Source organism: Leucobacter sp. PH1c (genome assembly GCF_000633415.1).
In the GTDB taxonomy this organism is placed as follows: Bacteria; Actinomycetota; Actinomycetes; order Actinomycetales; family Microbacteriaceae; genus Leucobacter.
This window is the reverse complement of the sequence record NZ_AYMV01000009.1, coordinates 1-57,671: the sequence shown is the minus strand read 5'-3', so window position 1 is coordinate 57,671 and position 57,671 is coordinate 1. Positions and strand designations below refer to the sequence as shown.

Annotated in this window: 47 protein-coding genes and 1 tRNA gene (1 of these 48 running past the window's edge); 30 read left to right on the top strand and 18 right to left on the bottom strand. The window is 71.6% G+C overall.

Annotated features, from left to right (window positions below; genetic code table 11):
• From U874_RS0103165 to U874_RS0103145, 5 genes are all read left to right on the top strand, one after another.
• Positions 1-1,475, top strand: the 3' portion of a protein-coding gene (locus tag U874_RS0103165; protein WP_025133100.1) for an ABC transporter ATP-binding protein. It extends 268 nt beyond the left edge of the window; only the last 1,475 of its 1,743 coding nucleotides appear in the window; its start codon lies beyond the left edge, outside the window; the stop codon is at positions 1,473-1,475.
• Positions 1,476-1,704: 229 nt separating this feature from the next.
• Complete coding sequence (locus tag U874_RS0103160) at positions 1,705-3,315, top strand: ABC transporter substrate-binding protein (RefSeq protein WP_051582778.1); 1,611 nt, start codon at positions 1,705-1,707, stop codon at positions 3,313-3,315.
• A gap of 57 nt (positions 3,316-3,372) precedes the next feature.
• Positions 3,373-4,449 (top strand): ABC transporter permease, encoded by a 1,077-nt coding sequence (locus U874_RS0103155; protein WP_025133098.1) that lies wholly within the window; start codon positions 3,373-3,375, stop codon positions 4,447-4,449.
• A 1-nt stretch (position 4,450) separates the two neighbouring features.
• Positions 4,451-5,506 (top strand): ABC transporter permease, encoded by a 1,056-nt coding sequence (locus U874_RS0103150; RefSeq protein ID WP_025133097.1) that lies wholly within the window; start codon positions 4,451-4,453, stop codon positions 5,504-5,506.
• On the top strand, positions 5,503-7,263 hold the full coding sequence (locus U874_RS0103145; protein WP_025133096.1) for an ABC transporter ATP-binding protein: 1,761 nt from the start codon (positions 5,503-5,505) through the stop codon (positions 7,261-7,263). The genes U874_RS0103150 and U874_RS0103145 overlap by 4 nt, the downstream gene beginning before the upstream one ends.
• 93 nt (positions 7,264-7,356) lie before the next feature.
• Here U874_RS0103145 and U874_RS0103140 read toward each other — a convergent pair whose 3' ends face one another.
• Positions 7,357-8,544: a multidrug effflux MFS transporter gene (locus tag U874_RS0103140; RefSeq protein ID WP_051582777.1), complete on the bottom strand. Its 1,188-nt coding sequence runs from the start codon at positions 8,542-8,544 to the stop codon at positions 7,357-7,359.
• 152 nt (positions 8,545-8,696) lie between these two features.
• On the opposite strand from U874_RS0103140, the gene typA reads away from it, so the two are divergent.
• From typA to U874_RS14970, 6 genes are all read left to right on the top strand, one after another.
• Positions 8,697-10,604 carry a translational GTPase TypA gene (typA, locus tag U874_RS0103135; RefSeq protein ID WP_025133094.1) on the top strand — a complete coding sequence of 636 codons (1,908 nt, stop codon included), beginning with the start codon at positions 8,697-8,699 and terminating at the stop codon, positions 10,602-10,604.
• 262 nt (positions 10,605-10,866) lie between these two features.
• Positions 10,867-11,532 (top strand): hypothetical protein, encoded by a 666-nt coding sequence (locus U874_RS15630; protein ID WP_025133093.1) that lies wholly within the window; start codon positions 10,867-10,869, stop codon positions 11,530-11,532.
• Positions 11,533-11,650: 118 nt separating this feature from the next.
• Positions 11,651-11,724, top strand: a tRNA-Pro gene (locus U874_RS0103125).
• A 505-nt stretch (positions 11,725-12,229) separates the two neighbouring features.
• A complete protein-coding gene (locus U874_RS15900; RefSeq protein ID WP_369802344.1) occupies positions 12,230-13,231 on the top strand; it encodes a matrixin family metalloprotease in 1,002 nt (333 codons plus the stop codon).
• A 744-nt stretch (positions 13,232-13,975) separates the two neighbouring features.
• Entirely contained in the window at positions 13,976-15,130 is a 1,155-nt protein-coding gene (locus U874_RS0103120; RefSeq protein ID WP_025133092.1) for a GTP-binding protein, read from the top strand.
• 102 nt (positions 15,131-15,232) lie between these two features.
• Entirely contained in the window at positions 15,233-15,439 is a 207-nt protein-coding gene (locus U874_RS14970; protein WP_081809869.1) for a hypothetical protein, read from the top strand.
• On the opposite strand, the gene U874_RS0103110 is transcribed toward U874_RS14970, so the two are convergent.
• Positions 15,436-15,852, bottom strand: coding sequence for an ester cyclase (locus U874_RS0103110; protein WP_025133091.1), 417 nt, complete (start codon positions 15,850-15,852; stop codon positions 15,436-15,438). The two genes, U874_RS14970 and U874_RS0103110, sit on opposite strands and share 4 nt — an antisense overlap.
• 343 nt (positions 15,853-16,195) lie before the next feature.
• Here U874_RS0103110 and U874_RS0103105 point away from each other — a divergent pair, with 343 nt between their 5' ends.
• The gene (locus U874_RS0103105) at positions 16,196-17,911 is read left to right on the top strand and encodes a sodium:proline symporter (RefSeq protein ID WP_025133090.1); all 1,716 of its coding nucleotides are present in this window, start codon (positions 16,196-16,198) and stop codon (positions 17,909-17,911) included.
• Complete coding sequence (locus U874_RS15625; protein ID WP_025133089.1) at positions 17,908-18,045, top strand: putative transporter small subunit; 138 nt, start codon at positions 17,908-17,910, stop codon at positions 18,043-18,045. The genes U874_RS0103105 and U874_RS15625 overlap by 4 nt, the downstream gene beginning before the upstream one ends.
• Before the next feature lie 38 nt (positions 18,046-18,083).
• Here U874_RS15625 and U874_RS0103095 read toward each other — a convergent pair whose 3' ends face one another.
• Entirely contained in the window at positions 18,084-18,626 is a 543-nt protein-coding gene (locus U874_RS0103095) for a YaeQ family protein (protein ID WP_025133088.1), read from the bottom strand.
• Between the two features lie 28 nt (positions 18,627-18,654).
• Positions 18,655-19,224 carry a MarR family winged helix-turn-helix transcriptional regulator gene (locus tag U874_RS0103090; protein ID WP_025133087.1) on the bottom strand — a complete coding sequence of 190 codons (570 nt, stop codon included), beginning with the start codon at positions 19,222-19,224 and terminating at the stop codon, positions 18,655-18,657.
• 74 nt (positions 19,225-19,298) lie between these two features.
• Here U874_RS0103090 and U874_RS0103085 point away from each other — a divergent pair, with 74 nt between their 5' ends.
• Positions 19,299-21,473: an MMPL family transporter gene (locus U874_RS0103085; protein ID WP_025133086.1), complete on the top strand. Its 2,175-nt coding sequence runs from the start codon at positions 19,299-19,301 to the stop codon at positions 21,471-21,473.
• 15 nt (positions 21,474-21,488) lie between these two features.
• Here U874_RS0103085 and U874_RS0103080 read toward each other — a convergent pair whose 3' ends face one another.
• The 4 genes from U874_RS0103080 to U874_RS0103065 are packed head-to-tail and all read right to left on the bottom strand — an operon-like array spanning position 21,489 to position 26,531.
• Complete coding sequence (locus U874_RS0103080; RefSeq protein WP_025133085.1) at positions 21,489-23,057, bottom strand: ABC transporter ATP-binding protein; 1,569 nt, start codon at positions 23,055-23,057, stop codon at positions 21,489-21,491.
• The gene (locus U874_RS0103075) at positions 23,054-23,863 is read right to left on the bottom strand and encodes an ABC transporter permease (protein ID WP_025133084.1); all 810 of its coding nucleotides are present in this window, start codon (positions 23,861-23,863) and stop codon (positions 23,054-23,056) included. Before U874_RS0103075 ends, U874_RS0103080 begins: the two co-directional genes overlap by 4 nt.
• A complete protein-coding gene (locus tag U874_RS0103070) occupies positions 23,860-24,861 on the bottom strand; it encodes an ABC transporter permease (RefSeq protein ID WP_025133083.1) in 1,002 nt (333 codons plus the stop codon). Before U874_RS0103070 ends, U874_RS0103075 begins: the two co-directional genes overlap by 4 nt.
• Before the next feature lie 2 nt (positions 24,862-24,863).
• Positions 24,864-26,531 (bottom strand): ABC transporter substrate-binding protein, encoded by a 1,668-nt coding sequence (locus tag U874_RS0103065; protein WP_025133082.1) that lies wholly within the window; start codon positions 26,529-26,531, stop codon positions 24,864-24,866.
• 147 nt (positions 26,532-26,678) lie between these two features.
• Between U874_RS0103065 and U874_RS0103060 the strand changes: the two genes are divergently transcribed.
• A complete protein-coding gene (locus tag U874_RS0103060) occupies positions 26,679-27,242 on the top strand; it encodes a TetR/AcrR family transcriptional regulator (protein ID WP_025133081.1) in 564 nt (187 codons plus the stop codon).
• Between the two features lie 4 nt (positions 27,243-27,246).
• On the opposite strand, the gene U874_RS0103055 is transcribed toward U874_RS0103060, so the two are convergent.
• Positions 27,247-29,292, bottom strand: coding sequence for an NADPH-dependent 2,4-dienoyl-CoA reductase (locus tag U874_RS0103055; protein WP_025133080.1), 2,046 nt, complete (start codon positions 29,290-29,292; stop codon positions 27,247-27,249).
• A gap of 209 nt (positions 29,293-29,501) precedes the next feature.
• Positions 29,502-29,705: a cold-shock protein gene (locus U874_RS0103050; protein WP_025133079.1), complete on the bottom strand. Its 204-nt coding sequence runs from the start codon at positions 29,703-29,705 to the stop codon at positions 29,502-29,504.
• 414 nt (positions 29,706-30,119) lie between these two features.
• Here U874_RS0103050 and U874_RS14075 point away from each other — a divergent pair, with 414 nt between their 5' ends.
• The 5 genes from U874_RS14075 (at position 30,120) to U874_RS0103025 (ending at position 36,280) form a co-directional block, all read left to right on the top strand.
• The gene (locus U874_RS14075) at positions 30,120-31,082 is read left to right on the top strand and encodes an NUDIX domain-containing protein (protein ID WP_025133078.1); all 963 of its coding nucleotides are present in this window, start codon (positions 30,120-30,122) and stop codon (positions 31,080-31,082) included.
• Positions 31,079-32,377, top strand: coding sequence for a quinolinate synthase NadA (gene nadA / locus U874_RS0103040; RefSeq protein ID WP_025133077.1), 1,299 nt, complete (start codon positions 31,079-31,081; stop codon positions 32,375-32,377). The genes U874_RS14075 and nadA overlap by 4 nt, the downstream gene beginning before the upstream one ends.
• Entirely contained in the window at positions 32,374-34,128 is a 1,755-nt protein-coding gene (locus U874_RS0103035; protein WP_025133076.1) for an L-aspartate oxidase, read from the top strand. Before nadA ends, U874_RS0103035 begins: the two co-directional genes overlap by 4 nt.
• Entirely contained in the window at positions 34,122-34,970 is an 849-nt protein-coding gene (nadC, locus tag U874_RS0103030; protein ID WP_025133075.1) for a carboxylating nicotinate-nucleotide diphosphorylase, read from the top strand. The genes U874_RS0103035 and nadC overlap by 7 nt, the downstream gene beginning before the upstream one ends.
• Before the next feature lie 80 nt (positions 34,971-35,050).
• Positions 35,051-36,280, top strand: coding sequence for a cysteine desulfurase family protein (locus U874_RS0103025; RefSeq protein ID WP_081809871.1), 1,230 nt, complete (start codon positions 35,051-35,053; stop codon positions 36,278-36,280).
• A 128-nt stretch (positions 36,281-36,408) separates the two neighbouring features.
• On the opposite strand, the gene U874_RS0103020 is transcribed toward U874_RS0103025, so the two are convergent.
• Together U874_RS0103020 and U874_RS0103015 are read right to left on the bottom strand one after the other, a co-directional pair.
• On the bottom strand, positions 36,409-37,686 hold the full coding sequence (locus U874_RS0103020) for a DUF4192 family protein (RefSeq protein ID WP_025133073.1): 1,278 nt from the start codon (positions 37,684-37,686) through the stop codon (positions 36,409-36,411).
• A 111-nt stretch (positions 37,687-37,797) separates the two neighbouring features.
• Positions 37,798-39,555, bottom strand: coding sequence for an FAD-binding protein (locus U874_RS0103015; RefSeq protein ID WP_025133072.1), 1,758 nt, complete (start codon positions 39,553-39,555; stop codon positions 37,798-37,800).
• 77 nt (positions 39,556-39,632) lie between these two features.
• Here U874_RS0103015 and U874_RS0103010 point away from each other — a divergent pair, with 77 nt between their 5' ends.
• On the top strand, positions 39,633-40,604 hold the full coding sequence (locus U874_RS0103010; RefSeq protein ID WP_025133071.1) for a LysR family transcriptional regulator: 972 nt from the start codon (positions 39,633-39,635) through the stop codon (positions 40,602-40,604).
• 9 nt (positions 40,605-40,613) lie between these two features.
• Here the strand turns inward: U874_RS0103010 and U874_RS0103005 are convergent, their stop codons facing one another.
• The 5 genes from U874_RS0103005 to U874_RS14635 are packed head-to-tail and all read right to left on the bottom strand — an operon-like array spanning position 40,614 to position 45,592.
• Positions 40,614-41,297, bottom strand: coding sequence for a DNA alkylation repair protein (locus U874_RS0103005; RefSeq protein ID WP_025133070.1), 684 nt, complete (start codon positions 41,295-41,297; stop codon positions 40,614-40,616).
• A gap of 31 nt (positions 41,298-41,328) precedes the next feature.
• Positions 41,329-41,802: a Fe-S cluster assembly sulfur transfer protein SufU gene (gene sufU / locus U874_RS0103000; protein ID WP_025133069.1), complete on the bottom strand. Its 474-nt coding sequence runs from the start codon at positions 41,800-41,802 to the stop codon at positions 41,329-41,331.
• Positions 41,799-43,106, bottom strand: coding sequence for an aminotransferase class V-fold PLP-dependent enzyme (locus tag U874_RS0102995; protein WP_025133068.1), 1,308 nt, complete (start codon positions 43,104-43,106; stop codon positions 41,799-41,801). The genes sufU and U874_RS0102995 overlap by 4 nt, the downstream gene beginning before the upstream one ends.
• 59 nt (positions 43,107-43,165) lie before the next feature.
• The gene (locus U874_RS0102990; protein ID WP_025133067.1) at positions 43,166-44,440 is read right to left on the bottom strand and encodes an MFS transporter; all 1,275 of its coding nucleotides are present in this window, start codon (positions 44,438-44,440) and stop codon (positions 43,166-43,168) included.
• Positions 44,441-44,479: 39 nt separating this feature from the next.
• Positions 44,480-45,592: a thioredoxin domain-containing protein gene (locus U874_RS14635; protein WP_025133066.1), complete on the bottom strand. Its 1,113-nt coding sequence runs from the start codon at positions 45,590-45,592 to the stop codon at positions 44,480-44,482.
• Between the two features lie 42 nt (positions 45,593-45,634).
• Here U874_RS14635 and rsmI point away from each other — a divergent pair, with 42 nt between their 5' ends.
• The 8 genes from rsmI (at position 45,635) to U874_RS0102945 (ending at position 54,051) form a co-directional block, all read left to right on the top strand.
• Complete coding sequence (gene rsmI, locus U874_RS0102980) at positions 45,635-46,471, top strand: 16S rRNA (cytidine(1402)-2'-O)-methyltransferase (RefSeq protein ID WP_025133065.1); 837 nt, start codon at positions 45,635-45,637, stop codon at positions 46,469-46,471.
• Positions 46,468-47,019, top strand: coding sequence for a hypothetical protein (locus U874_RS0102975; RefSeq protein ID WP_025133064.1), 552 nt, complete (start codon positions 46,468-46,470; stop codon positions 47,017-47,019). The genes rsmI and U874_RS0102975 overlap by 4 nt, the downstream gene beginning before the upstream one ends.
• Before the next feature lie 90 nt (positions 47,020-47,109).
• On the top strand, positions 47,110-48,132 hold the full coding sequence (locus U874_RS0102970; RefSeq protein ID WP_025133063.1) for an FKBP-type peptidyl-prolyl cis-trans isomerase: 1,023 nt from the start codon (positions 47,110-47,112) through the stop codon (positions 48,130-48,132).
• Between the two features lie 102 nt (positions 48,133-48,234).
• Entirely contained in the window at positions 48,235-49,323 is a 1,089-nt protein-coding gene (locus tag U874_RS0102965; RefSeq protein ID WP_025133062.1) for a 1-deoxy-D-xylulose-5-phosphate reductoisomerase, read from the top strand.
• A gap of 117 nt (positions 49,324-49,440) precedes the next feature.
• On the top strand, positions 49,441-50,895 hold the full coding sequence (locus U874_RS0102960; RefSeq protein ID WP_025133061.1) for an RIP metalloprotease: 1,455 nt from the start codon (positions 49,441-49,443) through the stop codon (positions 50,893-50,895).
• A gap of 93 nt (positions 50,896-50,988) precedes the next feature.
• Complete coding sequence (gene ispG / locus U874_RS0102955) at positions 50,989-52,137, top strand: flavodoxin-dependent (E)-4-hydroxy-3-methylbut-2-enyl-diphosphate synthase (protein WP_198525805.1); 1,149 nt, start codon at positions 50,989-50,991, stop codon at positions 52,135-52,137.
• A 97-nt stretch (positions 52,138-52,234) separates the two neighbouring features.
• Entirely contained in the window at positions 52,235-53,269 is a 1,035-nt protein-coding gene (locus tag U874_RS0102950; protein ID WP_025133059.1) for a TIGR00730 family Rossman fold protein, read from the top strand.
• Positions 53,266-54,051: a hypothetical protein gene (locus U874_RS0102945; protein WP_025133058.1), complete on the top strand. Its 786-nt coding sequence runs from the start codon at positions 53,266-53,268 to the stop codon at positions 54,049-54,051. Before U874_RS0102950 ends, U874_RS0102945 begins: the two co-directional genes overlap by 4 nt.
• Positions 54,052-54,088: 37 nt before the next feature.
• Here U874_RS0102945 and U874_RS0102940 read toward each other — a convergent pair whose 3' ends face one another.
• The gene (locus U874_RS0102940) at positions 54,089-56,452 is read right to left on the bottom strand and encodes an excinuclease ABC subunit UvrA (protein ID WP_025133057.1); all 2,364 of its coding nucleotides are present in this window, start codon (positions 56,450-56,452) and stop codon (positions 54,089-54,091) included.
• Positions 56,453-56,544: 92 nt separating this feature from the next.
• On the opposite strand from U874_RS0102940, the gene U874_RS0102935 reads away from it, so the two are divergent.
• Positions 56,545-57,477 carry a CPBP family intramembrane glutamic endopeptidase gene (locus U874_RS0102935; protein WP_369802343.1) on the top strand — a complete coding sequence of 311 codons (933 nt, stop codon included), beginning with the start codon at positions 56,545-56,547 and terminating at the stop codon, positions 57,475-57,477.
• The last annotated feature ends 194 nt before the right edge of the window (positions 57,478-57,671 follow it).

Sequence of the window (57,671 nt, the reverse complement as noted above, 5' to 3'; positions counted from 1 at the left end):
GCATCGGCCGGCGCGACATGGAGTCGATCCGCGGACGCGAGATCGGCCTCGTTCCGCAGGACCCGATGTCGAACCTGAACCCGGTCTGGTCGATCGGTTTCCAGGTCGAGGAAGCGATCCGTGCGAACGGCCTCGCCAAGGGGCGCAAGGAGGTGCGCGCACGCGCCGTCCAGGTGCTCGAGCAGGCCGGCCTGCAGAACGCCGAGCAGCGCATGAAGCAGTACCCGCACCAGTTCTCGGGCGGCATGAAGCAGCGCGCGCTCATCGGCATCGGTCTCTCGGCGGAGCCGGCGCTCCTGATCGCGGATGAGCCCACCTCGGCGCTCGACGTGACGGTGCAGCGCGTGGTGCTCGACCACCTGGAGCAGCTCACCTCGCAGCTCGGCACGGCGGTCGTCTTCATCACCCACGACCTCGGCCTCGCGGCCGAGCGCGCGGAGAAGCTCATCGTCATGTACCAGGGCAACATCGTGGAGTCGGGGCCGAGCAAGGAGATCCTCCAGCGCCCGCAGCACCCCTACACGAAGCGCCTCGTGTCGGCGGCGCCGAGCCTCGCCTCGCGCCGCATCGGCGGCGACGCCGCGGTCCCCGCAGCGCCCACCGAGTCGTTCGACCTCGCCGCTCTCGCGGAGGGCGCCGAGCGCGTCGTGAAGCACGGCGAGCCGATGATTGAGGTCTCGGATCTCGGGAAGATCTACAAGATCCGCAAGGGCAACTTCGGATCCGAGGACTTCCATGCGGTCTCGGGAGCCACCTTCACGGTGAAGCGCGGCGAGACGATGGCGCTCGTCGGCGAGTCGGGATCCGGCAAGTCGACGATCGCCAAGATGGTGCTGCAGCTCGAGGAACCGAGCTCCGGCTCGATCCGGGTCGGCGGCAAGGAGACGAAGGGCATGAGCCGCGCGGAGCTGTTCAAGCTCCGCTCGACGCTCCAGCCCGTGTTCCAGGACCCCTACGGCTCCCTGGACCCGCTCCACAACATCGGCAACACCATCATGGAGCCGCTGAAGATCCACGGCGTGGGCGACGCGGCGAGCCGCAAGGCCCGCATGCTCGAACTGCTCGACCAGGTGGCCCTGCCCCGCGAGCTCGCGACCCGCTACCCGAACGAGCTCTCGGGCGGTCAGCGGCAGCGCGTCGCGGTGGCCCGCGGCCTGGCGCTCAAGCCGGACATTCTCGTGCTCGACGAGGCGGTCTCCGCGCTCGACGTGCTCGTGCAGGCGCAGATCCTGGACCTCCTCGCGGAGCTCCAGCGAGAGCTGGGCCTCACGTACCTGTTCATCACGCACGACCTCGCGGTCGTCCGCCTGATCGCGGATCGCGTGTGCGTGATGCAGCAGGGCCGGATCGTGGAGCAGGCGACCACGAGCGAGGTCTTCGAGAACCCGCAGCAGGAGTACACGAAGAACCTCCTCGCGGCGATTCCCGGGGCGAACATCGAGCTGGGGCTCGAGGACGCAGGCACCGCCGGATAGTCACTTCGAGACGCCCTTCGGCGTCCTCAGGTGTGGACGAACACCCCCTCAGACGCTGAGGGGGTGTTCGTCTTTGTTCGGGGTGGTCACAAAATGGTCGCGACGGTCGGGCTTCCGCCGAACGTTCGGTAGGCTCAAGTTCGTTGAACGACACGCGCAGCGAAGCGCACTGCTTCCGCCGCGCGCGTCACCCCTTGGGTACCTGGAGGAACTCTTGAAGAAGACAATGATGTCTGCGGCAGCGCTGATCGGCAGCGCCGTGCTGCTCACGGCCTGCGCGAGCAACGGAGCCGGCGGCGGGAACACCGGCGGCGGAGACAGCGGCTCCGGCGGAGCGATCACGGTGGGCACGACCGACGTCGTGACCTCGCTCGATCCCGCCGGTTCGTATGACAACGGCTCGTTCGCCGTCATGACGAACGTCTATCCGTTCCTGCTCAACCACGAGATCGGGTCGAGCGACGTCGCGCCCGACATCGCCGAGTCGGCCGAGTTCACCTCGCCCACCGTGTACACGGTGAAGCTCAAGGACGGGCTCAAATTCGCGAACGGCAACGACCTCACCAGCTCGGACGTGAAGTTCACGTTCGATCGCCAGGTGAAGATCGCCGATCCGAGCGGCCCGTCGAGCCTCCTCGGCAACCTCGAGAAGGTCGAGACCCCCGACGACACGACGGTCGAGTTCCACCTCAAGGAGGGCAACGACCAGACCTTCCCGCAGGTGCTCTCCACCCCCGTCGCTCCGATCGTCGACGAGGACGTGTTCCCCGCCGACGCCGTGCTGAGCGATGAGGAGATCGTGAAGGGCCAGCCCTTCGCCGGCCAGTACACGCTGAAGAGCTTCAAGAAGAACGACCTCGCGTCGTACACGGCGAACGCCGACTACGCGGGCATGTGGGGCGCGCCCAAGACGAGCGACGTCAACGTGAAGTACTTCGCGAACGAGACGAACCTCAGCCAGGCGATGGAGACGAAGGCCGTGGACGTGGCCTTCCGCAGCCTCTCCGCGACCGACACCGAGAAGCTCGGCAAGACCGACGGCCTGCAGCTCGTCGACGGCCCCGGCGGCGCGATCCGCTACATCGTCTTCAACTTCGACACGCAGCCCTTCGGCGCGAAGACGCCGGAGGCTGACGAGGCGAAGGCGCTCGCCGTGCGCCAGGCGGCGGCCGACATGATCGACCGCGAGAAGATCGCGACGCAGGTGTACAAGGACACCTTCACGCCGCTCTACAGCCCGGTTGCGCAGGGCTTCACGGGCGCCACCGACGCGTTCAAGGAGCTCTACGGCGACAAGCAGGGCGGGGCCGACGCGGCCGCGGCCAAGGCCCGCCTCGAGGGCGCAGGCATCACGCTCCCCGTCAAGCTGCAGCTGCAGTACAACCCCGACCACTACGGCGACGCGTCCTCCGAGGAGTACGCCCTCATCAAGCAGCAGCTCGAGACGGACGGCGTCTTCTCGGTCGACCTGCAGTCGACTGAGTGGGGCCAGTACTCGAAGGACTTCCCGGCCGACGCGTACCCGATGTACCAGCTCGGCTGGTTCCCCGACTTCTCGGACGCGGACAACTTCCTGAGCCCGTTCTTCGTCGATGGCGGCTTCTTCAACAACCACTACAGCTCGCCGAAGACCAACGAGCTCATCGCCGGTGAGCGCGTTGAAACCGACCCCGCGAAGCGCACCGCCCTCATCGAGGAGGCGCAGGCCCAGGTCGCACAGGACGTCCCGATGATCCCGCTGCTCCAGGGCACGCAGGTCGCGGTCACGACCGACGCGATCGACGGCGTCGTGCTCGACGGTTCGTTCAAGTTCCGACTCGGCACGATCACGAAGAACTAGACCTCGAACCGACGGCGTGCGGGGGAGTCCCCCCGCACGCCGTCGGCGAGTCTCACGATGGCTACACTCGCATCCCCGACGGCGCCGGCACCCACGCGCGCCGCTCGCTCGGGAGGGGGCCTGCTCCGCTACATCCTGTGGCGCGCGCTCCTCATCCTCCCCACCGTCTTCATCCTCGTCACCATGGTGTTCCTGCTGATGCGCAGCATCGGCGATCCGATCACCGCTGCGGTGGGCGGCAAGCTGCCGCCCGACGAGCTCGCCAAGCGCATCCACGATGCCGGCTACGATCGCCCGATCCTCACCCAGTACTTCGAATACCTGGGCCAGGTCTTCACGGGCAACTTCGGCACGACCATCAGCGACAATCGCGCCGTGACCGAGGTGCTCGCCACCTTCGGCGCCGCCACGCTCGAACTGGCCGTCTTCACTCTCATCGTCGCGTTCGTCGTGGGCATCCCGCTCGGCATGCTCGCCGCCTACTACCGCGACCGCGGACCCGACGCGGTGCTCCGCGTCTTCGCGATCTTCACCTACGCGACCCCCGTGTTCTTCTCGGGCCTACTCATGAAGCTCATCTTCGGCGTGTGGCTCGGCTGGCTGCCCGTCTCGGGGCGTGCATCGATCGGCACGGAGCTGCAGATCGAGATGCTCGACGCGCCCTCCGGCTTCTACTTAATCGACGCGTTCCGCACCGGGAATCTCGCGAACGTCGGCGACGTGCTCATCCACGCGATCCTGCCGGCCCTCACGCTCGGCATGATGACGGCGGGGATCTTCCTCCGCCTCGTGCGCACGAACATGATCGGCACGATCGGGCGCGAGTACGTCGACTCGGCGCGCTCCCGCGGCGTCGGGGAGTTCCGGCTCGTCACGAAGCACGCCTACCGGCCGGCGCTGATCCCGATCATCACGGTCATCGGCCTGCAGATCGCGATGCTGCTCGGCGGCGCGGTGCTGACCGAGACCACCTTCGAGTGGAAGGGCCTCGGCTTCCAGCTCGCCCACTACCTGAGCGCCCGCGACTTCGTCGCAGTGCAGGGCATCGTCGCGCTGCTCGCCGTGATCGTCGCTCTCAGCAACTTCGTCGTCGACGTCGTCGCAGCGCTCATCGACCCGCGAGTGAGGTACTGAGATGACCACCGAAGCCATCCTGACCACCCCCACCGCCGAGCGGGGCTGGCACTCCTGGCCGCTCATCAAGCAGCTGCGCCAGAGCGTCGGCCTGCAGCGCGGCATGCTCATCGCCGGCCTCGCGCTCGTCGCGTTCTTCCTCGTGCTCGCCGTGTTCGCACCGCTCATCGCGCCGTACGACTTCAACGCGCTCGCGGGCCCCGACGGCGACTTCGGATCGCGCACAGCGCCCTCCGCGGCCCACCCGTTCGGCACCACGATCGCGGGCTACGACGTGCTCTCGCGCGTGATCTGGGGATCCCGCACCGCGCTCCTCGTGATCGTCATCGCCGTGGTGAGCTCGATCTTCGCGGGCACGCTGCTCGGCCTCGTCTCCGGCTACATCGGCGGCGCGCTCGACCGCGTGCTCGTGATGATCACCGACGCGATCTACGCGTTCCCCTCGCTGCTCCTCGCGATCGTCATGTCGATCGTGATCTCGGGCGGGCAGTCGAGCCTGTGGGGCGGCATCTGGTCGGCCGCCCTGTCGATCACGGTCGTGTTCATCCCGCAGTACTTCCGCGTGGTGCGCTCCGAGGTGGTGCGCGTGAAGGCCGAGGCCTTCGTCGAATCGGCGCGCGTCGTCGGCGCGAGCCGCGGCCGGATCATGTTCCGCCACGTGCTGCGCAACTCCACGCGCTCGCTGCCGCTCGTGTTCACGCTCAACGCCTCCGAGGCGATCCTCACCCTCGCGGGGCTCGGCTTCCTCGGCTTCGGCATCGAGCCGAACTCGGCGGCGGAGTGGGGCTACGACCTGAACAAGGCGATCGCGGACGTGACGAACGGCGTGTGGTGGACGAGCCTCTGGCCGGGCCTCGCGATCGTGCTCATCGTCACGGGCCTCACCCTCACGGGCGAGAGCCTCAACGACCTTGCCGACCCGCGGCTGCGCAGCCGCCGCCGCGCGAAGGCCGGAGCCGGAACGGTCGCGGCGACCTCGCTGCCCGGGCTCGAAACCGCGTCGCACCCCGTGGTCGACGCGGCGGACGGCACCCCACAGGAAGGAACGACGCGATGAGCCGCACCGCATCCCGCACCGGGGCCGCAGCGCCCCGCACGGGCTCCGTGCTCGAGATCCGCGATCTCGAGGTGACCTTCGCTACCGACCACGGACCGGTGCGCGCCGTCGACGGCGTCTCCCTGACGGTCGAGCCCGGCCGCGTGCTCGCGGTCGTGGGGGAGTCCGGATCCGGCAAGACCGTGTCCGCGCGCACCGTGCTCGGCCTCCTCCCGGAGACCGCGACCGCCGAGGGCTCGGTGATCCTCACCTCCCGTGACGGCGGCGAGACGAACGATGTGCTGAGCCTCTCCCGCGATCAGCTGCGCAGCGTGCGCGGCCGCGACGTCGCGATGGTCTTCCAGGAGCCGTCGACCGCGCTCAACCCGGTCTACACGATCGGCTGGCAGATCGCGGAGGGACTGCGCGCGCACGAGAAGCTCTCGAAGCGCGTCGCGCGCGAGCGGGCCATCGAGATGCTCGAGCGCGTGGGGATCCCGGATCCCGCCGAGCGCGTCGACTCGTACCCGCACCAGCTGTCAGGCGGGCAGAAACAGCGCGTTATGATCGCCATGGCGCTCGCGCTGCGGCCCGGTCTGATCGTCGCCGACGAGCCGACCACCGCGCTCGACGTGACCGTGCAGGCAGAGATCCTCGACCTCCTCCGGCAGCTGCGCGACGAGTTCGGCACCGCGATCCTGCTCATCACGCACAACATGGGCGTGGTCGCCGACCTCGCCGACGACGTGGCCGTGATGTACCAGGGCGAAGTCGTGGAGCGCGCGCCCGTCGCGGAGCTCTTCGCGCACCCCCGCGAGGCCTACACGAAGCAGCTGCTCGGCGCCGTGCTGAAGCTCGGGGAGGGGCCGATCCGGAGCTCCGTCGCGGAGCGCGCGCGGGATCCGCGGGAGGGGTCCGCCGCGTCGGGAGCCGCGCAGCCGCTCGTGTCCGCGCGCGGGCTCGAGATCCGCTACCCGGGCCGGCTCGGGAAGCCGGGCTTCCTCGCGGTTCGCGGCGTCGACTTCGAGATCGCCGCGGGCGAGGTCTACGGCCTCGTCGGCGAATCGGGTTCGGGCAAGTCGACGATCGGCCGCGCGATTGCGGGGCTCACCCCCGCGACGGGCGGATCGCTCACCGTGCTCGGCCACGAGATGGTCGGCTTCAAGGAACGGCGCTTCCGGGCCGCGCGGCGCGACATCGGATTCGTGTTCCAGGATCCCGCGTCGAGCTTCAACCCGCTGCTCACGATCGCGGAGAACGTCGCGGAGCCGCTCGTGGTGCAGAAGATCGCCGCGACCCCGGCCGCGGCGCGGCCCCGCGTCGACGAGCTGCTCGAAGCCGTCCAGCTGCCGCGCTCCTACGGCGACCGCTTCCCGCACGAGCTCTCGGGCGGTCAGCGGCAGCGCGCCTCGCTCGCGCGCGGGCTCGCGCTCGATCCCAAGCTGCTCATCGCTGACGAGCCGACCTCCGCGCTCGACGTCTCAGTGCAGGCGCGCGTGCTCGAGCTCTTCACCGAGCTGCAGGCCGAGCTCGGCTTCGCGGCCCTGTTCATCACGCACGACCTCGCCGTGGTCGACGCGCTCGCCGACCGTGTGGGCGTGCTGTACCACGGCGAGCTCGTCGAGAGCGGGCCCGCGTCGGAGGTGCTGCGCGCCCCGCGGGAGCGCTACACGCAGCGCCTGCTGGCGTCGCTTCCGGTGCCGGATCCGGCCGAGCAGGCCATCCGCCGCGAGGCCGCCCGCGCCCTCCGTGAGCCCGCGGGGGAGAAGCTGGGCTGAGCTGGCTGGGGGCTGGCAGGCCCGACGGAACTGCACCGTACTCGAATGAAGTTCGAGTACGGTGCAGTTCGGCCCCGGGATACCGGAGCAGAGTCACTCGGAAGTTCGGGCGAGGAGCGCGCCGCACACCGCGAGCACGGCGACCGCGAGCACGAAGAGCGCCATCGGCAGCGCCGTGTGCTCGCCCCACGCGCCCACGAGCGGTGAGGCGAGGCCGCCCACCGCGAACTGCGCCGCACCGAGCAGGGCCGATCCGGCGCCCCGTGCCTCCCGGGCCCGAGCGAGCGCCAGCGCGCTCGCGTTCGACATGATGAACCCCGTGCCGCCCGTCAGCGCGAACGCGCACGCGATGAACGCGGCGGGGGAGAGCGCATCGCTCAGCGTGAGCGCGGTGAGCGTCGCTCCCGATGCGAGGGCCAGCAGCGTGCCGAGCAGGAGCATCCGGGTCGGGGGCACGCGCCCCGCGAGCCGGGCGTTGATCGTGTTCGCGGTGATCATCGCGAGCGCGCCGAGCGCGAAGGCGAGCGAGTACACGAACGGGGGCATGCCGAGCACCACCTGCCCCACGAACGGGGACGCCGAGATGTACGCCATCATGCCGCCGAAACCGAGGCCGAAGACGCACATGAGGAGCACGAAGCGGCGATCCCGCAGCAGCATGGCGAAGCCGCGGGCGGCGGCCCGCAGCCCGGAGGCGTGGCGCTGGGCCTGCGGCAGTGACTCGGGCACGAACAGACTCGCGAGCACGAGCATCGCGACCGCGAGCACGGCCAGGGCGGCGAACACCATGCGCCAGTCGCTGAGCGCGGCGATCGCCCCGCCGACGGGCGGCGCGAGCAGCGGGCCGAGGCCCACGAACAGCGCGATGAGGCTGATCGCACGGATCGAGTCGGCCCCCTCCGTGAGGTCGACCGCGATCGCGCGCGAGATCACCACGCCGGCCGCGCCCGCGAAACCCTGCACGAAGCGCAACGCGATGAGCACCTCGATCGTGGGGGAGAAGACCATCGCGATGCTCGCCGCGGCAAAGACCACGAGCGCGCCGAGCAGGATCCGGCGCCGCCCCCACTGGTCGGAGAGCGGGCCGAGCACGAGCTGCCCCGACCCCATGCCGAGGAGGAACGCCGTGAGCGTGAGCTGCACGGACGAGGCCGGGGCGCCGAGATCGTCGGCGATCCGCGTGAACGACGAGAGATACATGTCGGTCGCGAAGGGGCCCGTTGCCGCGAGGAAGGAGAGGACGGCGAGCAGGCCGCGCGTGAACTTCGGCCCGGCAGTCATGGCTGAATCATATATGATCCCCTGTGTGCGGACACGGCCGTGATCCGCTAAAATAGTGCGTCGGCTTCTTCGGCGCCGTGAGGGGAACGTCCCGCGGTGCCCGGCACCCCGCCGTGTCGACGACCCGTTCGTCACGTTAGGACACCACCTCTATGGCTCTCGCCACTCGCGAAGACCTCCGCAATGTCGCCATCGTCGCCCACGTCGACCACGGCAAGACCACGCTCGTCGACGCCATGCTGCGCCAGACGAACTCCTTCGATGCGCACGCCGAGGTCGACGACCGGGTCATGGACTCGAATGATCTCGAGCGCGAGAAGGGGATCACGATCCTCGCGAAGAACACCGCGATCACCTACGAAGGCGAGCACGCGAAGAACGGCCCGATCGTCATCAACGTGGTCGACACCCCCGGCCACGCCGACTTCGGCGGCGAGGTCGAGCGCGCCCTCTCCATGGTCGACGGCGTCGTGCTGCTCGTCGACTCCTCCGAGGGCCCGCTGCCCCAGACCCGCTTCGTGCTGCGCAAGGCGCTCGAGGCGAAGCTCCCCGTGATCCTCGCGGTCAACAAGACCGACCGCCCCGACGCGCGCATCGAGGAGGTCGAGGGTGAGGCCCAGGACCTGCTGCTCGGCCTCGCATCGGACCTCTCCGAGGACAACCCCGAGATCGACGTCGACGCCGTGCTCGACGTGCCCACCGTCTACCTCTCGGGCCGCGCCGGCGCCGCGAGCCACACCCGCCCCGCGGACGGCGAGCTGCCCGACAACGAGACCCTCGAGCCGCTCTTCGAGACCATCCTCGAGCGCGTGCCCGCCCCCACCTACGACGACACGCACCCGCTGCAGGCGCACGTCACGAACCTCGACTCCTCGCCGTTCCTCGGCCGCATCGCGCTGCTTCGCGTGCACAACGGCTGGATCAAGAAGGGCCAGAACGTGGCCTGGGTGAAGCACGACGGCACGGTCGCGAACGTGCGCATCACCGAGCTCATGCTCACGAAGGCGCTCACCCGCTACCCGGCCGAGCAGGCGGGCCCCGGCGACATCGTCGCGATCGCGGGCATCGAGGACATCACCATCGGCGAGACGATCGCCGACGCCGAGGACGTGCGCCCGCTGCCGACCATCACGGTCGACGAGCCCGCGATCTCGATGACGATCGGTGCGAACACCTCGCCCCTCGTCGGCAAGGTGAAGGGCCACAAGCTCACCGCCCGCATGATCAAGGACCGTCTCGACCGCGAGCTCATCGGCAACGTCTCGCTCAAGGTCGTCGACACCGAGCGTCCCGACGCCTGGGAGGTGCAGGGCCGCGGCGAGCTCGCGCTCGCGATCCTCGTCGAGAACATGCGCCGCGAGGGCTTCGAGCTCACCGTGGGCAAGCCCCAGGTGGTCACCAAGCAGGTCGACGGCAAGACGCACGAGCCCTACGAGCACCTCACGATCGACACCCCCGAGGAGCACCTCGGCGCGATCACGCAGCTCCTGGCTGCCCGCAAGGGACGCATGGAGAACATGGTGAACAACGGCACCGGCTGGGTGCGCATGGAGTTCATCGTCCCGTCGCGCGGCCTCATCGGCTTCCGCTCGGAGTTCATGACCCTCACCCGCGGCACCGGCATCGCGAACGCGATCGCCCACGGCTACGGCGAGTGGGCTGGCGTCATCACGACCCGCAACAACGGCTCGATCGTCGCGGACCGCTCCGGCGTGGTCACCCCGTTCGCGATCATCAACCTGCAGGAGCGCATGTCGTTCTTCGTGCAGCCGCAGGCCGAGGTCTACGAGGGCATGGTCATCGGTGAGAACTCGCGCTCCGAGGACATGGACGTGAACATCACCAAGGAGAAGAAGCTCACGAACATGCGTTCGGCGAACGCGGACACCTTCGAGTCGATGACGCCCCCGCGCCAGCTGACGCTCGAGGAGTGCCTCGAGTTCGCGCGCGAGGACGAGTGTGTCGAGGTGACCCCCGAGGACGTGCGCATCCGCAAGGTCGTGCTCGACGCCAACGCGCGTGCGCGCTCCGCGTCGCGCCAGAAGAACTCGGGCAAGTAAGCCGGATCTTCCCAGCCGGACCTCCTGCGGCCGGAACTCCTGCGGCCGGATCTTCCGCCGCGCAGCGCCCCGTCCGCCTCACGGCGGGTGGGGCGCTGCGCTGTTCCCGGAGCACTCGTGCTGTCGCCCGGAGCACTCGTGCTGTCTCCCGGAGCACTCGTGCTGTCTCCCGGAGCACTCGTGCTGTCTCCCGGGGAACTTCGGCGAGATCCCTCGGCGAGATCCCTCGGCGCGTCCCCGGAGAACGGCGTAGGATCGGCCCATGGCACTCATTTACGACACGACGATGTCTCCGTCCAAGATGGAGCTGCTCGCGGCCTGGCTCCCCACGCGCCCCTGGTTCACGGGCGACGTGACCGCGCTCGAGAAGATCGGCGCCTACCGGTACGACGACCCCGAGGGCGAGGTGGGGATCGAGGGTCACCTCGTCACCGCGGGCGATCGCACGGTCTACCACGTACCCCTCACGTACCGCGGGGCACCGCTCGAGGGCGGCGAGGAGTTCCTCCTCGACACCTCCGCGCACGGCGTGCTCGGCACGCGCTGGATCACGGACGGGGTGGGGGATCCTGTCTGCCGCACCGTCTTCGCCGAAGCCATGGCCCATGGTCGCGCAGGCGCCGAGCAGGTGGGCGTCTCCGCGTCGGGGGAAGAGGCGCCGCTCCCGCAGACCGCGCAGGCGCAGGGAACGGGCTCGCCCGAGCGGGCCGTGCCGGAGCTGTGGGCGGCATCGGTCTCCACGCTCGGCGGCGCGAGCATCGCCGAGACCGGCTTCGCGACGCTCCGCGTGCAGCACGTGCTCGACGCCGACGCGCTCGCGGGCGGCGGACTCACCGCGGGAGACGGCGACGCCGCGCTCCAGGTGACCTGGGCGGGTCAGGAAACCCCGGTCACGCTGGCGACGCTGAGCGTGGTCGCCCCCGAGTAAGGAGCAGGCGCCCCGAGCGGTTTCCTCGCCCCGGCGAACGGAGCCGCGCCCGGGCCGCCCACGATTTCCCAGTTTGGCCGCGGACCCGATAGAGTAGTCCCTGCGTGAAAGCGCAAATCGGGATGTGGCGCAGCTTGGTAGCGCACGTCGTTCGGGACGACGGGGTCGCAGGTTCAAATCCTGTCATCCCGACAAAATGGCCCGGAACTCCGTTGAGAAATCAACAGAGTTCCGGGCCTTTCTTGCTTTCGGGAGCCCCTTGGGCCAACCGATTCACCAGCGGGGTTCTGATGCCAAGGCGGCTCTGCCTTGGCATGAGTGCTCCGCGTGTGAGTGTGTGCAGGGAGGTCCATGGCCACTGGACGGAAAACCCGCCTGGAGCTACCATGACTTCATCTGACGATTCATGCTGGTCGTTGTGACCCGTCCGGAATGACAGGAGCGGAGCGTGGAGAGTGCGGTTGGCCTCCGTTCGGCACAACGTCGGAAGATTGTGTGGATCTCAGTTGTCGCTGGGTTCCTCATTGTCGCAACTCCGTTTCTTCCGATTCCACTGACGGTGAGTTCCTCCGCGGCGTGCGCGCAAGGAGGCGACAGTACTTGCGATTCGTCACAGGGGCTCCAGTGGATTCCGCTCTACGAATTTGTGTTCGGTAGGCCGTAGTCAACGCCCGAGAAGGAAGGCTGATCTGTGAGGATGAGGTTCTTGAGCGTCGCTAGTGTCGTGCTCGTGGGAGTATTTGCCTCTGTAGTGTCTCCTGCTATCGCCACAGGAGGAGAGACCTACAGTCTGGATGATCTGCCGGCAGTCGAGTCAACACCAGGTGTAGAGCAAGTTCTGATCCTCCCCGAAGGGCAGGATTTTGTTATACCTGAGCCAGGGATGGAAGTGCGGTATGAGGCAATTGCCGCGGAAGGGGCACCTGAAGTCCTCGAGGTTCTTCTTGTCGCTGATGAAGACGGAGACGTAGCCGCACGGGTGGGCGACGAACTATTCGGTAGTGCCGAGGGAGTGGAGTACCTTCAACGGATCGAAGACGTTCTGGATGGTGCTGAACTCTTTGCCTCACTGAGCGAGCAAACAAGTCCGCCGAGCATCCAGGCTGCGGCGTCTCCGGTCAAGTGCACCAGTGCCGACTCGGCGATGCTGGGGCATAACTGGGCAAAGCGTCTCGTTGAATGGCAGTACAACCCGACCGGGCAGAAAGGCTCGGACTCGGCAGCGACCCTGCAGCGCGCAGCGAACCGTTGGAAAGGAAATCTCACTGGTTCGTGCGGAAACACGGGGTACTCCTCGCTGCGCACGAGTTATGCGGGAACAACCACACGCACCCCACTGCCTACAAGTGGGGGAGGCTGTGGGGCATACGCGGTTGCGCTCAACACGAAGGGGTGGGGTCCTCTTCCCTCAGGCACTCTGGCCGCGACATGTACTTACTCGATCGGGGCCTACCCATACCGTTCGGATCAGAAGTACAACACGAGCTATGCCTGGAACACCGGGAGCAGTACTGCATGCTCCGGAACTCGGTACGACCTGCAGGGCGTCGCGACGCATGAGTTTGGCCACACGTTCGGACTCGGGCACTCTCAGCAGGCGAACAACCAGGTCATGAAGCCGATGGCAAACACCTGCGAGTCAGCGATGCGTACCCTCGGGCGAGGGGACATTCGAGGGATCAGCTATTTGTATGGATGATCGGCGACGAAAAGCCTGCCTCAGCACACTCAGGTGAGTGCTGAGGACACCCTGGCCGATGTGCGGGGGCAGTGAGGTGTATTCAGTGTGCTGCCCAAACTCTCGCTCGCGGTGTACAACGACCTAGGCGCCTGAGGAATGCTCCTCTGCGGCTGTCTTCCGGCGTTCTTCTGCCAGGATGATTCGATGCACCTGCATTCGTGATAGCCGGACCGCCGCCGCGATAGCGGTGCCGCCCATGCCCGCGGCGTGAGCTTCAAGTACTGCTCGATCTCGCTGCGCGTGCGCGGTCTCTAATGCCGTCGCTGCGCGCTCCAAGGCGGCGTGCATATCGCTCATCGGGCGCTCAGCCAAGCGGAGATGAGCGTCGAGGCTGACGCGCCAGCTGCAATCGGAGAAGTGATCAGCGTTGACACTGCCAAGAATGCTCCTTCACGGTCATGGACAAGAAGCTCCGTGTTGGGTCGGAGCGAACAAGGGCTCGGTGCGGTCTCAGAGGCTGAGAACATCCAGCATGTCAGAGTCTGCCCTCGGCGGGTATCTCGTGCCAGATGGCTGATGGACTCGGAGCCGCGCCGGGCGTTCGTCTCGAGCAAGAAACGCGACCGCTGACCGGTCGGCCATCTCCGAGCCCCTCTCGCTCCCCAGAGCCCCGCCACCGGTCAAGCCGCGAGGAAAACGGAGGGGAAGGGCTGAGTGCCCTCGAGCGTGCTCTAGGCTGGCGGGCACGAGAGGAGCCATTCCATGCCGCGATCGCCGCGTTCCGCGCGCACGCACGCACCCCTCCCCGTGATCGGGATCACGGGCTACCTCGGTGCGGGCAAGACCACCCTGTTGAACCACCTGCTCCGCGTGCCGGGCGCGCGGGTCGGCGTCATCATCAACGACTTCGGTGCCATCAACGTCGATGCCGCGCTGGTGGCCGGGCAGATCGACGAGGCGGTCGCGATCACGGGCGGCTGCGTGTGCTGCTTGCCTGATGCTGGCGGGATCGAACCCGCGATCGCGAAGCTGGCAGACCCGGCGCTGCGGCTGGACGCGATCCTCGTCGAGGCGAGCGGCGTCGCCGAGCCCCTCGCGTTCGCCCGCATGCTCCGGGCGGCCACCGGTCGCGGGACACGGTACGGCGGTATGATCGAGGTGCTCGACGCCGTCGCGCATGATCAGGCGCCCGCGAGCGACGTGCGGCACGTGGCGACGACTCTCGCCGTGCTCAGCAAGACCGACCTCCTGCCCCCAGGGGACCGCGAGGCCGTGATCGTGCAGCTCACCGGGTCGGTGCGGGCGGCGAACCCGGCAGCGGCCGTCGTGCCCACGAGGAACGGCGCGATCGACCCCGCGCTCGTCTTCGACGCGGCGTCGGTGGAGGATCCCGCCGACGAGCTCCCGATCGCCGCACTCTTCCGTGCCGCAGCGGAGGAGGCCGCCCAGGCGGCTGCGCGGGAGGAAGCTGCGCGGGAGGCGGCTGCGCAGGAGGAAGCTGACCTGCACGGCAGCAGCCACGGCCACCGCCACGCGCACGCGGGATCCGCCGCGATCGAGTTGCCCACGCCCGTCACCGCGAGCGCCCTGCGCACCCTGCTCGTCGAGCCGCCCCCGGGGGCGTTCCGGATCAAGGGGCGGGTCAGCGTCCGGGGCCCGCGCAGCGTGCGCCGCCTGCACGTGAACGTCGTTGCGGGGCTCGTGCACCTAGCCGCGGCGCCGGGAATTGATCCCGCACTCCCGCCCGAGACGAATCCGCTCCCCGGCGAGCTCGTGCTGATCGGCCCCGAGCTCGACGTCGCGGAGGCGCAGCGGCGCCTCGCCGAGCTCGCGGAGCGTCCGCCCGCCGAGGCGGCCGAGGAAGCGTCGGCGTGGGCCGCGCTGCAGCGCCTGCAACGGCTTTCGAGCCCCGACTGAGCCGCCGCGGAGCGGCTCCGGGGCGCCCGCGCGACACGCCCGGATTGGAAACGCCCGCCTGGGAACTCCCGGTGAGGCCCGGGAAGCGAGTATCGTCGTCGTATGACTTCCCAGAGCTTCCTGCGTCTTCCCGAGTCGGTTCAAGTCCTCGTGACCGAGGGACTCGACGCCGAGGTGCAGAACGCGTTCGCGCGCATCGAGGAGGCGCAGGCCGCAGGGGATGAGACCCTCGTCCGCTTCCTGGAGGGCGACATCATGCGCGCTTCCGCGCTGCGCACCAAGATCACGGGCGAGGACCCGAAGCTCTAAGCTCCCAGCTGCGCGGCGAGCCCCGCCGCATCCTGCTGGATCCAGTACTCCACGATCAGGCCGTCGGCAACGCGATACACCGCGCTGCCGACGGTCTCGATCTGTTTGCCCGTCGGTGCGTGGCCGTCGATGTCCCCGACGTGCGCGCCCCGCTGGATCCACCGCGCGTAGGCGCGGTCGCCGTCGACGAGCAGCTCGTCCACCGAGAACTCGAAAGCGCCGAACATGTCGACCATCTCGGCCACGTGCTCCGTGTAGTTCGCGGGGGAGCGGTCGATCGTCTCGCGCGCCGCGGCGCGTACCTGGTGGGCGCGCACGCTGGGCGCCAGGAACTCGCCCGCCCGCTCGGGCTCGCGACCGCTGCGCACGGTCTCGAGGAATGCGGTGACGGTGTCCCGGGTGCTTCGGCTCATGTACCGATTCTGGCACGCTCACGGCGCCACACATGCACGCGTGCCTTGCGCCCGAGCCTCACCCGATTGGCTCTTCTCCCCGGAAACCGATAGGCATGGTGTGGGCCGTTTCGCCCAGAACTCCGTCGAAAGGGGAGCCCGATCCATCCGCCTGTACACGTCCATGCGCACGCCCACGCGCACTTCACACCCGCTGCCAGCCCCGCGCCGCTCCGCGAGCGCCTAATCGACGTCACCCGGCGATTCACGCCATCTGACCTCATCCCCACTTAGCGTTCCTTCTTTTCACCATTCGGTTCACCGGCATCGACGCCGACCATCCGTATCTTGAAAGGAACACGCCATGACGGAGCTCCAGCAGCTCTCGGGCCCGGTGGTACTCGGGCTCTTCATTCTCTTCTTCGGGGCGAGCCTCATCATCTCGCTCCGCATCAGCCGCAAGCGCGAGAACGCCGACGGCTACATGACCGGCGGAGGCCGCATCGGCTTCGGCATCTCCGCCGCCTCGATGACCGCGACCTGGATCTGGGCCGCATCGATGTACGCCTCCGCCACCTCGGGGTTCCAGTACGGGCTCTCGGGGCCCATCCACTACGGGCTCTGGGGTGCGCTCATGATCCTCCTGATCTACCCCTTCGGGCGCCGGATCCGGCAGGTGGCTCCCCGGGCCCACACGATCGCTGAGGTGATGTTCGCCCGCCACGGCAGGTCGAGCCAGCTCATGCTCGCGGGCTCGAACGTGCTCGGGAGCATCATCAGCCTCACCTCGAACCTCATCGCGGGTGGGGCGCTCATCGACATGCTCTCGCCGTTTACCTTCACGCAGGGCATCGTCGCGATCGGCGCCGGGGTGCTGCTCTACACGCTGTGGGCGGGCTTCCGCGCCTCCGTGCTCACCGACTTCATGCAGGTGCTCTTCATGCTCGGCGCTGTGGTGATCATCATCCCCGTCGTGTTCTTCGCCGCGGGCGGCCCGGCGCTGTTCGAGACGGGCGCCCACCGGCTCACCCCGCAGCAGGGCGATTTCTTCTCCTCCGACGCGTTCTTCAATCAGGGCGCCCCCTACATCGCCGCGGTGCTCGCGTACGCGATCGGCAATCAGACGATCGCGCAGCGCCTGTTCGCGGTACGCGAGGACCTCATCAAGAAGACGTTCGTTACCGCGACCGTCGGCTACGGGGCCACGATCATCGGCATCGGGATGCTCGGAGTGATTGCGCTCTACGCGGGGATCGAGCCCGCGGGCGGCGACGTGAATAACCTGATCCCGCAGCTCGCGGCGACGTACCTGCCGCCGGCGCTCCTCGCGCTGTTCTTCATCATGATCATCGGCTCGCTCTCGTCCACCGCGGACGCCGACCTCACGGCGCTCGCGTCGATCGTGATGGCCGACATCTACGGGCAGAACGTCGCGGGGAAGGGGCGCGCGAACCCGCGCACGATGGTGCTCATCGGCCGGATCACAATGGTCGTCGCGGTGACCGCGGGGATCTTCTTCGCCGGCTCGCAGCTCAACATCCTCGACCTACTCGTGTTCGTCGGCGCGCTGTGGGGCGCGCTCGTGTTCCCGGTGATCGCGAGCTTCTACTGGGACCGCGTCACCAACGCGGCGTTCAGCGTGGCCGTCGTCGCGGCGCTCGCCGCGTTCCTCCCGGTGCGTTTCGCATGGGTTCCGCTGAGCGGCGGCATCGGGCTCATCAGCGACGTGCTCGCGACCATCGGGATCGGCGTGGTGCTCGGCCTCATGGCGTTCGGCTTCTTCGGCCGCCGCGCGGCGCTCGGGGTCGGCCTCTGCGCGACGCTCGCGGCCGCACCGTTCACGATCGGGTTCCTGCACCAGTACCCGGTGCTCTCGGGCTCGCTCGTGGCGTACGCCGTGAGCACGATCGTGTGCGTCGGGCTGACACTCGCCTCCCGGCGTGCGCCGTTCGATTTCGCGCTGATCCGCGAGCGCACGGGGGACTTCGACCCCGTCACCGAAGCACCGGCGGGCGAGGTCCGCGCGGTCACATCATCCGCGGGCGATGCCCGCGCGGTCACGGAGAGGACGCACGCATGAACTGGAACACCGCACTACTCACCCTGTACGTGCTCATCTGGCCGGTGCTCGTCGCCGGCACCCTGACGGTCATCGTGCGCGCCTTTGTGCGGGAGTGGCGCGAGGCAAAGCGGGAGGGGCGCTCCATCATCTAGGCGCACCGGGATCCGGCGGCCGCGGGTGCCGGATCGCGCTACGCGATCCGGTGCTCGTGGATCTCCGAGCTGAGCGCCGTGCCGTTGACCTCGAGGTAGAGCTGCCCCTCGGTCACCGACACCGTCATCGTGGTGCGGCGCTCGATGAGCGGCACGAGGGAATCGATGAACCCGGGATCGAACGAGCGGATCGGGATCTCCGCTGCCGCGTGAATGGTCTTGCCCTGCCAGTTCGGCATGAGCCGCGCGGGATCGCGGTGGGTGTAGACGGCGGCTCGGTCCGCGAGCTTGCTCCCGTGGTGCAGCCGCTGCGCGTCGGGCGCCCCGATCTCGATCCACGCGGTGATCCTGCCGGTGAGGTCGCGCACGAGCACCGCGGGCTCGTCGGTGTCGGAAACGCCGCCGGCGGCGAAGGTGATGCCCTCCTCGTACTCGAGGCAGTACGCGAGCACGCGGGTGGCGAGGTAGGCGGCGGTCTCCGAGGGGTGGCGCGCGGCACGCAGTTGGAGGTCCTCGTAGACGCCGCGGTCGACGTCCGCGAGCTGGATGTCGAAGTTGTGGATCGTCGCGCCAATAGCCATAGTCATCGAGCCTAGCGCGCGCCGCGGGCTACTCGGGGTCGCGGGCCCAGTCGAGGTCGGCGACGTCGATCTCGCGCGTCATGTCGGTGAGGAAGCGCGTCACGGCGGCCCGCTCCGCGCTCGTGAGGCGGGCGGCCGCGTGGAAGCGCTTCGCGTGCTGCGCGCCGACGGTGCGGATGGCTGCCTCGCGCGTCTCGGGGGTGATCCCGATCGCGAAGGCGCGCCGGTCGCTCGGGTGGATCGTGCGCGTGATGTGCCCGCCGCGTTCGAGGCGGTCGAGCAGCTTCGTGGTGGACGGCGTGGTGATGCCGAGGTGGGCGGCGATCGATCCCGGCGTGGCGATCCCGCCCTGGTTCTCCGTGACGATGAGGAAATGGAGCGCGCGCATGTCGGTGCGGCCGAGGCGCATGTACTTGAGCGACGCCTCGGAGAGCCGGTCCTCGGCCTCGCGGAGCGCGCCGAGCGCGGCCATGAGCGCGCCGATCTCGGCGAGGTCGGCGCTCGGGATCCCCGCGCGGTCGACGAGCCGGCTCTCCGGGTCGTTGCCCGCGACGTCGTAGAGCCCGGGGTGGCTGGGCGCTGGATCGCTGGGGGACATGGTGCTATGTTAGCCCCACCGAAGAATTGCGCCGAGGGATATTATTAACCCAGGCTAGATAGATGGGATGAGTGATGACGGAGCAGCGCGCACGAACCGAGACCCGGCGGTGGCCCACCTGGCTCCGCGTGCTGCTGCCCGCGGCACTCATCCTCGTGTGGGTCGCCGCCGCGGGCGTGGGCGGCCCTTACTTCGGCAAGGTCAGTGAGGTCTCCTCGAACGATCAGACCACCTACCTCCCCACCTCGGCCGAGGCCACGCAGGTGCAGGAGCGCCTGGGCGACTTCCGTGAGGGCGACGAGATCCCCGCCGTCGTGGTGCTCACCCAGCAGGAGCCCTTCTCCGAGCAGGAGCTCGCCGAGCTGGGGGCGCTCGTCGCGGAGCTGCCCGACCGGGTGCCCGGCGTGGGATCCGGAATTTCGCCGCTCCTGCCCTCCGAGGACGGCCGAGCGGCGCAGCTCTTCGCCCCGCTCGACAGCGGGGAAGGGCTGCGCGACACGGTGAACGCGCTCGGGGATGAGCTGCGCGCCGAGGCGCCCGAGGGTGTCGAGGTGTTTGTCACCGGGCCCGCGGGCTTCACCGCCGACCTCGTGAACGGCTTCTCCGGGATCGACGGGATCCTGCTCGGCGTCGCCCTCGCCGCGGTCTTCCTCATCCTCATCATCGTGTACCGCTCGCTGCTGCTTCCGGTCGCCGTGCTCGGCACGAGCGTCATCGCGCTCACCGCGGCCCTGCTGCTCAACTGGTGGCTCGCAAAGTGGGGGCTGCTGATGCTCTCCGGGCAGACCCAGGGCATCCTCTTCATCCTCGTGATCGGTGCGGCGACCGACTACTCGCTGCTCTACGTCTCCCGCTACCGGGAGGAGCTGCGCCTCGTCGAGGACCGCGGCGCCGCGACGCTCCGCGCGCTCAAGGGCTCGCTCGAGCCGATCCTCGCCTCGGGCGGCACCGTCATCGCTGGCCTGCTCTGCCTGCTACTCTCCGATCTCAAGTCGAACAGCTCGCTCGGCCCGATCGCGGCGATCGGGATCGTGTTCGCCATGCTCGCCGCGCTCACGCTCCTCCCGGCGATCCTCTTCGCCTTCGGCCGCGCGGCGTTCTGGCCGCGGCGGCCGAAGTACGAGCCCGAGGTGGTCGCGGCGGAGCACGGCGTCCACGGCGGGGTGTGGGCGAAGCTCGCTGGCTGGATCAAGCGCCGACACCGGCCGATCTGGATCGTCACCGCGCTCGCGCTCGCCGTCGGCGTGGCCGGCGCCACCCAGCTCGACGCGAGCGGCGTGCCGCAGTCGGACCTCGTGCTCGGCGCCTCCGAGGCGCGTGACGGTCAGCAGGCGCTCGGCGAGCATTTCCCGGGCGGCTCGGGCAGCCCGGTGCTCGTGATCACGCCGGAGGCGCAGCTGCAGCGCACGGCAGACACGCTGCTCGCGCAGTCCGGGATCGACAGCGTGACGGTCGTCGCGACGGATGCCGTGAGCGGCGCGCTGCCGGTCACGGCCGACGGAATCACGGCGTTCGGCCCGCCCGGCGCCGCGCAGGCCGAGCCGACGGTCGCCGGAGGCGACGTGCTGCTGCAGGGCACGCTCACGGCGGCGGCCGACTCGGATGCAGCGGGGGAGACGGTCCGCGAGCTGCGCACGGCCCTCGCGGACGCCGTGCCCGATGCGCTCGTCGGCGGCGTCACCGCGACGGCCATCGACACGAACGACGCGTCGATCCACGACCGCACGCTCATCATCCCGATCGTGCTCCTCGTGATCACGCTGATCCTCATGTTGCTGCTGCGCTCGCTCGTCGCGCCGCTCCTGCTGGTCGCGACGACGGTGCTCTCCTTCGGCACGGCGCTCGGCGTCGCGGGGCTCCTGTTCACGCACGTGTTCCACTTCCCGGGCGCGGATCCGGCCGTTCCGCTCTACAGCTTCGTGTTCCTCGTGGCGCTCGGCATCGACTACAACATCTTCTTGATGACGCGGGTGCGCGAGGAGTCGCTCGCGCACGGCACCCGGCAGGGCGTGCTGCGCGGGCTCTCGATCACGGGCGGGGTGATCACCTCGGCGGGGCTCGTGCTGGCAGCGACTTTCGCGGCGCTGTCGGTGATCCCGATCCTGTTCCTCGTGCAGATCGCGTTCATCGTCGCCTTCGGCGTGCTGCTCGACACGTTCATCGTGCGCTCGCTCCTCGTTCCCGCGCTGAGCTACGACGTGGGGCGCGCGATCTGGTGGCCGTCGAAGCTCGCCCGCGGGGAGCGCTAGGCGCGGCGCGGGGCGCTACGCGGGGTCGCTCGCGCCGGGCGCCCCGCTCGCGCCGGGCGCCCCGCTTGCGCCGGGCGCCCCGCTTGCGCCGGGCGCGGCGAGCAGCTCGCGGGTGAACGCGTGCTGCGGTGAACGGAAGACCTGCTCGGTCGGGCCCTCCTCGACGATGCTGCCGTCGCGCATGATGAGGGTGCGATCGGCGATCGAGCGCACCGCAGCGAGATCGTGGGAGACGAAGACGAGGGCGACGCCCGAGTCCTCCTGCAGCCCGCGCAGGAGCGACAGGATGCCCGCCTGGGTCACCGTGTCGAGGGCCGAGACGGGCTCGTCGCAGACGAGCACGTCGGGGGCCGCCGCGAGTGCGCGGGCGATGGCCACGCGCTGACGCTGCCCTCCCGAGAGCGAGACGGGGCGCCGGTCGAGGAGCGCGGGATCGAGGCCCACCGCCGCGAGCAACTCCTCCGGACCGCGCCCGCCCGGCCGCACCGATGCCGCGAGGATGCGAGCGACGCGCCAGCGCGGGTCGAAGGTGGCGAGCGGATCCTGTGGGATGAGGCGCACGCGCGGCGCCGGACTCGCGGATGTGAGGCTGCCGGAGTCGAGGCGCTCCGCCCCCGCGAGGACCCGCGCGAGGGTGGTCTTCCCGGCGCCGGACTCGCCGATCACGCCGATCGCCTCGCCCGCGCGCACGCGGAGCGACGCCTCCCGGAGACCCGTCGTGCCGCCGCCCGGGGCCGGGAAGAGGCGGCTCGCGGCGTCGAGCGCGAGCAGTTCCCGGCCCGGCCGCGGAGCGGGGCCGGGCTTCGCTCCGCGGGGGATCGACGCGACGAGCGCGCGGGCGGCCGCGGTGCGGGGGGCTGAAAGCAGCTCGTCGCTCGCCCCCTCCTCGACGATCCGGCCGCCGTCGAGCACTGCGATGCGGTCGGCCACCGCGGCGACGGCGCCGAGGTCGTGGCTGATCAGGATGAGGCCCGTGCCCCGGTCACGGATCTCACGGAGGCTCGCGAGCACGTGTGCCGCGGTCGCCGAGTCGAGTGCGGTCGTCGGTTCATCGGCGATGAGGAGCGGCGGCTGCGCGGCGAGCGCGGAAGCGATCAGCACCCGCTGGCGCATGCCTCCGGAGAGCGCGCCGGGGCGCTGGCCGAGCCGCGCCTCCGCCTCGGGGAGCCCGGCGGCCTCCAGCGCGGCGAGCACTGCGGTTCGGCGGGGCGCCCCGCGCACGCCGCGGATGGCGAGCGCCTCACCCACTTCCGCCTCGACGGTGCGGAGCGGGTCGAGCGACTGCAACGCATCCTGGAGCACGAGGCCGACGGTGCCGCCGCGCACGCCGCGCCACTGGCGCCGGGACGCCCGGCGCAGCTCGCGCCCGTCGATCGCGAGGCCGCCGGCCTCGACGCGCCAGCCGCGGCTCTCCTGCGTCAGCCCGAGGAGCGTGCGGGCGAGCACGGACTTCCCCGCCCCGGACGCGCCGACGACCGCGAGGCACTCGCCCGCCCCGACCGACAGGGCGAGGTCGCTGAGCACGGTCGCGCCGCCGGGGGCGATGACGCTCAAGCCGGCGACCTCGATGATCGGCGCGGTCATGCGAGCTCCGTTCCGCGGGCGAGGCGTCGCCCGATCACGGTGAGCGCCGCGGCGGTGCCCACGATTGCGAGGCCCGGCCCGACCGTCATCCACCAGGCGGTGGTGAGGTAGACGCGGCCCGCGTTCAGCATGGCCCCCCACTCGGGGGCGGGCGGCTCGGTGCCGAGTCCGAGGAAACCGAGGGCGGAGACCCACACGATCGCCTGGCCGACGCCGAGGGTCGCGGCGGACACGAGCGGCCACAGAGTGTTCGGCGCGATGTGCCTGGCGAGGACCCGGGTGCGGGGCACACCGTCGAGCCGCGCCCACTCGACGTAGCCGCTGTCTGCCACGCTGCGCACCCGCGCGCGGAGCAGCCGGGCGTAGCCGGGCACGGTCGCGATCCCGATCGCGAGGATCGCCGCGTTCGGGCCGCTGCCGAGCACGGCGATGAAGAGCAGGGCCATGACGAGCGTGGGGAGCGCGAATAGAACCTCGAAGAGCCGGCTGAGCGCCGAGTCGAGCATGCGCGGCCCGAGCCCCGCGAGGAAGCCGAGGAGCGCGCCCGCGCCGATGCCGATCCCCGTCGCGGCGAGGCCGATCCCGACCGACGCCGCGGCGCCGTGGACGACGCGCGTCGCGACGTCGCGTCCCGACTCGTCGGTGCCGAACGGGTGCGCGAGCGAGGGCGGCTGGAACGCCTCGGCCGGATGGATCGCGAGCGGGTCGCCGGGCGCGAGGAGCTGCGGGGCGCAGACGGCGAGCAGCGCGAGCGCGAGCACCGCGAGGCTCGTGAGCTCGGGCGCACGGAGGAAGCGGCGGGTCATGCGCGCGCTCCGGACGGCGCGGGCGCGGCGCGGCGGCGCGGGTCGACGAGCGGCTCGACGAGGTCGATGAGCAGCATCACGGCGACGTAGAGGAGCGCGATCACCGTGACGCCGCCGATCACCACGGGCACGTCGCGCACGAGCGTCGCCTCGAGCAGGAGGCGGCCGAGGCCGGGGCGGGCGAACAGCGCCTCGACCACCACGGCGCCGCTGAGCAGGGAGCCGTAGGCCCAGCCGGAGAGTGCGAGCGCGGGGAGCGCCGCGTGGCGGAGGGTGTGCACGAGCAGCACGCGCGCCTCGGATCCGCCGCGAGCCCGGGCGGTGGTGGCGAACGGTGCGGCGTCGGCCTCGGCGAGCGAGCCGTGCATCACGTGCGCGAGGTAGCCCGCGATCGGTGCCGCGAGGGTGAGCACGGGGAGCACGAGCCCTGCGGGGGCGGCCCCCGAGCTGGTCGCCGGGAAGATCCCGAGGGCGGTCGCCCCGACGAGGATGAGCACAGCTCCGAGGAAGAAGTGCGGCGTCACGGAGATCACCGTCTCGATCCCCGTGAGCACGGATCGCACCGCCCGCCCGAGCCGCCCGCGCGCCGTCGCGGCGATCAGCGCGCCCCCGAGCGCGAGCACCCAGGCGAGCACGAGCGCGAGGGTGGCGAGGAGGAGCGTGGGCGGCACGTTCGCGGCGAGGAGATCCGCGACGGGCTGCTTGCGGGCGTACGAGTCCCCGAATTGAAGGGTGAGCGTGCGCCACAGCTGGCCGAGGTACTGCAGCAGGATCGGCTGGTCGAGGCCGTAGTCGGCGCGCGCCCGCGCCACGGCCTCCGCGCTCGTCTGGGAACCGGGCCCGCCGAGGATCGCCTCGAGCGGATCGCCGCTCGCGCGCACCGCGGCGAACACGATCGTCGACGTGACGAGCACGACGAGCACCGCGGAGCCCAGGCGCCGCAGCACGGCGCGGGCGAGTCGCCCCGCCCGCGCCGTGCCGTCGCCCCCAGCCGTCACCGCTACGCCGTGAGCTGCGCGTTGATGAACGTCGGGGTCGCGACCGTGCCGAGGGTCGTCACGCCCGTGACGCCCTTCGTGAGGAAGTGGTTCTGCTGGTCGTAGAGGGGCAGCACCGTGAAGCTCGCGAGGATGCGCTCCTGCGCCTCGACGTAGAGCTTCGTGCGCTCGGTGGCGTCGAGCGTCGCGGATGCGCTGTCGAGGAGCGCGTCGAGCTCGGGATCGGAGAGCTGCGCGTGGTTCGCGAAGTAGCCCGAGGGGGCCGGCACGATGCCGTCCGAGTGGAACAGGATGCGCAGCACGTCGGGGCCGACCTTCGTGTAGGGGGCACTCACCGCCTCGTACTCGTTCGCGCCGAGCGCGCCGTACCAGGTGCTCAGATCGACGGGCTCGAGCTGCACGTCGAAGCCGACGGCGGCGGTGTTCGCCTGGATCTGCTCGAAGAGCGACTGCTCGGCGGCCGTCGACTGGTTCGTGCTCACGGGGAAGCGCACGGTGAGGCGCGCGCCGTCCTTCGTGCGCACCCCGTCGGCATCGGTCTGCGACCAGCCGGCCTCGTCGAGCAGCTTCGCGGCCTGCGCCGCGTCCGTGACGAACCGCTCGGGATCGCTCACGGCCGCGGGCTCCGTGCTCGCGAGGGCGGAGTACGAGCGCCCGGCGGTCCCGCGCGTCAGCGACTCGATCCCGGGGTTCGGATCGGCCGCGCGGATGAACGCCTCGCGCACGCGGATATCGTCGAACGGCGCCTGCGCGGAGTTCAGCTCGATCCGGTTGGATGCGCCGGGGCGCGGGGCGTCGATGTGCGCGATCCCCGCGTCCTTCGCCGCGACGATGTCGTTCGGCAGCGGGTTGTCGATCATCTGGACCTCGCCCGAGGCGAGCGCCGCGTAGCGGGTGGCCGCATCGGGGATGAAGCGCCACTCGATCTGCTCGAGGTGCGCCGCGCCGTCGTGGTCAGCCTCGGGGCCGGGCGTCGCGTAGTCGTCGTTGCGCACGAGCGTCACCGACTGCTGCGGCGCCCACGCCTCGACGGTGAACGGGCCGGTGCCGATCGGGGCCTGGCAGTTCTCCTCCATGCCACGGGCGATTCCCGCGGGCGACTGGATCGCCGTCCACTGCTGGCTGAGCGATTCGAGCAGCGCGGAATCGGGGGCGGAGAGATGGAAGCGTGCGTGCGTGGCATCGACCACCTCGACCTCGCGCACCTTCTCGACGGCGAGGTAGCCCGTGGACGACTGGGTCTCGGGATCCTGCAGGTGCTCGATGTTCGCCCGGACGGCCGCGGCGTCGAGCGGGGTGCCGTCGGTGAACGTCACGTCGCTGCGCAGCGTGAAGTCCCAGGTGAGCCCGTCCTCGCTCGTGCTCCACTCGCTCGCGAGCCAGGGGGTGATCTCCCCGTCCGCGGTGCGGCCGACGAGCGGCTCGAGGTACTGGGTGGAGATGAGTGCCTGGGGGTAGTTGCCGCCCACGTGCGGATCGAGGCAGGTGGGCTCCGCGTCGCCCGTGGCGTAGACGAGCGTGCCGCCGTCCTGCGGCGTGCCGCCGTCGGCGGCGCCGCCCGGGGCGGCGCAGGAGCTGAGCGCGAGCGCGGCGCCGGTGGCGAGGATCGCGAGGCCGGTGAGGCCGAGTGCGCGCGGGGCGTGCGACGCCCGGGGGATGTGCAGTGCCATGCTGGCGGCTCCCTGTTGTTAGATCGAGTGCAACAACGAGCAGTCTAGCTCAGGACGCATGCCGCGCGGAACGCGCGCGGGAAAAACGGGCGCCGCCCGCGGGGGCCGCCCGTGGGGCCGTGGCCGGTCCACCGCTAGGCTGGGCCCATGACGACTCCCGCGCGCGGGCGCCCCCGCGCCTCCTCACGCGAGACGATCGCGGACGCCGCGACGGAGCTGTTCCTCGAGCAGGGCTACGAATCGACGGCGGTCACCGAGATCACCCGCCGTGCCGGAGTGAGCCGCTCCAGCTTCTTCAACTACTTCGCCGGCAAGGCCGACATCCTCTGGTACGTGCTCGACGAGCGCATCGCGACCGTGCTCGGCGGCGTCGCCGACCCCGAGACCGCGCTCCCGGATGCGCTCTCAGCGCTCGCGACGACACCGACCCCCGGCACGCTCGCGCTCGCGATCGTCGATGCGCGCACCATGGGCGTCGAGGCCGAGCTGTTCGCGGGGCGGGCCGACCGGCAGCTCCGCCTGGCCGGCGCGATCGCGGAGCGTCTCGTGCGCGATGGCGGTGATCCGCTCCGCGCCGAGATCGCGGGCGCGGGTGCCGCCGCGGCAGCGCTCGGTGCAGTGTGGCGCTGGGCCGAGCGCGGCGCCGGGCGCACCTCGCTCGCTGCGGCACTCGACGAGGCGCTCGCCGCAGCGGGGGAGCTGCTGGGCTGAGCGCTCAGAGCGCCGCGGCGAGCCGCGTGCCCTGATCGATCGCGCGCTTCGCGTCGAGCTCGGCCGCGAGGTCGGCTCCGCCGATGAGGTGCGCGGTGCGTCCGAGCGCGGCGAGCTCGCCGTGGAGCGTGCGCTCCGGCTCCTGTCCCGTGCAGAGCACGATCGTGTCGACCGGCAGCGTGCGCTCCGCACCGTCGACCTCGATGCGGAGCCCCTCGGGAACCACGCCGAGGTAGCGGGCCCCCGGGACCATCGCGACCCCACGGCGGGCGAGCTCGGTGCGGTGGATCCAGCCCGTGGTCTTCCCGAGCCCGGCGCCGAGCTTGCCCGGCTTCCGCTGCAGGAGCGTGACGGCGCGGGCGGGGCGGGGCGCCGCGGCCTCCGATTCCGAATCCTCCGTGGCGAGCCCGCCCCGGGCGCTCGTCTCCGGATCCACGCCCCAGTGCGCGAGGAAGCCCGCGATGTCGCCGGGGTCGTCCGCTCCCGTGTGTGTGAGGAACTCGGCGACGTCGAAGCCGATACCCCCGGCGCCGAGAATCGCGACGCGCTGCCCGACGGGGGCCCGCTCCCGCAGCACATCGAGGTAGCTGAGCACGCGGGGGTCCTCGAGCCCCGGGATCTCGGGCGTGCGCGGGAGCACTCCCGTCGCGAGCACGATCTCGTCGAAGTCCGCGGCGACGAGCGCAGCGGCCGTGGCACGCTCGCCGAGCCGGAGGCGCACCCCGGTCTCGTCGATCCGGGTGCGGAAGTAGCGGAGCGTCTCGCGGAACTCGCTTTTGCCCGGAACCTGGAGCGCGACGTTCAGCTGCCCGCCGATGCGCTCGCCCGCCTCGTAGAGCGTGACGTCGTGGCCGCGCTCGGCCGCCTCGGTGGCGCACGCGAGCCCGGCCGGGCCGGATCCGACGACCGCGATGCGGCGCCGCTCGGCCGCGGGGGAGCGCACGAGCTCGGTCTCGTGGCCCGCCCGCGGGTTCACGAGGCAGCTCGCGAGTCTGCCCGAGAACGTGTGGTCGAGGCAGGCCTGATTGCAGCCGATGCACGTGTTGATGCGCTCGGGGGTTCCGGCCGCGGCCTTGCGCACGAACTCGGGGTCCGCGAGGAACGGGCGGGCGAGCGACACGAGGTCGGCGTCGCCCGCGGCGAGGATCGTCTCGGCCGCCTCGGGGGTGTTGATCCGGTTCGTGGCGATGAGCGGGATCGAGACAACCCCGCGGAGGCGCCGCGTCACCCAGGCGAACGCGCCGCGCGGCACCGAGCTCGCGATCGTCGGGATGCGGGCTTCGTGCCAGCCGATCCCGGTGTTCAGCAGGGTCGCGCCCGCCGCCTCGACGGCGCGCGCGAGTGCTGCGACCTCATCGGGGGTGGAGCCGTCGGGCACGAGGTCGAGCATCGATAGCCGGTACACGAGGATGCTCTCGGGGCCGAGCGCCGCGCGCACCCGGCGGACGATTTCGATGGGCAGGCGAGCGCGGCGCTCTGCGCTCCCGCCCCAGCGGTCGTTTCGGTGGTTGGTGCGCGGGGCCGTGAACTGATTGATCAGGTAGCCCTCGGAGCCCATGATCTCGACGCCGTCGTAGCCCGCCTCGCGCGCGAGCCGGGCGCTCTCGGCGAAATCGTCGATCGTGGCCTCGATCTCGGCGTCGCTGAGCTCGTGCGGGGTGATGGGGGAGATCGGTGCGGGGATGGGGCTCGGCGCGACGGCTCCGGGGTGGGCCGCGTAGCGGCCTGCGTGGAGGAGCTGCAGCGCGATCCGGCCGCCCTCCGCGTGCACGGCATCCGTGACGACGCGGTGGCGCGCGAGTGCGCCGGGCTCGGTGAGCGTCGCGGCGCCCGGGGTGAGGCGGCCCGCATCGTTCGGGGCGACGCCGCCCGTGATGATCAGCGCCGCCCCGCCCCGGGCGCGCTCGCGGTAGAAGGCGGCGAGGCGCTCGGCGCCCCCGTCCTCCTCTTCGAGGCCGAGGTGCATCGACCCCATGATGACGCGGTTCGGGAGCGTGGTGAAGCCGAGCTCGAGCGGTGCGAGCAAGTGGGGATACGTCGACGGTGACATGCGGCCCTCTCTGGTGTGCGCGGTGCTCCGAATGTAGTGGGAGCTGCGCGGCGGAGCGAGCCGACTGTGGCATCCCTCCAAACGGCGGTGTCGGGGGAGCGCTGGCGCCGCACGCAACAGAGGAGGCGGGGCCGTAGCCCCGCCTCCTCCGGCGTGCGTCACCGGAGTGACGCGGGTGCGACGCTTACGCGCCGCGAGTGATCCGCAACTTAGATCGCGCGGATGTTGCTCGCCTGCAGACCCTTGGGGCCCTGCTCGATGTCGAACTCGACGCGCTGCTCCTCGAAGAGGTCGCGGCGGCCGTTGCCCTGGATCGCGCTGAAGTGAGCGAAGACGTCGGACGCGCCATCATCGGGGGTGATGAAGCCGAAGCCCTTTTCGGAGTTGAACCATTTCACGGTGCCGGTGGCCATACTGTATTTCCTTTGTGTTGCTGGCCGCGAGAGGCGGCCGGGGTGCCACGGCGACGGCGCCGACGTGGAGACTGGTAGCTGTGCCGCATGTTTGCGACGGACAAAACTTGCTGGTGAATCCCAACGTTCGGCATTACTGGTCTTGCGGCTGAGCATATCCCACCAATTGGCGCCGTTGCAGAATCGTGACACTCTCGTGTCTTTTTTCTGCATTTCCTGGGGAGTCGCCCGGGATTCCGCGGAAGTCGCGCCACGCGCGGGATGCGCGAAGTCGCGTCGCACGCGCGCTTCGGCGCGTCGCGGTGCCCGGCGCGGCGCGCATTGCTGGGAATATGACGTACGCTGACTTATGGTCATAGTGACTTTAAGTGTGAGCGCGGAGCCGATCCGCGCCCCTGACGGAGTGGAGCCGGGATGCCCTACGGCAGCGCGAGCGTGAGCGAGCGGCGCACGCTGCCGCCCGCGGTCGCTGTGTCGGTGGTCGCCTTCGCGCTCGAGCCGCCGGCCGACGCGGAGCGGGGGGAGGCCCCCGCGGCCGAGCGCCCGGCGCCCGATGCCACGGCGCCGCGCGGTCCTGGCAACGCCCGCGCTGCCTCGCGCGGCACGACGATCTGGGTGCCGCTCGTGCGGCGCACGCGCGAGCCGTTCCTCGGCCAGTGGGCGCTGCCGGGCGGGCCGACGGAGTGGGACGAGACGCTGTCGGACACCGCGCTGCGCACGCTCCGCGCGGCCGTGCGCCGGGACCCGGGATCGCTCGAGCAGCTCTACTCCTTCGGCAGCGTCGAGCGCTCGGCCGAGGCGCAGCGCCTCGTGACGATCGCCTACTGGGCGCTGTACGGGGAGCGCGAGCTCGCCGCGCCCGCCCGTGCGGAAGCACCCGGCCCCCACGCCGATCGCGACACCGCGGCAGCCACGGGCGAAGCGACCGCCCCGCGGCGCTGGGACGACCCGGAGCCCGCGGTCGCCCCGGGCGGGTCGCTCGCCGCAACCGGGCCTGCCGACGGTAATGTGCGCTGGTTCTCCGCGGACCGGCTCCCGCCGCTCGCCTTCGACCACGCCGAGATCGTGGCCCACGCGCTCGCCCGGCTGCGCGCCCGCACCGAGTACGCCGCCGTGGCGCACCGCTTCCTCGGGAGCGAGTTCACCCTGAGCCAGCTCCGCACCGTCACGGAGGCCGTGCTCGGCGAGTCCGTCGACCCGGCGAACTTCCGACGCCAGGCACTCGCCCGCGGCGGGCTCGTCGACACGGGCCGGCTCGACTCCGGCGGCGCGCACCGCCCGGCCCGCCTCTACCGCTTCAGCGATCCGGGGAGCGCCGGATCCGACTCCTCCGGCCCCTCCCTCTTCACCCCCTCTCATCCAAGGAGCTCCTCATGACGAGCGTGCACGAACTCATCCGGGACGCAGCGACGCGCGAATCCGCGCACCGGCGCCCCATCGCCCTCCGCGCCACCGGCGTCTCGAGCTGCGACACCGGTCTCGCGCGCGACCCCTGGGCCATCGACCAGGATCCCGGCTACGGTCCCGGCGCGTCCGCGGCCGACGAGATCCCGGGCAGCGCCCCGCGCCAGGGCCCGCTTCCCGCGGAGTACACGGCGGCGAGCGATGAGGAGCTCACGGCGCGCATCCGCGCGGCGAAGGAGACCCTCGGCGACCGCGTGCGGATCCTCGGGCACTTCTACCAGCGTGATGAGATCGTCGAGCACGCGGACTTCGTCGGCGACTCGTTCATGCTCGCGCAGGCCGCGAAACAGCACCCGGAGGCCGAAGCATTCGTGTTCTGCGGCGTGCACTTCATGGCCGAAACGGCGGACATCCTCTCCGACGCCGAGCAGGCTGTGATCCTCCCGAACCTCGCCGCGGGCTGCTCGATGGCCGACATGGCGACGATCGAGCAGGTCGAGGACTGCTGGCGCGAGCTCACGGCGGCGCTCGGCCCCGCCGAACCGGGCGGGCTGCAGCCCGTGATCCCGGTCACCTACATGAACTCCTCCGCTGCGATCAAGGCGTTCTGCGGGCGCAATGGCGGCATCGTCTGCACCTCCTCGAACGCCCGAACGGTGCTCGAATGGGCGTTCGAGCGCGGGCAGCGCGTCGTCTTCTTCCCGGATCAGCACCTCGGCCGCAACACCGCGAAGGCGATGGGGATCGCGGAGGAGCAGATGCCGCTCTGGCGCCCGCACCTCGCGCTCGGCGGGAACACCGAGGAGCAGCTCCGCGACGCCCGAGTGATCCTCTGGAACGGGTTCTGCTCCGTGCACAAGCGCTTCACCGTGGGGCAGATCGAGCAGGCCCGCGCAGACTTCCCCGGCGTTCGCGTGATCGTGCACCCCGAGTGCCCCGCCGCGGTCGTCGAGGCGGCCGACGGCGCGGGATCGACGGAGTACATCCGCCTCGAGATCGAAGCGGCGGCGCCCGGCTCGGTGATCGCGGTGGGCACAGAGATCAACCTCGTCAACCGCCTGCAGCAGCAGCGCCCCGACCTGACGATCTTCTGCCTCGACCCGGTTGTGTGCCCGTGCTCGACGATGTACCGCATCCACCCCGCCTACCTCGCCTGGACGCTGGAGGCGCTCGTGGCCGGGGAGACGCCGAACCGCATCACCGTGAGCGACGAGGTCGCCGCGGACTCGCGCGTGGCGCTCGAGCGGATGCTCGCGGCCCGGCCATGATCCTCGTGGTCGGCTCGGGGGTCGCCGGGCTCGCGTGCGCGCTCGCCGGGCTCGACGCGGGCGCCGAGGTCCTCCTCGTGACCCCCGGCCGGCTCACGGCGCCCGCGGGCGACGCGGCCGGATCCGAGGCCCGACTCGACGCGCTGCTCGCGCGCGCCGGGGGGAACACGGCGCTTGCGCAGGGCGGCGTCGCCGCGGCGATCGGTGCGGGCGACACGGTCGCCGAGCACCTCGCCGACACGATCGCGGCGGGGGCCGGGCTCGTCGACCGCGAGGCGGCGGACGTGCTCACGCGCGACGGGGCGGCGCGGCTGCGCGCCGCGATCGCGGCGGGCTGGGTCGTCGACCGCGCGGCGGACGGCAGCCCCGCGCTCGGCCGGGAGGCCGCGCACGGGCGTGCCCGCGTGGTGCACGCGGGCGGCGATCGCACGGGAGCGGGTCTGCACGCGTTCCTGCGGGGGCGGGTGCTCGCCGCGGCTGCGGCCGGGCGCCTCGCGCTGCGGGAGGAGACGCGCGTCACCGCGCTGCTCCGCGTCGACGGCACGGTGCGCGGCGCCGAGCTCAGCTCCGCCGACGGCGCGGTCGCAGAGCAGGCGGCCGACGCCGTCGTGCTCGCGACGGGCGGCTACGCGAGCCTCTACCCGCGGACCTCGAACGCCCCCGGCGCCGTAGGCGAGGGCGTGCTCCTCGCCGCCCGCGCCGGAGCGCTCGTCGCCGACCTGGAGTTCGTGCAGTTCCACCCGACGGTGCTCCACCAGGCGGTGCTCCACCAGGCGGTGCCCAGCCTCGCAGCGGGTGCGGGTCCGGGCGCGGGTCCGGGCGCGGATCACGCGGTCGGCGCCCCGGCCCGGGGCGAGCTCGTGTCCGAGGCCGTGCGCGGCGCGGGCGCGGTGCTGCGTGACGGCTCGGGCGCGCACTTCCTCCGAGAGCTTCACCCGCTCGCCGAGCTCGCGCCGCGGGACGTGGTCTCGCGGGCCATCCACCGGGTGCTCCGCGAGCGCGGCGAGGAGCAGGTGTGGCTCGACGCGACCGGGATCGAGCGCGAGGGCGGGAGCGGTACGCTTGCGCGCCGCTTCCCGGGGATCACGGCGACTGTCGCCGCACACGGGCTGGACTGGCGCCGCGAGCCGATCCCCGTCTCACCCGCCGCGCACTACACGATGGGCGGCGTCGCCAGCGATCTCGACGGGCGGAGCACCGTGCCGGGGCTCTTCGTCGCCGGCGAGGTCGCCGCCACCGGGGTGCACGGCGCGAACCGCCTCGCCTCGAATTCCCTATTGGAAGGGCTCGTCTTCGGGGAGCGCGCCGCGCGCGCGGCCGTCGCCTGGGCGGGCGGCGGACTGCGGGACTGGCGGACGCGCGGCGCGGGTTTCGCGCGCCTGCGTGCCGAAGCCGAGACCGTTCCGCTGCACGTCGACGCCGGGCAGGGAGACGAGCCGCAGCCCTCGCTCGCTGCGGTGCGCGCTGCGATCGCCGCGGGGCTCGGGATCGAGCGCGACGCCGCCGGGCTGCGCGCCGTATTCGAGACCTGTGATCGCAGCCCGAGCGACACCGCCGAGCTCGCCGCCATGATCGCCCATGCGGCTGCCGCCCGCGAAGAGTCCCGCGGCGCGCACCAGCGCAGTGACGCCCCAGCGGCGCGCGCCGGCGCGCGGCGCGCGGGCGTCCAGTTCACCCACCTGGTGCCCGCCGGAAGCGCGGCCCCGACCGCTTCGTCCGACCGCACAGCTAGGAGCCTTGCCGCATGCTGACCCCTCACCTGATCACCGATGTCGTCGCCCGTGCGCTCGCGGAGGACGCCCCGTGGGGCGACCTCACGGTGGAGCTGACTATCCCTGAGGATGCGACGGTCGAGACCCGGCTGGTGGCGCGGGAGGCGGGCGTCCTCGCCGGCGGCCCGCTCATCGTGGAGACCTTCCGCCAGGTCGATCCGCGCGTGCGGGTGACGGAGCTGCGCGAGGAGGGCACCCGATTCGTTGCGGGCGACGTGCTCGCCCGGATCGCGGGCCCCGCGCGGGCTGTGCTCACGGGGGAGCGCGTCGCGCTGAACTTCAGCCAGCGCCTCAGCGGGATCGCGACGCTCACGGCGCGCTTCGTGGCGGCGGTGGCGCATACCGACGCCCGGATCGCGGACACGCGGAAGACGACGCCCGGGCTGCGCGCCTGCGAGAAGCACGCCGTGCGCATGGGCGGCGGCTCGAACCACCGATTCAGCCTGTCCGACGCGATCATGGTGAAGGACAACCACCTCGCGGCCCTCGGCGCGGTCGATGAAGCGAGCACGACGGCGGCGCTCGCGGGCCTGCGGGAGCGCGCGGGCCACACCACGGCGATCGTCGTCGAGGTGGATCGGCTCGACCAGATCCCCGCGGTGCTCGCTGCCCGCCCCACGGGGGTGCTGCTCGACAACTTCTCGAACGAGGAATTGCGCGCGGGCGTCGCCCTCATCGGCGCGCGCGCGATCGTCGAGGCGAGCGGCGGGGTGTCGCTCGACACCGTGGCCGGGATCGCCGAGACGGGCGTCTCGGTGATCTCCGTGGGGCAGCTCACCCACAGCGCGCGAGCGCTCGATCTCGGCCTCGACGCTGAGTGAACGGAGCTGGTGGAGTGACCGGAGCTGGCGGAGTGACTGGAGCCGGTGAAGCGACCGGCGGCAGCGTGACCGGCGGGGGCGTGACCGGCGGGGGCGCCGGGGCAGGCTCGGGCTACCTGGACGCTGCGGCGACCGCCCCGCTTCGCGCCTCGGCCCGCGCGGCAATGCTTGCCGTGTGGGACGCGGGCCAGGCGAACGCGTCGAGCGTGCACGCGGCCGGGGCGCGCTCCCGCGCCGTGGTGGAGGAGGCGCGCGGCCGCGTCGCCGCCGCGTTCGGGGCGCGCCCCGGCGAGGTCCTCTTCACCTCGGGCGGCACGGAGGCGAATGCGCTCGCGATCACGGGTCTCGCGCTCGCCCGGCCCCGGGGGCGCCACCTCGTGGTCTCGGCGATCGAGCACTCGTCGGTGCTCGAGTCGGCCCGCTTCCTGGAGCGCGTGTTCGGTTTCGAGCTCTCCGTGGTGCCCGTCGATGCGCGCGGACGCGTCGCACCGGAGGCCGTCGCTGAGGCGCTGCGGCCCGATACGACCCTGCTCTCGGTGGGGCTCGCGAACGGTGAGATCGGTACAGTGCAGGCGATCGGCGAGCTCGCCGCGCACGCACGGGCCGTGGGGGCGCTCGTGCACACGGACGCCGTACAGGCGGCGGCGACGCTGCCCGTCTCGTTCGCCGAGGCACCGGGCGAGGCCGGGGCCTGGCCGGGGCACTCCGTCGATGCGATGACGCTCGCCTCGCACAAGTTCGGCGGCCCGCAGGGGGTCGGCGCGCTGCTCGTGCGCACCCGCCTGCCCCTCGAGCCGATGCTCCACGGCGGCGGGCAGGAGCGCGGGCTGCGCTCGGGGACCGAGAACGTCGCGGGGATCGCCGGCTTCGGCGCCGCGGTCGCGGAGAGCGCGGCCGAGGTGGGGACGCAGGCGCTCGCGCTGATGGCGAGTCGGGACGCGCTCGTCGCTCGCGTGCGAGACGCGGTGCCCGGAGCCGCGCTCACGGGGGATCCCGAGGAGCGGCTGCCGGGGCACGCTTCCTTCACCGTGCGCGGCGTGAGCGGCGAGTCGCTCCTCGTGGCGCTCGACGCCGCGGGGCTCGCCGTCTCCTCCGGGTCTGCGTGCGCGGCCGGGCGCTCCGAGCCCTCGCCGACGCTGCTGGCACTCGGCATCGCGCCCGAAGTTGCCCAGTCGGCGCTCCGCTTCACGCTTCCCGACCCGATCGACGACGAAACGATCGAGCGGATCGTGCGGGTGCTGCGCGCCGAGGTGGCGCGTGCGGGTGCCGTCGGCGGGCGGGCCCTCGACGAGGGAGCGGCCCTCAGCTGAGGGGAGCCCGGTGCTGCCGGCCGATGCGCGGTGAGACCGGGGCACCTCGCCTGGTGCCCGGCGACAGCCGGTCCCGCCGCTTGCCCGGTGACGGCCGGCCCTGCCGCGTTTTCCCCGGTCGCGCCGGGTCATGCCGCGTCCGCGGGCGGCACGGCCCAGTCGCGCAGGATGTGGCTGGGCACCGAGATCAGATCGGTGAGCACGCCGATGAGCGCGCCTCCCGGCTGCAGCGCTCGTGCCGCCGCGAGCTGGTGCTCGGCGACGCTCTGGAGCCCCGCGAGCCACCAGCACCAGGCGCTCAGCGTGAGGAGCGGCGCACGCCGCTCCTCCGGACACTCGGAGAGCGCCTCGGTGAGCCGAGCACGCACGGGCAGGAGCCGCGCGCGATCGGTGAAGGCGGGGGAGAGCAGCGCAAGCGTGCGGTGCGTCGACCATCCCGTCGCGCCTCGGGGACCGGGCTGGTCGCGAGCCGCGGGCAGCGCGGCGAACTCCCGCTCGGTGCGCCCGCCCGGGAATGCCTCCTGCGAGACCGTGGGGCGGGTCAGGATGCCGAGGGCCACGACCGTCCAGACCCGGTGGTCGCCGAGTTCGGCGATGAGCGCGGCCGTGCGCCGCGGGGAGAGCGGCCCCATTCCGGTGAGCGCGCGGGCGTGCGCATCGGCCCGGCGCAGCCAGAGCGCATCGCCGAGCGGGGGATCGGCGTGCTCGGCCGCCCGGGACGCGTCGACGCCGGCGAGCGCCGCGACGACCGCGCGGGCGCGCTCGGGATCCGGCTCCGGGATCTCCCCGAGCTTCGCCTGCTCGCGCACGGCCCCCAGGCGCACGGCCGCCGCGAGGGCGAGCGGGTGCTGCGCGAGCTCGGCGAGCGGGCGCCGGGCGGCCGCGGCTCCCGGCTCGAAGGAGCTGCTCCACCCGTCGGCGGCCACGCAGCAGAGCTCGCGCACGGCGACGCCCGTGCGCGGCACGCGAGCGCGGAGCCCGGCGGCGAGGCGGGGCCAGGGCGGGGATCCGTTGTGGAAGCGCGCATCGGTGATGATCGCGATGCCGACGCTGAGCTCGGAATTGGCGCGGGGACCCGGCGCTCGCGCGCCGCGCGGCTCCGGCACCTCGGGAGGCCCCGGCGGTTCGAGCGGGTCACGTGACTCACGCGCATCGAGTGATTCGAGCGAGCCGAGCGCCGCGCAGAACGTGTCGAGCACGGGGCCGAGGAGCTCGGGCCGGTCGGCGGGAGGGAGATCGATGCGGAAGGCCTGGCGGGAGCGCGAACCCGCGAAGAGGACCCCGACGAGACTGTTGCGCGGGGTGAAGCCGAGCAGATGGGGCAGGGCGGCGAGGAACTCGCCGGTGGAGCGGCAGCGGAGCACGAGCGGCTCCGAGGGGACGTGAGGATCGAGGTGAGCGGTCATGCCCTGATCCTGCGTCCGAACCGCGAGGGGCGGGGCGCTGTCCACAGACGACTGCCCGCTTCCGCACCAAGGGGGTGGAAGCGGGCAGTGTGAGCGGGGCCCGGAGCGCGGTTACTCGACGAGCTTGCCCGCCACCGAATCGTCTGCATCGGCGTAGGCGAGCTCGCGGAACGACTCGGGGGCCTCGGGCAGCGGCTCGAACTCGACGCCGCCCTGCGGGGTCCACACGAAGTTGCCGCGCAGCTCCGCGCTCGTCTCCGGGAAGTCCGAGCGGTTGTGGCAGCCGCGGGTCTCGCGGCGCTCGAGCGCGCACTCGAGCGTGGCGCGCGCGGCGAGGATCGAGCCGTAGAGGTCGAACGCGTGCGCGAGGTCGTCGAAGCCCGCGATGTCCGGGTGCGCGGTGACGTTCGCCACGCGTTCCTCGATGGCGGCGAGCTTCTCGAGGCCCGCGCGGAGCCCCGCCTCGCTGCGCACCACGCCCGCGTGCTCGGTCATGAGGTCGCGCAGCGCACGCTGCAGTCGGCGCGGGCTCTCGGTCCCCGTGCCCTCGAGCAGACCGGTCATCTCGGCGCGGGCCTCGGCGACGGCTGCGGGATCGCGGTGCACCTCGGTGATCCCGCTCACGTACTCGGCGGCGTCGGTTCCCGTGATGCGGCCGTAAACGAGCAGCTCGATGAGCGAGTTCCCACCCAGGCGGTTCGCGCCGTGGAGTCCGCTCGACGCCTCGCCGATCGCGTAGAGGCCGTCGACGCCCGTGCCGTGATCCTCGGGGCGCACCCAGACGCCGCCCATCGAGTAGTGCGCGGTCGGGGCGATCTCGATCGGCTCCTCCGTGATGTCGAGCATCTGGAGATCGATGAGATTGCGGTACACGCGGGGCAGCTTCGAGAGGATCTGCTCGCGGGGGAGGTGCGAGACGTCGAGGTACACGCCGCCGTTCGTCGTGCCGCGCCCCTCGATGATCTCGGTGTAGCTCGCGAGGGCGACGCGGTCGCGCGTGGACAGCTCCATGCGCTCCGGATCGTACTTCTCCATGTAGCGCTCGCCGAGCGCGTTGCGGAGGATGCCGCCCTCGCCGCGCGCGGCCTCCGAGACGAGCAGACCGGCGGCCTCAGCGGGCTCGAGGATGCCCGAGGGATGGAACTGCACGAGCTCGGCATCGCGGATCTTGCCGCCCGCGAGCGCCGCGAGGCGGAACGAGTCGCCCGTGTTCTCATCGCGGCGCGACGAGGTGTTGCGCCAGATCCGGGTGTGCCCGCCCGCGGCGAGGATCACGGCGTCGGCGTTGATCTGCACGGGGGTGCCGTCGACGATGTCGAAGCCGTAGGCGCCGAAGATGCGGCCCGCGCTCGTGAGGAGCCGGGTGATGTAGATCGTGTCGACGATCGGCACCTGGAGCTCCGCCGCCCGCCGCATGAGCGTGCGCTGGATCTCGAGGCCCGTGTAGTCGCCGGCGTACGCGGTGCGGCGGTACTTGTGCGCGCCGAAGAAGCGCTGGCTGATCCGGCCGTCCTCCTCGCGGGCGAAGGGCATGCCCCAGCGTTCGAGGTCGGCGATCCCCTCGGCCGCGCCGCGGGTGACCACCTCGACGATCGCGGGATCGGCGAGGAAGTACGACTCGCGCAGGGTGTCCGCCGCGTGTTGCTCCCAGCTGTCCTCGGGATCCATCGTGCCGAGCGCGGCGTTGATGCCGCCCGCGGCGAGGGTCGTGTGCGCGTCGTGCGCTCGGCGCTTGCCGACGGCGAGCACCTGGACGCCGCGCTCGGCGAGCTCGATCGAGGCGCGGAGGCCGGCGCCGCCCGTGCCGATCACGAGGACGGAGGTGGAGAGCAGGCGCTCGGTGCGGTGAGAACTGGTCGTGGAAGTCATGCGGACCACGCTAGGGAGCGCATCATGATTACTCCAATGAATAGACCGGATTGCCACGATGCGATTAAGCTATCGACATGAATCTCGAGCAGCTCCGCGGCTTCGCGGAAATCGCCACGACCGGCCATTTCACGCGGGCCGCCGAGCAGCTGCACCTGGCGCAGCCCTCGCTGAGCCGGCAGATCGCGAGCCTCGAACGCGAGCTCGGCGTCGAGCTGTTTCACAGGGTGCGCGGCAACATCGCTCTCACGGGGGCGGGGGAGCGGCTGCTCCCGCTCGCCCGCCGCATGCTCGCCGACGCCGACACTGCCCGCAGCGAGATGGCCGAGCTCGCCGGCCTCAAACGGGGCCGGATCCGGCTGGGCGCCACGCCCACGCTCTGCACGAGCCTCGTCGTCGACGTGATCGCCGAGTTCCACGCGCGCTACCCCGGGATCGACATCGAGATCCTCGAGCGCGGCTCGCGGACCCTCATCGGGGCGCTCGTCGAGGGCGGGCTCGATCTCGCGCTCATCGTCACGAGCGTCGCAGCGGGGGAGGCGCGGGCCGTGCTCGAACGCGAACCGATCCTGAGCGAGCGCCTCGTCGCGGTCTCCGCGGCGCACCTGCCCGACCCGTTCGCGGGCGGCTCGCGGCGCCCCGGCCGCGCCGTGCCCCTCGCGGAGCTCGCCGCGGTGCCGCAGATCGCGTTCCCGGAGAACTACGACCTCCGCGTCGCGATGGACGTCGCCTACCGCGCCGCCGGGCTCACCCCGGTCGTCGCGGTCGAGGGGGTCGAGATGGACGCGGCGCTGCGCTTCGCGGAGCGCGGGATCGGTGTGGCCGTGGTGCCCGCCATGGTCGCGGTCGACCGCCCGAAGCTCCGGGCCACCCCGCTCGCGGGCAGCGAGCTCACCCGCACGGTGAGCCTCGCCCGGCGCTCGGACATGGCGCCCACGCCCTCGGGAGCCGCGCTGCAGGCGCTCATCCGCGAGATCGCGGACCGGCTCGCCTCGGGCGGGCCGACGGGCGAGCTCGTCAGCCGCGTGGCCGGGGGCCGCGCCGGGTGACCCGGCGCGCTACTTCTGGCGGGACACCATCTCGGTGATCCAGATCGGCGCGAAGGGCGACACGCAGCCGGGTGGCGTCGGATAGTCGGCGAGCACCTGCAGCCGCTCGCCGATGTCGATCGCGCGCGGCCGCAGCTCTGCGTTCGTGATCCCGATCTGCGCGAGGCACTCGTTCATCGCCCACTGGAGCGACTCGGGCGCCGCGCCCATCTCGCGCTCGATCTGGTCGAGCAGCGCCGTGAGATCGAGCCCCTCGGGCCGCTTCACCACCCGATCCGAGGTGAGCGCCCAGGCCGAGCCCGCGAGGAGCGGCTCAGGGGAGTCGAACCAACGCACGCGCAGCTCCTCGGCGTGCGGGCTCTTCTTCACGATGGAGTTCACCAGCCAGTCGCGCACCTTGGGGATCCGGGACTCGCGCAGCATGGCGTCGAGCTCGTCGGCGGAGAAATCCTTCGGGCGGCTGAGCAGCAGCGCGACGAGGCGCTCCGGGGAGCCGCCCGTCGCCCACAGTTCACGCGCGAGGACGGGGTTCCGCTTCAGCTGCTTCGCGATCGCGCGCAGCTTCGTGAGGTTGACCCCGTGATCGTCGCCGTGGCGCTCGTTGATCGCGCGCGCCTTCGGATCCTCGAGCGCGGCGAGCGCGCGGGAGACGTCGGCCACGGAGCTTTCGGGGGTGATCTCGATCGTCGTCATCCTGCTCCCCTGTCCCATCGGGCGCTCGGCGCTACGCCGTGCGCTGCGCCTCGACCTGCGCGAGATCCGCTTCGAGCGCGACCCAGCCGAGCATCGCGCACTTCACGCGCATCACGAACTTCGCGACGCCCTGCAGCGCGACCGCGTCGCCCAACAGCTCCTCGTCGGGCTCCTCGGCGCCGCGGGCCTGGATCATGCTCCGGAAGGCGTCGATGCGGGCGCGGGCGTCCTCCATCGAGAGCTGCTCGTCGCGTACGAGCTGGGAGAGGATCGAGGCGGAGGCCATCGAGATCGAGCAGCCCTGGCCCTGCCAGGCGAGCTCCGAGATCGTGCCGGTCTCGGGATCCACCGAGATCGAGAGGTCGATCTCATCGCCGCAGCTCGGGTTGAACTCGTGATGCGAGGCCGTCAGCGCGCCCTCCGCAGGCGAGAGTTCGCCCTTGCCGATGGGACGCTTCGAGTGATCGAGAATCAGCTCCTGGTACAGTCCGTCGAGCGCGCTCACGCCGACACCTCCGCTCCGAAGTACCGCTGGGCGCCGCGGAGCGCGTCGAGGAAGCGATCGACCTCGTCCTCGGTGGTGGTCAGGTGCACGCTGGCGCGCGAGCTCGACGTGATGCCGAGCGCGCGGTGCAGGGGCTGCGCGCAGTGGTGGCCCACGCGCACGAGCACGCCCTGCTCGTCGAGGAACTGGCCGACGTCGTGCGCGTGGACGCCCTCGACGGAGACCGCCGCGAGGGCGACGCGCTGCGCAGGGTCGCTCGGACCGAGCAGGCGGAGCCCCGGGGTATCGGCGATCCCGGCGACAAGGCGCTCGACGAGCTCGTGCTCGCGCGCAGCGACGCGCGCCATGTCTGCCTGCTCGAGGAACGCGACGGCCGCGCCGAGGCCGACCACCTGCGAGACGGGCTGCGTGCCCGGCTCGAAGCGGAGGGGCGGCGGCATGAACTCGGCCCGCTCCATCGTCACCCGGGTGATCGCGGAACCGCCCGTGCGCGCCGGGGGCAGGGCGTCGAGCATCTCGGGGCGGCCGTAGAGCACGCCGATGCCGTTCGGCCCGAGCATCTTGTGGCCCGAGAACGCCGCGAAGTCGACGCCGAGCGCCGTGAAGTCGACGGGGAGGTGCGGCACCGACTGGCAGGCGTCGAGCACGGTCACCGCGCCGACGGCCCGCGCGAGCTCGACGAGCTCGGCGACGGGGGCGACGTACCCCGTGACGTTCGAGACGTGCGCGAAGGCGAAGATCCTGGTGCGCTCCGTGAGGGCCGCCCGCGCGTCGTCGAGCGTCCACGTGCCGTCCTCCCGCACGGGGATGAAGCGGAGCGTCGCCCCGGTCTTCGCGGCGAGTCGCTGCCAGGGGATGAGGTTCGCGTGGTGCTCCGCCTCGGTGATGAGGATCTCGTCGCCCGATCCGAGCGCGAAGCGCTCGCTCCCGGCGACACCGAGCCCCGCGTTCGCCTCGCCGATCCCGAGTGCCACGATGTTGAGCGCGTCGGTCGCGTTCTCGGCCCACACGATCTGCTCGGGAGTCGCGGCGCCGACGAATGCGGCGACCGCGGCGCGTGCGCCCTCGAACGCCATCGTCGCCTCGCCGACCGCGCCGCTCGTGCCGCGGTGCACGGCCGCGTTCGCGGTCTCGAGGAATCGCCGCTCCGCGTCGAGCACCGCGGCGGGGCGCTGGGCGGTGGCCGCGGAGTCGAGATAGGCGGGGCCGCCGCCCTGGCGGTCCTGGGCGGCGAAGTACGGGAACGCGGCGCGCAGGTCAGCGACCTCCGCGGGGGTGAACGCACGAGCAGACATGGTCTCCATTCTTCCACCGCTCCGAGCCGGTGGGGGCTTCGAAGTCTCCAACAGTGGGTGCGGCGCGACTATTCCGCGCCGCTCGCCGCGGCGGGGCGGGGCGCGGGGCCGGTGAGCACCCAGTTGATCCCGCCCGCGATGAGCGCGATGACGGCTGCGCCGAGCGGCATGAGGAGCGCCGCAGGGGTGCCGACGCGGTCCGCGATGCTGCCCGTGATCGCGGCGGCCGCCGACTGGCCCACCATGAGCCCCGAGCCGAGCATCGTCATCACGGTCGCCGAGCGCCCCACCGGGCTGCGCTGCGCGCCGAAGCTGTAGAGCGTCACGAGGAGGGGGCCGACGCCCACGCCCATGAGCGCGAGGCTCAGGAGCATCCGGGGGAGATCGTGCGAGGTCTGCAACAGCAGTGCGCCCGCGAGGATGCAGAGGGCGAAGACGGGCCAGCGCGCACGGAGCGCGAAACGCGGCGGCAGGAACGCCACGGCGATCGCGAAGACCGCGGAGCCGATGCCCATGATCCCGTAGATGAGCCCAGCCTGCTCCGCGGCGCCGCGATCCTGCATGAAGGCCGTGAGCGACGTGAGCATGGAACCGAAGAAGAGGCCGACCGCGACGATGCCGAGCACCGTGACGAGCAGCTGCGGGCGGAGCAGCTCGGAGGCGGGCGCGAGCGTGGCCGCACGGTCGGCCGCGCTCTGGGGCGGCGCGCTCGTGTGGTGGAGCGCGAACGCGGTGACGAAGATCAGGGTCAGCACGGACGCGCCGATGATGGGGGCCCACGCGCCGAGCGTGGTGGCCAGGAGGCCGACGGCGACGGGGCCGAACACGAAGATGACCTCGTCCGCCGCGGACTCGTAGGCGAGCACGGTCGAGAGCGTGCGCGGGCGGCGCTGCGGCGGCAGCTCGGAGCCGATGATCGTCACGAGGCGCGATCGCGACATCGGCGAGGGCTGCGGGGCGGAGGCGCCCGCGAGGAAGGACCCGAGGAATACGGTCCACACGGGGAGATCGCTGAACGCGACCCAGGCGAGCAGCCCCAGGAACACCGCGTTGATCGCCCCCGAGATGAGCAGCGTGGGGCGCTGGCCGAAGCGATCGGCCGCGGCGCCGATGAGCGGGCCGCAGCAGGCGACGCCGAGACCCACCATCGCGGAGTTCAGGCCGCCGAGCTCGACAGAGCCGCGGGCGGAGACGACGAGCGTGAGCACGCCGATCACCATCATGGCGTAGGGGAGTCGCGCGACGAGCGCGATGGGGAAGTACATGGCACCGACACGCGACAGCAGCGTGGTGGCGGGCTCCGGGGCGCCGGAAGCAGCGGGAGTGTGGGTCGAATCCTGCATAGCCGACCGAGTCTACACCCCCCGCTGCGGTGGTGCGGACTACTGCACCTCGATGCCCTGCTGCACGAGGAACGCGCGGAACGCCGCGGCGTCGGCGGGGTCGCCCGGGTACGGCACGCCGTCGACGAGCACGAGCGGGGTGCCCGTGACCATCAGCTCGGGATCGGCCGCGTGCGGCACGGGGTTCGCGAACGCCCACGACGACAGCGCCTGCGCGAAGGGCACGAAGCGCTCCTCCGTGATGCACGCGCGCGCTTCGGCGCTCAGCGCGCCAGCATCCTGCTCGATCGCGGCGATGATCCCGTCGTTGTCGAGGCCGGGGCCGCCCTCCGCCGGTTGCACGTCCGGGCGCATGAGCGCGGCGTTCGCCTGCCAGGCCGCAGCGGGCTGGGTATCCGCGATGCACGCCATCGCGCCCGCGGCGCGCGAGGAGTAGTAGCTGCCCTCGGAGACCCGGTCGAGGAAGGTGAGCGGCGTCACCTCGACCGCCGCGTCGCCCTGCGCAAGCACGCGGGCGAGCGTGTCAGCGTTCGCCGTCTCGAAGCGCGCGCAGTACGGGCAGCGGTAGTCCACGTAGATGCGGATGAGTGCGGGGGCGTCGAGCTCGGCCGCCGTGCGGGGCTCGGGGAGCGCGCTCGCCGCAGGCGCTGCGGACTCGACGAGGCCGGCATCGGCGCCGCGGAAGACGAGGCCGCCGCTCGCCATGTTGCGCGGCCACGTGACCGCCTCCGAGCCGTCGGCGGGCGCGCCGGGCTCGGTCGTGGCGCCGGGCTCGCCCGTGGTCCCCTGCTCGGAGGTCGCGCCGAGCCCCGCGCCGCCCTGCGCGCCGAGGCTCGCACCGCCGAGCGCGAGCGCTCCGATGACGATCGCCGCGATCACCGCGACGGCGCCCGAGACGAGCCCCACGAGCGCGGGGCCGCGGCGCAGCCGCTGGACGAGGGCGATCGTGCCGGTCACGACCGCGGCGGCGCCCGCGGCGGCGGCGAGCCAGGCGAAGGCGCCGAACGTCAGGGGCACGACGGCCACCGTGACGAGGCCGACGAGCCCGAGCGCCATGGCGGCGATCGGGAGGGCCGAGCCGCCCCGCGCGGTGGGGGGCTCGGGCTGGGCGTACGGGTGCGGGGGCGGGCCGGGCAGCTGCGTGTCGCTCATGCGCCTCATTCTGGCAGGCGCGCTCGGCAATAGCATGGGAGCATGATCCTGCTCGCGGCCACCCCCATCGGCAACCTGGGCGACGCCTCCGTCCGGCTCCGGGAGACCCTCGAAGCGGCGACCGTCGTCGCCGCAGAGGACACCCGGCACACCGCTCAGCTCCTGCGCCTCCTCGAGATCGAGAACCGGCCCGAGCTCATCGCGCTTCATGACCACAACGAGCACGAGCGGGCCGCCGCACTCGTCGCCCGCGCCGCGACGGAGGACATCGTCCTCGTGAGCGACGCCGGCATGCCGACGGTCTCCGATCCCGGTTTCCGCGTGGTGCAGCTCGCCGCGGAGGCGGGCGTCACCGTGAGCGCGATCCCCGGCCCGAGCGCCGTCATCACCGCGCTCGCCGTCGCGGGCCTGCCCACCGACCGCTTCGCCTTCGAGGGCTTCCTCCCGCGGAAGGCGGGGGAGCGGGGCCGGTCGCTCGCGGCGCTCGCGGCCGAGCGGCGCACGCTCGTGTTCTTCGAGGCGCCCACCCGGCTCGCCGCGACGCTCGCAGACCTGGCCGCGGCGTTCGGGTCCGAGCGCCCGGCCGCGGTGTGCCGCGAGCTCACGAAGCTCCATGAGGAGGTGCGCCGCGGCCCGCTCGCGGAGCTCGCCGAGTGGGCCGCTGCGGGCGTCCGCGGCGAGATCGTCCTCGTCGTCGGCGGAGCGCCCGAGGCGGAGGTGTCACCCGAGGCGGCGCTCGCCGAGGTGCAGCAGCGCGTGGCCGCGGGCGAGCGCCTGAAGGACGCGAGCCGGGCCGTCGCCGAGGCCAGCGGGCTCTCCTCGCGCGAGCTGTACGCCGCCGCGCTCGCCGCCCGAACCGAGAACGGAGCATCCCGATGAGTCGATCCCGCACCCGCGGTCGCGCCCAGGAGCAGAGCCGGATCGAGGCCGTCCAGGCCCGCCGCCGCGTGAGCATCGAGCTGTGGCGCCTCGCGCTTCCCGTGCTCTGGTTCGGGCTCGTCGCCGCGATCTCCTTCATCGAGGCCCCGCTCAAGTTCCAGGCGCCGGGGATCACGATCCCGCTCGGGCTCGGGATCGGCCGCCTCGTCTTCGCCGCGCTCAACGTGGCCGAGGGGCTCGTGCTCCTCGCGCTGACGCTTCTCTCCTTCTGGCCCGTGGCCACGCGGATCGCGGGCGTGCGGCTCGGTATCTGGGCCGGGCTCGCCCTCGTCTACGTGGCGAAGATCACGCTCGTGCGCCCGCCGCTGAACGCGCGCACCGATCTCGTCCTCGAGGGGGCGGATCCGGGGCAGTCGATCTGGCACTACGTCTACATCGGCTGCGACCTCGCCACGATGATCCTGCTCGTGCTCGCCGCGGCGGGCGCCGCCGGCGCGCTCCTGCCGCCCCGCGTCGCCCCGCTCGCCGGGAAAACGCGCACCACCTAGTTCCCAGCCGGGTGGCAGCGGAGTACGAAATACTCGAACGGTTCCCGGCCGCCCCGGCCCCGACGCACGAGAAAAAGGACGCCCAGCTTCGTGAAACTCTCCCGCGCACTTCTGCCCACCGCCCTCGCGGGCGCGCTGCTCCTGTCCGGCTGCGCCGGTGGTGGGAACCCCACCGCCGACTCCGCCGGCGCCGACTGCCTCGCCCCCGGTGCCGCGAGCGACGCGGTCACCGTGAGCGGTGACACCGGCAGCTCGCTGAAGCTCGACGCCAAGACGCCGCTGCAGGCCAAGGAGATGCAGCGCACCGTGCTGACCGAGGGGAAGGGCGACGTCGTGAAGGACGGCGAGACCATCTCCGTCAGCATGTCGATGTTCAACGGCGCGAACGGCGCCGAGATGCAGCAGGTCCCCGCGTCCCCCGTGCCGTTCGGCAAGGACAAGCTCACCGGCTGGGCCTACGAGGGCATCCGCTGCGCCGTGCCCGGCCAGCAGATCGCGCTCGTTGCCCCCTACGCCGACATGTTCGGCGAGACGAAGCCGGAGCAGACCGGCGTGCCTGATCTCACCGAGAAAGACTCGATCGTGCTCGTCATGGAGTTCGGCGAGATCGGCGAGGAGACCGCCTCGACGAGCAGCGGCCCCGGCACGCTCGACGAGAGTGAGCTCCTGAAGAAGGCGGAGGGCACGGCGAAGGACGCGCCCCAGGGCTTCCCCACGGTGAAGCTCGACAAGGACGGCGCCCCCACCATCACGATGCCGAAGGAGGCGGAGGCGCCCGAGAAGCTCTCGATCGCGACGCTCATCGAGGGCGACGGGGAGACCGTGGAGCCCGGCGACCGCGTCTACGTGAACTACCGCGGCGTGATCTGGCGCACGGGCGAGGAGTTCGACTCGAGCTGGAGCCGCGGCAAGCCCGCAGATTTCTTGACCAGCGAGGTAATCGGCGGCTTCCAGCAGGCGCTTGAGGGCCAGAAGGTCGGCTCGCAGGTCATCTCCGTCGTGCCCGCCGAGGACGGCGGCTACGGTGCCGAGTGGCTGAAGAGCAAGGGCTACGAGCCTGACGACGTGATGGTCTTCGTGCTCGACATCCTCGGGACCGTGCACGCCGAGTAGCACGGCACCGCCCCGAGGCGCGATGATCCCGCGCCTCTCGTTCGCACCCCGCCCCCGGATTCCGGGGCGCGGGGTGCGGCCGTCTCGGGCAGAATGGAGGGCATGAAGCGCATCGTCATTCTCGGTTCCACCGGCTCGATCGGGGAGCAGGCGCTCGACGTCGTGCGCAAGAACCCCGAGCGGTTCCAGGTCGTCGGCCTCATCGCCGGGTCGAACGGCGAGCGGATGGCCGAGCAGGCCGACGAGTTCAACGTCGAGCACACGGGCCTCGGCGCCGCGGCGGCCGAGCAGCTCATCCGCGAGGTGCCCGCCGACGTCGTGCTCAACGGGATCACGGGCTCGGTCGGTCTCGGCCCCACCATCGCGGCGCTCGAAGCGGGCCGCACCCTCGCGCTCGCCAACAAGGAGTCGCTCATCGTGGGCGGCGACCTCGTCACCGGCATCGCCGCGCCCGGCCAGATCGTGCCCGTCGACTCGGAGCACTCCGCGATCGCGCAGGCGCTGCGCTCCGGCCGCTCCGACGAGGTGCGCCGGCTCGTGCTCACGGCCTCGGGCGGTCCGTTCCGCGGGCGCAGCCGGGAGCAGCTCCGCGATGTGGCCCCCGCCGAGGCGCTCGCGCACCCCACCTGGAACATGGGCCGCATGGTCACGACCAACTCGGCGACGCTCGTGAACAAGGGGCTCGAGGTGATCGAGGCGCACCTGCTGTTCGGGGTCGCCTACGGCAGCATCGAGGTCGTCGTGCACCCGCAGTCGATCGTGCACTCCATGGTCGAGTTCATCGACGGCTCGACGATCGCGCAGGCGTCGCCGCCCGACATGCGCCTGCCCATCGCGCTCGGGCTCACCTGGCCCGAGCGCCTCGCGAACGTGGGAGCCCAGCTCGACTGGCGCACCGCGACGAGCTGGGAGTTCGAGCCGCTCGACTCGGAGGCGTTCCCCGCGGTGGAGCTCGCGAAGGAGGTGGGGCGCGCTCGCCTCACCTACCCCGCCGTCTACAACGCCGCGAACGAGGAGGCCGTCGTCGCGTTCCACGAGGGCCGGATCGGCTTCCTCGACATCGTCGACACGGTGCGCGACGTGCTGGAGGCGCACACGGCGCCCGAGCGCCTCACGCTCGAGAGCCTCGCCGAGGCCGAGCGCTGGGGACGCGAGCACGCCGAACGGGTCATCCGCGGCCGCGGCGCCTGATCGGGGACGCCCGGGTGCGCTCTCGCGCGGGGAACCGGTGCGTGCTCACTGCTCGCGTGCGGCGAATCCTCGGCCCGCGTCCAGCGCGTCGCGGGAGGGAACGAGTAGCCTGAGGGCGTGACTGACGTGCTGCTCTACGTGCTCGGAATCCTGATTGTGCTGATCGGGCTCGCCGTGTCCATCGGCCTGCACGAGATCGGCCACCTGATCCCCGCCAAGCTCTTCGGCGTCAAGGTGACGCAGTACATGATCGGCTTCGGGAAGACCCTCTGGTCGCGCACGAAGGGCGAGACCGAGTACGGCGTCAAGGCGATCCCGCTCGGCGGATACATTGCCATGACCGGCATGTACCCGCCGAAGCAGCCGGGGGACGCCCCGCGAGCCGCGACCACGGGCTTCTTGAACTCCGTCGTCGAGGAGGCGCCGCTCCCCACGGGGCGCGCGAAGCCCGGGACGGATCCCGAACGCATCGACGGAATCGACAGTGCCGAGGGTGCCGAGGGCGTCGAGATCCGGCGCGGCCTCGCCGGGCTCGTGGACGACGCGCGCCTCGCGAGCGCGGAGACGATCGAGGCGGGAGAGGACCACCGCGCTTTCTACCGGCTGCCTGCCTGGAAGCGCATCATCGTGATGCTCGGCGGCCCGATCATGAACCTCGTACTCGCGTTCGTGTTCTTCGGCATCGTGCTCGTCGGCTTCGGCGTCCCGCAGCCGAGCACCACGCTCGGCGCCGTCAACGAGTGCCTGCGCCCCGCGAACAGCACGGCGACCGAGTGCGCTCCGGGAGACCCCGAGGCCCCCGCCGCGGCCGCGGGCCTCCGCCCCGGGGACACGATCGTGGCGATCGACGGCACGCCCGTCACCGACTGGGAAGCGTTCCGCGCACGCGTCGCGGCGGGCCCGGGGCTGACCATGCAGCTCGAGATCCTGCGCGACGGCGCTCCGCAGACCGTATCGCTCACGCCCGCCGAGAACGAGCGCGCGCTCGTCGACGAGAACGGCCGCGTGCGCACCGACGCCGACGGCGCACCGCTCACCGAGCGCGTCGGCATGGTGGGTGCCACCCCGGCCTCCGAGTACGTTCCCCAGCCGATCACCGAGCTCCCCGCCTTCGTGGGCGAGAACGTCGCTCGCGTGGCGGGGATCGTCGTGCAGCTCCCGCAGCGCATGGTCGACACCTGGAACGCAGCCTTCGGCGCGGGCGAGCGCGACCCCAACGGTCCCATGAGCGTCGTCGGCGTCGGCCGGCTCGCTGGCGAGATCGTGAGCCTCGACGAGGCGCCCGTCGCCGCGCGCGTGCAGAGCGTGCTCGGCCTCCTCGGCTCCCTGAACATCGCGCTCTTCGTGTTCAACCTGCTCCCGCTCATGCCGCTCGACGGCGGGCACGTGCTCGGCGCGATCTACGAGGCGATCAAGCGGGGGATCGCGAAGCTCCGCGGCAAGCCCGATCCCGGTCCGGTCGACACCGCGAAGATGGTGCCCGTGACGCTCGTGATGGTCGTGGTCTTCGGCGCCATGACGGTGCTCCTCGTGTATGCGGACCTGGTGAAACCGGTCTCGCTGTTCGGCTGATCCGGCGACGCGCCCGGTCCTCCCTGAGGATCGGCCGCGCCCGCGGAAGCCGCGCCGAGCGCGTTCGCAGGATGCCCGGCTAGAATCTTTCCCGTGGCAGCAGTCAATTTGGGAATGCCGAAGGTCCCCGAGGTGCTCGCACCCCGACGCAAGTCGCGCGAGATCTCGGTCGGTTCGGTAAAGGTGGGCGGGAACGCCCCGGTTTCGGTGCAGTCGATGACCACGACGCCCACGACCGATATCAACGCGACCCTGCAGCAGATCGCCGAACTCACGGCGGCCGGCTGCGATATCGTCCGCGTCGCGTGTCCCAGCAGGGACGACGCGGAGGCGCTGCCGATCATCGCGATGAAGAGCCAGATCCCGGTGATCGCAGACATTCACTTCCAGCCGAACTACGTGTACGCCGCGATCGACGCCGGCTGCGCCGCGGTCCGCGTGAACCCGGGCAACATCCGGAAGTTCGACGACCAGGTCGGCGAGATCGCCAAGCGCGCGAAGGCGGCGGGCGTCTCCCTCCGCATCGGCGTGAACGCGGGATCCCTCGATCCGCGCCTGCTGCAGAAGTACGGCAAGGCCACGCCCGAGGCGCTCGTGGAGAGCGCCGTCTGGGAGGCCTCCCTCTTCGAAGAGCACGACTTCCACGACTTCAAGATCTCGGTCAAGCACAACGACCCGATCGTCATGGTGAAGGCCTACCGTCAGCTCGCCGAGCGCGGCGACTGGCCCCTCCACCTCGGCGTCACCGAGGCCGGCCCCGCCTTCCAGGGCACGATCAAGAGCGCGACCGCGTTCGGCATCCTGCTCGGTGAGGGCATCGGCGACACGATTCGCGTGTCGCTCTCCGCGCCCCCCGTCGAGGAGGTCAAGGTCGGCCTGCAGATCCTGCAGTCGCTGAACCTGCGCGAGCGCAAGCTCGAGATCGTCTCCTGCCCCTCGTGCGGCCGCGCACAGGTCGACGTCTACACGCTCGCCGAGCAGGTCACGAAGGGCCTCGAGGGCATGAGCGTGCCGCTCCGCGTCGCGGTGATGGGCTGCGTCGTGAACGGCCCCGGTGAGGCGCGCGAGGCAGACCTCGGCGTCGCGTCGGGCAACGGCAAGGGCCAGATCTTCGTGAAGGGCGAGGTCATCAAGACCGTGCCCGAGAGCGAGATCGTGGCGACGCTGATCCAGGAGGCGAACCGCATCGCCGCCGAGATGCCGGCATCGGAGACAGGCACGCCCGAGGTCATCACGGCGTAGCCCGGACGCGGTCCGTGCCGCCCGCGCGCACCGCGGCTAGGCTGGAGACGTGACCGAAGCCGAGACCCCGACCCCAGCCGCGCCCGCGGAGCATACGGTGCTGCCCGAGCAGACCGCGCTGCGCGAGCAGCTCGACGCGATCATCACCGAGAGCGGGGCGGGGGCGCAGCGCACCCTCGTGCGTCGTATCCTCGAAGCGGGCATCGGCCTCGGGCAGGACGGCACGGCCCGCCGCGACCTCAAGATCACGGCGGCCGCGGTCGAGGAGATGCGCGCGGCGTTCCAGCTGTTCGCGCCCTACGCGGGCTCGCCGAAGGTGACGATCTTCGGATCGGCGCGCACGCAGTCGCTCGACCCGCTCTGGGAGCAGGCGCACACCGCGGCCGAGGAGCTGGCCGAGCAGGGCTGGTTCGTGGTCACCGGTGCGGGCCCCGGCATCATGGAGGCCGCGGCGACTGGCGCGGGAGCGGAGCAATCGCTCGGCGTCTCGATCCGGCTTCCGTTCGAGGAGTCGCCGAACGCCGTGCTCGCGGACGACGGGCGGCAGGTCGCCATGAAGTACTTCTTCACGCGCAAGCTCATGCTCGTGAAGGAATCGAGCGGCTTCATCTGCCTCCCGGGCGGATTCGGCACGATGGACGAGACGTTCGAGCTGCTCACGCTGCAGCAGACCGGCAAGATGGACCCCGTGCCGATCGTGCTCCTCGACCGCGCCGGCGGGCAGTTCTGGCGCGGCTTCGCCGCCTTCGTTACCGAGCAGCTCGCCGCCAACGGCCTCGTCTCGGTGGACGACCTCGACCGCGTGCTCGTCACCGACTCGGTGGACGCGGCCGTTGCCGAGGTAACGGGGTTCTGGCGCAACTACGACTCGCTGCGCTGGTTCGACGCGGAGCTCGTGCTGCGGCTGAAGGCCGCGCCCAGCGACGCGGAGCTCGCCCACCTGAACGCGCACTTCTCCGGCCTCTGCGAGACGGGCCGGATCGAGCGCGCCGAGGCGCGGCCCGAGGAGCGCGGCGAGGAAGACCGGCCCGAGCTGCCGCGCCTCGTGCTCACCCCGCGCCGCCGCGCGGTGGGAGAGCTGCACCGGCTCATCCGCGCGCTGAACGAACTGCCCTCGGCCCCGCAGGGATGACGCCCCGGGACAGCGATCCGACCCCCGCGCCTCGGCGCTCGGGGCGGCGCACCCGCACGGCAGTCCTCGGGCTCGCGGGCGTGCTGCTCCTTACCGCGGTCATACCAGCCCTGCTCCGGATCCCAGCCGTGAACGGGCTGTTCGCGGAGGAGACGATCACCGGCTGTACGGTGGGCAATCCCGCGGAGGCGCGCGTGCGCGGCAAGGGGCGCTCGCTCGCCGGGCCCCGGATTCGCACCGACTGCGGCACGTTCCGCTCGCCGCGGGAGACCGCGTGCTCGGCTGACGCCGGGCGGCAGGTGCACCTCGTGTCGGGGGTGCGTTACGACCTCATCGTGCGGGGGCCGGATTTCCCGCCCTTCGCTTTCCCCGCGATCGTGTCGGCGCGCGTCTCCGCGGAGCAGCCGCCCGAGGCGGCGGATCCGTTCGCCGAGCGCACCGCGGCGATCGACGAGCAGCTCGACGCCATCCTCGACGCGCTCTCGCCCGAGCGCCGCGCGGAGCTCGAGGCCGAAATTGCCGCGCGCGAGGCGCAGCTCGCGGAAGACCTGGCTCCGCTGGAGGCGCAGCTCGCGCCCGAGACGCTCCGGGCCTTCGACTACGAGCAGCCCGAGTACGCGCCGAGCTGCGACGCGAGCCGCCGCATCATGACGAGCGCGGGGATCCAGATCATGAGCCCCGCGCGCGGCGCCGAACTGCTCCGCCTCCCCGCGGGCGTGACGCCCCGCGAGCCGCTCCTCCCGTGCGAGGGCTACGGCTGCCCCGAGGAGCGCCTGGAGTAGCCCCCGGAAGCGGCGGCGCGCCGGAGGAGCGCCCGCCCTACGCCACGTAGCGCGCCAGGTGCTGCCCCGTGAGCGTCGTGCCCGCCGCGATGAGCTCGCGCGGGCTGCCCTCGAACACGACCGTTCCGCCCTGCTGGCCCGCTCCCGGCCCGATGTCGATGATCCAGTCGGCGTGCGCCATGACCGCCTGGTGGTGCTCGATCACGATCACGCTCTTGCCTGCATCGACGAGCCGGTCGAGGAGGCCGAGCAGCTGCTCGACGTCCGCGAGGTGGAGGCCCGTCGTCGGCTCGTCAAGTACGTACACGTCGGCATCCTCGAGCATGTGGATCGCGAGCTTCAGCCGCTGGCGCTCGCCGCCCGAGAGCGTGGAGAGCGGCTGCCCGAGGGTCAGGTAGCCGAGCCCCACGTCGGTGAGCCGCTCCAGGATCTGTGCGGCCTTCGGGATCCGCGCCTCGCCCGCGCTGAAGAACTCGTGCGCGTCGGCCATGCTGAGCTCGAGCACCTCCGCGATGTTCTTGCCGCCGAGCGTGTACTCGAGCACGTCCTGGTTGAAGCGGCGCCCCTCGCACACCTGGCAGACGCTCTCCATGGTGGCCATCATCCCGAGATCGGTGTAGATCACGCCCGCGCCCTTGCACTCGGGGCAGGCGCCCTCGGAGTTCGCGCTGAAGAGCGCGGGCTTCACCCCGTTGGCCTTCGCGAAGGCGGTGCGCACGGGATCGAGCAGGCCCGTGTACGTCGCGGGATTGGAGCGGCGCGATCCCTTGATCGCCCCCTGATCGATCGCCACCACGCCCTCGCGGTTCGAGACGGAGCCGTGGATCAGCGAGCTCTTGCCCGAGCCCGCGACGCCCGTGATGACGCAGAGCACGCCGAGCGGCACGTCGACGTCGACGTCGCGCAGATTGTGCCGATTCGCGCCCCGCACCTCGATCGCCCCCGTTGCCGAGCGGACCGCGTCCTTCAGACGGGCGCGGTCGTCGAGGTGGCGCCCGGTGAGCGTGTCGGACGCCCGCAGCCCCGCGACGGTGCCCTCGAAGCAGATCTCGCCGCCCGCCGATCCGGCGCGCGGGCCGAGGTCGACCACGTGATCGGCGATCGCGATCATCTCGGGCTTGTGCTCGACCACGAGCACGGTGTTGCCCTTGTCGCGGAGCTTGAGGAGGAGCTGGTTCATCCGCTCGATGTCGTGCGGATGGAGGCCGATGGACGGCTCGTCGAAGACGTACGTGGCGTCCGTGATGGGGGAGCCGAGGTGCCGGATCATCTTCGTCCGCTGCGACTCGCCGCCCGAGAGCGTGCCGGTGGGGCGGTCGAGGCTCAGGTAGCCGAGCCCGATCTGCACGAAGGAATCGAGCGTGTCGGTGAGCTTCGCGATGAGCGGGGCGAGCCCCGGGTCGTCGATCCCGCGCACCCACTCCGCGAGATCGCTGATCTGCATCGCGCAGACGTCGGCGATCGAGCGGCCCGCGATCTTCGATGAGCGGGCCGAGTCGTTCAGGCGCGTACCGCCGCACGCGGGGCAGGGCGTGAAGACGATCGCGCGATCCACGAAGGCGCGCACGTGCGGCTGCATGGCCTCCCGATCCTTCGCGAGCATCGACTTCTGGATCTTCGGGATCAGCCCCTCGTAGGTGAGGTTTGTGCCGTCCACCTTGATCTTCGTGGGCTCCTGGTGGAGGAGCGTCTCGAGCTGCTCGGCCGTGAACTCGCGGATCGGCACGTCCATCGGGAGCATCGCCCCGAAGAGGCGCCCGTACCAGCCGTCCATGCTGTAGCCGGGCACGGTGAGCGCGCCGTCGGCGAGCGACTTCGTGTCGTCGTAGAGCTGGTCGAGCGCGAAGTCGGAGACGGTGCCGCGCCCCTCGCAGGTGGCGCACATGCCGCCGAGCACCTCGAAGGAGCGCCGCTCCTTGACCTGTTTGCCGCCCTTCTGCAGGGTCACCGCGCCCGCGCCGCTCACGGATGCGACGTTGAACGAGAACGCGTTGGGCGAGCCGATCCGCGGGGAGCCGAGCCGCGAGAACACGATCCGCAGCATCGCGTTGACGTCGGTCGCCGTGCCGACCGTCGAGCGGGGATTCGCGCCCATGCGCTCCTGATCGACGATGATGGCCGTGGTGAGGCCCTCGAGCACGTCGACGTCGGGGCGCGACTGCGACGGCATGAATCCCTGCACGAACGCGCTGTACGTCTCGTTGATGAGGCGCTGGGACTCGGCCGCGATCGTCGCGAAGACGAGCGAGCTCTTGCCCGAGCCGGAAACGCCCGTGAACACCGTGAGCCGGCGCTTCGGGAGCTCGACGCTCACGTCCTTCAGGTTGTGCTCGCGGGCGCCGCGCACAAGGATGCGGTCGTGGGCATCGGCGGGGTGGTTGGCGTGATCGGCTGCGCTCATGGGGGTAGCGTAGCGCGCTGCGGGCCGCGCGGACTTCTCGATTTCTGATCGGATCGGGAGGCGCGGCCGATACGCTGAACGGCGTGGGCGTGATCGACGAGCGGCTGAGCGGGCAGGCGGCGCGCCCGCGCCCGCGGATCCATCCGTGGCACCTCATCGCGGCGTCGCTCACCGTGCTCGCTGCGCCCGCGCTCTTCGTCTTCGAAGACCTGTTCGCCGGCACGGTGCTTCTCGTGCTCGGCCTCGCCGCGGCGGCCTACGCCGACCGTGGCGGGTGCGGCGGGCAGTGCTCGATCCCGCTCCCGCGGGGCAGCGAGGACCGCGCGGCACTGCGAGAGCTGCCGCCCGCCGCCCGCCCGCCGTCGCTCCTGCGCGACCTCTCGCTCGTGGCGCTCGGGCTCGCGATCGTGCGCACCATCGACCTGAGCGCCCGGCTCGATACGGTCTCGATGGTGCAGTTCACGCTCGCGCTCGGCGGTGCGGTGCTCGTGCCCTACCTCGTGTCGCGCTTTGTCTTCCGCGACCGCGCGACGGGGTTTCCGTGGCGCGGCGGGCAGCGCTGGGGGGTCTTCCACTGGGGCTGGCTCGCCGCGGTGCTCGTGCTCGGCTGGCTGATCCTGCCCGCGTACTTCATCAGCTCGGGGGTGTACCAGAACTGGCCGGCCGTCACGACGCCGGATCTCATCGCGCGGCTGTTCATCGGCGTCGGCGCGGTGGGGATCTGGGACGAGCTCTTCTTCATCTGCACCGTGTTCGCGGTGCTGCTGCGCCACTTCCCGGCCTGGCTCGCGAACGTGCTGCAGGCGGTCGTGTTCGTGTCGTTCCTGTGGGAGCTCGGGTACCGGGCGTGGGGCCCGCTGCTCACGATCCCGTTCGCGCTCATGCAAGGCATGATCTTCCTGCGCACCCGCTCGCTCGGCTACGTGGTGACCGTGCACCTGCTGTTCGACGCGGTCGTGTTCGCGGTGCTCGTCCACGCGCACAATCCGGGCCTGCTCGATCTGTTCATCACCGCGCCGCGTTGACTCTGCGCTGAGCGCGGGTGGGGGTGCGGGTGCGGGTGGGTGTGCCTGTGTGGGTGCGTGGGTGCGCGTGGGTGTGCCTGCGCCTGCGCCCGCGCGCGCCTGCGCCCGCGCGCGCCTGCGCCTGCTCCTGCTCCTGCTCCCCAGATTCGGTCGAGTTTGATCCGGTATCCGGCCCGCATACCGGATCAAACTCG

Coding starts and splice junctions, on each gene's coding strand:
- U874_RS0103020 (WP_025133073.1), bottom strand. CDS start 37,686: ATGACCGCTCACCTCGATCCTCACGTCCCCTCGGAGCCGCTCGTGCTC.
- U874_RS15900 (WP_369802344.1), top strand. CDS start 12,230: ATGAGGTTCTTGAGCGTCGCTAGTGTCGTGCTCGTGGGAGTATTTGCC.
- U874_RS0103160 (WP_051582778.1), top strand. CDS start 1,705: ATGTCTGCGGCAGCGCTGATCGGCAGCGCCGTGCTGCTCACGGCCTGC.
- U874_RS0103105 (WP_025133090.1), top strand. CDS start 16,196: ATGACGGAGCTCCAGCAGCTCTCGGGCCCGGTGGTACTCGGGCTCTTC.
- U874_RS0102995 (WP_025133068.1), bottom strand. CDS start 43,106: ATGGAGACCATGTCTGCTCGTGCGTTCACCCCCGCGGAGGTCGCTGAC.
- U874_RS15630 (WP_025133093.1), top strand. CDS start 10,867: ATGGCACTCATTTACGACACGACGATGTCTCCGTCCAAGATGGAGCTG.
- U874_RS0103075 (WP_025133084.1), bottom strand. CDS start 23,863: ATGACCCGCCGCTTCCTCCGTGCGCCCGAGCTCACGAGCCTCGCGGTG.
- U874_RS0103065 (WP_025133082.1), bottom strand. CDS start 26,531: ATGGCACTGCACATCCCCCGGGCGTCGCACGCCCCGCGCGCACTCGGC.
- U874_RS0103120 (WP_025133092.1), top strand. CDS start 13,976: ATGCCGCGATCGCCGCGTTCCGCGCGCACGCACGCACCCCTCCCCGTG.
- U874_RS0103015 (WP_025133072.1), bottom strand. CDS start 39,555: ATGACTTCCACGACCAGTTCTCACCGCACCGAGCGCCTGCTCTCCACC.
- typA (WP_025133094.1), top strand. CDS start 8,697: ATGGCTCTCGCCACTCGCGAAGACCTCCGCAATGTCGCCATCGTCGCC.
- nadC (WP_025133075.1), top strand. CDS start 34,122: ATGCTGACCCCTCACCTGATCACCGATGTCGTCGCCCGTGCGCTCGCG.
- U874_RS14635 (WP_025133066.1), bottom strand. CDS start 45,592: ATGAGCGACACGCAGCTGCCCGGCCCGCCCCCGCACCCGTACGCCCAG.
- U874_RS0102975 (WP_025133064.1), top strand. CDS start 46,468: ATGAGTCGATCCCGCACCCGCGGTCGCGCCCAGGAGCAGAGCCGGATC.
- rsmI (WP_025133065.1), top strand. CDS start 45,635: ATGATCCTGCTCGCGGCCACCCCCATCGGCAACCTGGGCGACGCCTCC.
- U874_RS0103050 (WP_025133079.1), bottom strand. CDS start 29,705: ATGGCCACCGGCACCGTGAAATGGTTCAACTCCGAAAAGGGCTTCGGC.
- U874_RS0102990 (WP_025133067.1), bottom strand. CDS start 44,440: ATGCAGGATTCGACCCACACTCCCGCTGCTTCCGGCGCCCCGGAGCCC.
- U874_RS0102940 (WP_025133057.1), bottom strand. CDS start 56,452: ATGAGCGCAGCCGATCACGCCAACCACCCCGCCGATGCCCACGACCGC.
- U874_RS0102965 (WP_025133062.1), top strand. CDS start 48,235: ATGAAGCGCATCGTCATTCTCGGTTCCACCGGCTCGATCGGGGAGCAG.
- U874_RS0103155 (WP_025133098.1), top strand. CDS start 3,373: ATGGCTACACTCGCATCCCCGACGGCGCCGGCACCCACGCGCGCCGCT.
- U874_RS0103140 (WP_051582777.1), bottom strand. CDS start 8,544: ATGACTGCCGGGCCGAAGTTCACGCGCGGCCTGCTCGCCGTCCTCTCC.
- U874_RS0103110 (WP_025133091.1), bottom strand. CDS start 15,852: ATGAGCCGAAGCACCCGGGACACCGTCACCGCATTCCTCGAGACCGTG.
- U874_RS0103085 (WP_025133086.1), top strand. CDS start 19,299: ATGACGGAGCAGCGCGCACGAACCGAGACCCGGCGGTGGCCCACCTGG.
- U874_RS0103060 (WP_025133081.1), top strand. CDS start 26,679: ATGACGACTCCCGCGCGCGGGCGCCCCCGCGCCTCCTCACGCGAGACG.
- U874_RS0103010 (WP_025133071.1), top strand. CDS start 39,633: ATGAATCTCGAGCAGCTCCGCGGCTTCGCGGAAATCGCCACGACCGGC.
- nadA (WP_025133077.1), top strand. CDS start 31,079: ATGACGAGCGTGCACGAACTCATCCGGGACGCAGCGACGCGCGAATCC.
- U874_RS0103150 (WP_025133097.1), top strand. CDS start 4,451: ATGACCACCGAAGCCATCCTGACCACCCCCACCGCCGAGCGGGGCTGG.
- U874_RS0103005 (WP_025133070.1), bottom strand. CDS start 41,297: ATGACGACGATCGAGATCACCCCCGAAAGCTCCGTGGCCGACGTCTCC.
- U874_RS15625 (WP_025133089.1), top strand. CDS start 17,908: ATGAACTGGAACACCGCACTACTCACCCTGTACGTGCTCATCTGGCCG.
- U874_RS0103090 (WP_025133087.1), bottom strand. CDS start 19,224: ATGTCCCCCAGCGATCCAGCGCCCAGCCACCCCGGGCTCTACGACGTC.
- U874_RS0103095 (WP_025133088.1), bottom strand. CDS start 18,626: ATGGCTATTGGCGCGACGATCCACAACTTCGACATCCAGCTCGCGGAC.
- U874_RS0102945 (WP_025133058.1), top strand. CDS start 53,266: ATGACGCCCCGGGACAGCGATCCGACCCCCGCGCCTCGGCGCTCGGGG.
- U874_RS0103145 (WP_025133096.1), top strand. CDS start 5,503: ATGAGCCGCACCGCATCCCGCACCGGGGCCGCAGCGCCCCGCACGGGC.
- U874_RS14075 (WP_025133078.1), top strand. CDS start 30,120: ATGCCCTACGGCAGCGCGAGCGTGAGCGAGCGGCGCACGCTGCCGCCC.
- U874_RS0103055 (WP_025133080.1), bottom strand. CDS start 29,292: ATGTCACCGTCGACGTATCCCCACTTGCTCGCACCGCTCGAGCTCGGC.
- U874_RS0103080 (WP_025133085.1), bottom strand. CDS start 23,057: ATGACCGCGCCGATCATCGAGGTCGCCGGCTTGAGCGTCATCGCCCCC.
- U874_RS14970 (WP_081809869.1), top strand. CDS start 15,233: ATGACTTCCCAGAGCTTCCTGCGTCTTCCCGAGTCGGTTCAAGTCCTC.
- U874_RS0103035 (WP_025133076.1), top strand. CDS start 32,374: ATGATCCTCGTGGTCGGCTCGGGGGTCGCCGGGCTCGCGTGCGCGCTC.